The sequence below is a fragment of the Leptospira andrefontaineae genome (genome assembly GCF_004770105.1).
In the GTDB taxonomy this organism is placed as follows: Bacteria; Spirochaetota; Leptospiria; order Leptospirales; family Leptospiraceae; genus Leptospira_B; species Leptospira_B andrefontaineae.
Genome location: NZ_RQEY01000019.1, coordinates 230,686 through 288,356 on the forward strand (window position 1 = coordinate 230,686; position 57,671 = coordinate 288,356).

The window sequence follows — 57,671 nt, forward strand, 5'->3', positions numbered from 1 at the left end:
TTGGAAGAAACCGATAGACAAAGCATTCGGTAAACTTTCTAAAAATTCCGGAAATCCTCCCTTTCCTCTAGTTTATAAAATTGTAAAGGAGGCAAGTTTCAACGCATTTGCAATGGCAGGTGGACAATTCTGCATTCATTCAGGCGCATTGGATTCTCTCGATGATATTATCAAACAAAAAGAAGCGGATGCAGCGCAGAAACTGGACTTCCATCGAGAAAGATATATCGCAGGAGTATTATCCCACGAGTTAGCTCATTTTTATAACAGACATGTTTTCAATAGTGTGAAAAAGTTTTATGCATTGAAAGATGAGCCCTCCGGAAAAGCATTTTTAGAAAATAGTAAATTTTCACAAGAGCAAGAGCTGGATGCGGACCAAACAGGTTTATTCTTATTGGATAAGGCTGGTTACGGTGGTGACTTTATGCTTATCACCCTTCAAACTTTAAATGAAGTAGAACAATCTTATAAAGAAGCATTAGCTTCTTCTAAAGCTGATAAAACTAGACCTGAGCTGATAGGTTCTCATTATTTCTCCAGCCACCCTTCTCCGAATGAAAGATTGTCCAGACTCAATACGGATAAACAAGAACTATATAGCTTCTTGGCTAAGATGGAAAAAACTTTCGATGATATCCAGCTTGGAAGAAATTTAGATGGAGCAAGATCCAATCTAGAAGACGGACTTAAAAAGTTCCCGGAGAACACTTACTTAAGTAAAGCTCTCGCAGTTTGTATGCACAAGATCTGGATGGCAACCGCTTCTAATGAAGAATTAAAATTAAAACCCGTATTGGACATGCCTTCTTTTAGAGATACAATGGTGTTTCCCCCGGATAAAAGTAAACGTGCAGTTATGAGGATTGTTCCAGGGAATGAGGCGGCTTATAATCGTGCACTTAAAGCGTACAGAGAAGTGATCGTAAAAACGGATGATCCGTATTTTCTCTCTAACTACGCCGTATTACTTTCTTATTCTGCAGACGAAAAAGATCTAGATGTAGCGGTTAGCGTTGCCAACAAAGCTTTCCAAGCAGAAGGAACCGTTGCATTAGCAAATAATTTAGGAGTAGTTCTATTTTGGACGGACAAGAGAGAAGAAGCAAAAGAACTTTTCAATCGCCTCGCGCTTTCCATTGATCAAAAGATCAGAACTCTTGCAAATCAAAGTGGAAACAATCCTCAGATCGCTCAATATCTAAGGACTATCGGTCAGTCCACAGCTCAAAAACAACAGGTGGATCCGGATTATATTTATGAGAACTTCACACCGATCTTAAATATTGCATTGGTTGAATCTTATTCCGCTGTAGATCCAAAATCAAAAGGGCTCGCAAGCTATTATTTGACTAATTACGATTCTACTTCCGGTTGGGCAAAGGTATTAGCAAAGATCCATACAATTGAACTGACTGCCCCCACTCCTGCAAACGAAGTGAATGCTTTCAAAGTTGGTGGAGTTGGTCCCGGTGATAAGTTAGAGGATCTTCTGAAAAACTGGGGAAAACCTACACGTATCAAAACGGATAAAAAAAGCGGTTTGGAATATTTCGAATACGATAACAAAGAGACTGCGTTTATCTTAGATATGGGAACCGTAGTGCAAGTGAATGTAGTCGGAGATAATAGCCCGGGATTAGGACAAGGAATTACAGTTGGATCTTCTAAGCCAGCTGCAGAAAAACTTTTAGGCTCTAAATTCAGAAAACAAGGTGAATATCACGACTACTACGAAAAAGGAAAAGCTTTCGTGAAATATAATAAACACGGAAAGATAGATCTTTTAGTGGTTCAGTGAACTACCTTTATAGAAAAACCTTCTAATCAAAATACCGGTCCCGGAAACAAAAACAGCCGGGACCCAAACATACAAAAGTTCTGATTGGATCACAATCCAACCTCTTTCCGTAAAAAAATTCCTTGGACCTATAGGGGAAACTCGGATCGGTCTATATTCAAAAAAGATCCTTTCAGAACTCCAAGGAATAAAGAATCCAACTCCTAAACCGCCTGTAGTCATGGCATCCAATATTCCATGAGATATCGCAGACACGAAAAGGAATAAAAAGATAGTAAGCCAACCTGCCTTTAGTTTTGTCCTGAAGAATGCAACAATGCAGGACATTATCAAAGCAAACACAATGGAATGAGTAAATCCTCTGTGCCCCCAATCGCTTTCGTATGGAATCCCAAATTTAAAAGCGACAACATCAAAATCAGGAAGAATAGAGAAAAATATTCCAAAAACTGCAAGTAATACAGGAACTTTCTTTTTTCCAAAAAAGAAGAAGAGCGAGATTGGAACTGCTGGATGGGTGAATATTGTGGCCATGAATTAATCTTTCCTAAGTCCTGCAACGGACCAAACTTCCATCCTTGCGAAAGAAGATCTTCATCTCCATTCCCTTCTCCGGAGCTTGGGCATGATAATCCAATTTGCATTCGGATTCAGAGGGAGAAAATGGATTTCGAGGAAGTTTTTCCTTAGGGCACCAGAATCTTTCCTTTTCGGAGCTATATAATTTCCAGTCGAAAGGATAAAGAGGATGGATCCCGGCATCTAAGAATAGATTCCTGGAAAGTTCCTGAGGCTGGTAAGGACTTCCTCCTCCGTGGACTCCTACGAACATATCCACTCTATCATCTCGAATATAGAGAGGTGATCCAGTATCGTTTAGGCAGAAATACCCATCATGGTACTTTCCATTCTGCATTTTGATCTTCTTCTCTTTGATCTTGGAGATAAAAGCTAATGCACCGATTACCTTGGATTTATTGCAGGAAGAAATTCTGGCCCCGATCTTCTCGCATAGATCCTTGAAACTCACTGCCAAGGTGCGATATGGAAACACTTGGTAATTATACCCGGCACCCCAACCCCATTCCAGATCATAGAGCTCGTATTTTCCTTCTCCGGCGAAATGGTATTTCTTTCCATCCTTTGCGATTCCGGAACCTTCCCAACGTACTTGTTCTAGGAATGTAGCAGATGCTCTGCCGATTTCTTTTCCTGAAGGAGAAAATGCGGCCACTTCCGTTCCTGGAAATGCTTCTTCCAATGCTAAATGATAATACGTAGGATAATAAGCACCTAGATTCGTTGGTTGGAATTCCGACAAACGTTCCAGGTCTTCTTGGGAGAGAAATCTTTCTAAGGGCTTCGGAGAATGATCCAGAGACGTTTGCATGGGTCGAAACGTATGCTGGTATGCCAAAGGTTTTAAATTGGCTCTTGGGTAGATGCAGGACTCTTTAGAGCGACGTATCTTAGATGTTTCGGACTTATTGGATGGATCTTCTAAAATGACAGCTTCTCCGTGAAATACACGGATGCCATGTTCCTTTTCAGGAAATTTACATTCACAACCTTCCGCAGAGTTAATGCAGAGTACTTTTGCGTAAACTGGAGGAGAGTTTTGGCTGAATAAGGAGGTGGAGAAGAGTAGAAGGTAGAGTAATATCCCGCTCCCAAGAGGGAGCGGGACCAGTTTTCTCAGAAAAAAGAGCAATTAGATGTTGCTCTCTCCTTCGCTGGAACCGCCAGTTGGGAACAGGCTTGGTGCAGGCGTAGGTTCTGGGGTCGCAACTGGAGCAGCAGGACGAGGCGCCGGTTTCTTTGGAGCAGCTTTTTTCTTAACTACTTTCTTTTTAGGCGCAGACTTCTTCTTAACTGCTTTCTTCTTAGTGGCTTTAACGACCTTTTTTTTCGCTACTTTCTTCTTTGCCGCTTTCTTCTTAGGTGCGGCTTTTTTCTTTGCTTTCTTCTTAGCTACCATGGTATAGATACTCCTTGTATCTGGGGAATCTTTCCGTTATTCCTAGAGTAAATTTCCACTCGTAAGACTTAGAGCAAAAAGAGTAAAACCTTTTTTCATTTTCTTTCATGAAAGCAATGTAAAACATTTCATAATGTTTCATTTCTATCTTAAGTTGCGCTGAATGAGTATCCTTGATCGGTAAAACTCTCTTCAGGAGAACGTAGTCGATGGCTAATTAAGAAGGTTTTGACTAAACCTTTTCCTTTCACCTTGATCTCTCCTCTTTCTGTTAACGCAAAATCGGTTTTAATTAGTTCTGCAGTGGACTCTGTGACCTGAATTTCTCCCGGAACACCATGAGATTCCATACGACTAGCAAGATTTACTGCATCTCCCCAGATATCATAGATGAATTTTTTAGTTCCGATGACTCCTGCGACTACTGGACCAGTATTAATTCCTATCCTCATACGCAGTTTAGTACCCATTTTCTTGAGTTTGAATTTTGAAAGAAGTTCCTTCATGTCCCATGCCATATGAGCTACAAGCAAAGGATGCGCCTCATTCGGTAAAGGAAGGCCTCCCACCGCCATATAAGAGTCTCCAATGGTCTTGATCTTCTCCAAACCGTACTTTTCTGCCAGAATATCGAAATGGGAGAATACTTCGTTTAAGATGCGTACTACGGACTCAGGCTTCATCACCGCAGAAATTTTAGTGAAACCAACGATATCTGCAAAAAGAATAGAAACATTCGGATAACTATCTGCGATGAGCCCGGTGTTTGACTTCAATTCTTGAGCTATAGAGCCAGGCAGAATGTTCAGCAGTAATTTTTCCGCCTTATCCTGTTCGATCCTGACTTTTTCATAAGCATCCGCAATCTCTACTCTAGCTTTTTCATTGTCTGCAAGCGTAGAACGTACTGTTCCGAGAACCAAATTGTAACGCTCTGCGATCTGACCCACTTCAGTGAATGGTTCTACTGGAACATCTACAGCCAAGTCCCCGGTCTTTCTCTGGTAATCCATTGCTAAAAATAGATCGATCAGCTCCGTAGTTGCCTTATGTTCCGAGATATTCAGTCCCATTCTTTCTTCATCCCCATCCACCCTGAGAGGGAAAAACTTATTAATCAGATAGAAGATCAGTAATGAAAGTCCGAATGCAAATCCGCCCACAGAAAGGATTCCCAAGACCTGGGTAAGAAGAAGAGAAGATCTAGTAACATTATGACCGATCAAATTCAAATCGCCGAAAATTCCGACTGCAATTGTTCCCCAAATTCCTCCGATCAAGTGGACAGGAATCGCTCCAACCGCATCATCTATCTTCAATTTTTCTAAGAGTTTTTCCGCAGGAAGAACGAAGGAGCCCGCAATACTACCTATGATCGCCGATTGAACTGGAGTGAAACAATCCGCGCCTGCAGTGATAGCAACTAATCCGGCCAAGGATCCATTCAAAGGAGCAGTCGCTTCCGGAAATCCTTTGATCAACCAAGCTGCTAACATCGCAACCATCAGAGAGAATCCGGAAGAGATAATCGTGTTTAGTATAATACCTGGAACTTTTTCGTTAAAACCTAGAGTACTTCCCCCATTGAATCCCATCCATCCGAACCAAAGAAGAATTCCGCCTAACATCGCCATAGGCAAGTTACTTCCAGTTACTGTTTTAGGCGGTTCGTTTTCCGGAAATCTTCCTATCCTTGCTCCAACGATAAGAAGAAGTGAAAGTGATACCCAACCACCCACACTATGAACCAAAGTGGAACCGGCGAAGTCATGAAATCCTCTTGCTGCCAACCAACCGTGATTCTCATCAGTTAAACTTCCTCCCCAACACCAATGACCGGCGATTGGGTAGATCACTCCCGAGATAAGAGCGGTAGCGAATAAATAAGAATGGAATTTTAATCTTTCTGCAACTGCTCCGGAGACTATCGTTGCAGAAGTTCCACAGAAAACCAATTGGAATAGGAAGAAGGTCGGAGGCCAAGCCTTACCTTCCGGAAATACAGGAGCAAATAAAGAAGTTCCTATAAGACCATTCCAAGTAACCCCGAACATAAGTCCGAATCCGAATGTATAAAAAAGAAGAGTAGCAACTCCGAAATCCGCCACGTTCTTAATAGCAACGTTAATTGAGTTCTTGGCTCTAGTAAGCCCAGACTCTAATACAAGGAAACCGCCTTGCATGATTAGCACCAGTCCTGAACATACCAAGACCCAAAGTATATCTAATAAGCTCTTTTCTAAGATCATAGAAAAGGTTCCCCCGAATGATTCCTGACGTATTTTGTTTCGCTTATCACTGTAAATTATCGGAATGATTTTATTCGAATCTAACAAGACGCAAGCGGGAAACCTCATTATAATTTGATAAAGAAGGATGATAAATACCCCGAAAACCCTCCCTTACTTGAGTGAGTTCTAATCCCCGGAGAGACTATGGGCACTTCTTCAAATCGTAAAACTTCCTTGGATCTTAGAGAAAATTCGATTTTTTTGAAGAACAGTGTTTATTTCGAACGTAACGACCGTTCTACAAAGTCTGATAGATAACGGCTAAAGCAGGGGCTTCGAAGGAGAAAAAAGCCTTTCCCTCTAAAAAGCCTGTTTTAAACAAGGATTAACTCTACAAAAACCGAGATGTTGGTATAATTCCATGAGGGAAATCAAAACCGTAACCGTTCTTGGCGCAAATGGGACAATGGGCGCCGGATCCGCAGCTATCGTGGCAGCTTTTGGTAAAGCAAAGGTCCATATGTTAGCCCGTGATGTTAACAAAGCTAAAGAAGGGATCGAAAAAGCTATTTCTTCCATCAAAACGGACACTATCCGTCCTAGATTAATTCCTGGTTCTTATGACCAAGACCTGGAAAAAGCAGTCTCAGAATCCGATTGGGTTTTCGAGCTTGTTGCAGAAAGTTATGAAGTTAAAGAACCGATCAACAAAAGGATCGCGAAAGCTCGTAAACCGGGCACTATCGTATCCACTGTTTCTTCCGGTCTTTCTATCGCTCGTCTAGCAGATGCTTTCGACGAAGACGGTAAAAAACATTATTACGGAACTCACTTCTTCAACCCTCCGTATAAAATGATCCTTTGCGAATTGGTAACTCATGCAGGAAACGATAAGAAAGTTACTAAAAAACTAGGCGAGTATCTGGATAAAACTCTGGGACGCGCTGTAGTTTATACGAATGATACTCCAGCATTCGCAGGTAACAGGATCGGATTCCAGTTGATCAATGAAGCTGCTATCAAAGCGGAAGAATATTCCGACAAGGGTGGTATCGCACTTATCGACGCGATCATGAGCGGATACACTGGAAGAGCAATGGCTCCTCTAGACACTGCTGACTTCGTTGGTTTAGATGTTCACAAGGCAATCGTAGACAACCTCTATGAGATGACTAAAGATGCTGCACATTCTACATTCAAACTTCCTGGTTATTTCCAAAAGTTAATCGATCGCGGTGACTTAGGAAGAAAGTCCGGACAAGGTCTTTATAAAATGACCAAAACTCCTGACGGTAAAAAGGAAAAACTCTATTACGATATCAAAGGTGACCTGTTTGTTCCGGTACCTAAATTTGATATTCCTTTTATCAAGGAAGCAAACCGCAGGATCGGCGAAGCTGATTATATCGGTGCAATGAATATCGTAAAAGAAGCGAAAGGTCTGGAAGCAGATATCGCTCGTTACTTTATCGCTCGTTACGTAAGCTACTCTCTTTCCCTCGTAGGAGAAGTTGTAGATAGCAAAGAAATGACTGACCTTGCAATGGGAACCGGATTTAACTGGGCACCTGCTTCTGCATTCGTGGACTTCTTAGGCGGACCTAAGGAAACAATCAGTCTAATCACTAAAGCAAAACTTCCTGTTCCGGAAGTATTGGCAAAAGCGAAAGCGGGAAAACCTTTCTATCAATTGAAAGATATTTTAGACGCTCGTTCTCTTTTTAAAGGATAATAAGGGAGGAAAGATTACATGAAAGATGCAGTTTACGTACTCGGCGGAGAGCAAACAGACTTCCAACGTAACTGGACTAAAGAAGGAAAAACCTTCATGTCCTTGTTCAGGGAAGCCGTTCAAGACGGACTAGAAAAAGTTGGTCTTACTCCTGACGAAATCAAAAAGTTAAACAAACAAAATCGTATCGGTGTTTTCGTTGGAAACTTCGATGCAGAACAATATGCAGTCCAAGGACACTTGGGAGCTTTCTTAACTGAAGTTGATCCTTGTTTCTTCGGAGTTCCAGGCGCTCGTTATGAAGCTGCTTGTGCTTCCGGCTCTGTTGCTCTAGATGCTGCTCAAACCAAACTTCGCTCTAAAGATTATGATGTAGCGATCGTTGTTGGTATGGAAATTATGAAGACAGTTTCTTCTTCCGTAGGTGGAGACTTCTTAGGAACAGCAGCTTATTACGACAAAGAAGCTAAGGGAGTTCAATTCCCATTCCCTAAACTTTTCGGAAAACTCGCGGACGTTCTTTTAGAGCGTTACAAGTTGGATGAAAAACGTTATATGGGAGCTCTTGCGGAAATTTCTAGAATCAATTACGCAAACGCAAAACGTAACCCTAAAGCTCAAACTCGCTCTTGGTTCATGAATAATGAACATGCAAATTCAAGAGGCGGAGAGTTCAATATGGCAGTGGGTGGACGCCTTGCAATCACCGACTGTTCTCAAGTAACTGACGGCGCTGCGTTAGTAGTTCTTGCTAACAAGAATTACGCAGAAGAGTTCGCTAAGAAAAAAGGAACTAAACTTTCTGCTTATCCTAAGATCAAAGGATGGGGTCATAGAGTTGCTCCAATCACTTTCGAAGCAAAAGTTGCTGAATCTAAAGGTGACAAATGGGTTCTTCCTTGGACTCGCCAAACCGTTAAAGATGCATTCGACCGTTCCGGTTTGAACACTAAGGACATCGACGTATTCGAAACTCACGACTGTTTCACTTCTTCCGAGTATGCAGCGATCTCCGCTTTCGGGATCACTCAACCTGGTAAAGAACACGAAGCAATCGAAGACGGAGTGATCGACTTCCACGGTAAAAAACCGATCAACCCATCCGGTGGACTTATCGGAGCGGGACACCCTGTTGGAGCTTCCGGTGTGAGAATGATGTTAGACATCTATAAACAAGTTACCGGAACTGCAGGTGATTACCAAGTAGAAGGCGCTAAAAATGGACTGATGCTCAATATCGGAGGATCAGCAACCACCAATTACGTGTTCGTAGTCGGAAAATAAATTCTTTCTACAAAAAAGAATGGAAAAGCCCGGTATCCCCGGGCTTTTCGTTTATATGGGTTTACGCACGGCAAAAGATTGGAATCAATTTTTACTTAGGTTCTTCGTAGCTCTTGGAATTTGGGAAGTTGCCTCAGTTTCCCTTCGAACTTTATTATTCTCTACTTTCTATTTTGATCCAAACTTAAAAAACTTCTTCGTTCCTATGTCCCAAGTATTTTGGATCGGACCTATCGTTGCAGACATCTTAGAAGTATTCTTCATTGGAATATTAGCATCTCTTGTTAGACCTGCATTGCCTTATGGACTTTTAGGCGGACTGTTGACCGGGATTTGTTTTTCAATCGCTGCCTTTGTAGCTCCTGCTTTAGCGATCTCCCAATTCACCGGCGCCTTCCCAGTAAAATTGGTCTGGCTTTGGGTCTTCTACCAATCCGTTCTAAGCATATTAGCTTCTTTTGTTTTTACGTTCACAAGCGAAGAAGATTAACTGATCCCAAATCCGTTCTGAATTTCTAGAACTTCATTCCAAATCTAAAAACCCCGGGAGTAAATTTTCACTAACCTGGGTCCAATTTTCAAAAGAAAAAACCCTTTTGTTTTTTGTATGAAAAAGATCCTTTTGGTCCTAATCTCACTGGTTACTTTTGGAAATCTTTCCGCAAGTCCAAAAGATCAATACGAGATCCCAAACGTTCCCCTTTATTCCTTGGATCTAGAAAGAAAAACATTATACCAAGAACTTAACCAAATACCGGAAGAAGATCTGGTTATTCTAAATTTCACTAGCTCTGACTGCCCTCCTTGCAAAGAAGAAGTCCCAAATCTATTAGAATATTCTAAAAAATGGAACGGCTCTCATCCAAAAACGAAACTACATCTTTGGATCGTGTTTGTAGGAGATGATCCAAATTCCGTTTCTAAATTAGCCAATGAGTTAGGGATCAAAAAGCAAGCTTCCTTATATTTTGATAGCTTACAAACAAGTATGAGAATTTTAGAATTTCCAGGAACTCCTACAACCATAGTCGTTAACAAGAAAAAAGTCCTATTCAAAGAATATGGATACAACGAAGAAAACTGGTCCAAAATGATTTCCATTCTGGAAAATAGGAAATAATCTTTTGAAAGTTTTTTCTGTAAAGCCGCAGCCTCGGATTGTTGGAACTCCAACAAGGATCACCTTTTTAAAATTTAATTGTATTCTCTTATTATTCTTTCTTTCCAGCACGGGAATTCTCTCTAAAGAAAATTCAGTTCAGAAAATATATATCCATAAACTCAAATTAGAGAATGGGGTTCCCAAATACTTAGAAAACAGATTTAGGAACGGGATCATCAATTCTATATTAAGAAATTTTGAAGGAAAATTCAATATTGCCGACGACGATTCTTTGGCAGCGCTTCTAAAACAAGTAGAGTTAAATCAAAAGTTAAACTGTAGCGATGAGATCTGTATGAAACAAATCGCAGATGCAATCGACGCAGATGAACTGATCTCCGGCACAATTTTTCCTTCAAATAAAGGTTATAAGATCAATTTAAGATCCCAAAAAAGGGATTCGGTAGCCCTAACTTATACGATCAAAACTTCCTTTGATCTGGAATTTCCGGAATACCAAATCGATTATTATTCTTCCGAAGCGGGACGAAAACTAATCGATCCAAGGTACGCGATCAATTTTGCAGCAGCATTCCCTGGGGCAGTGGAGAAAGTAGAATTTCCCAGTTTTAAGGTCCAAGATGATAAAACCGGAGAGATCAACGTCCTAAATTTCAAAGTAGAAGACCAAGGCGCTAAAAGTTTTATAGAAACGATCCGGCCAAAACTTTCCAAAGCGGATGATCTAGTAAAAGAAAAACTCTATGAAAAATCCATTCCAGAATATGTAGATACATTAAACGCTTTAGAGCAGAGGCTTTCCGATAGGTCCAAAACAGAGATGTCGGATTATCTAAAAAATATTCGAGGCAAAATATCTAATTCTTATTTTCTAATATACAAAGATAAGTTTTCCGAAATGGACTTATCCGCTCAGAAAGGTGGAGAGATCTCCTCTTTGAAAAAATTAAATGAAGATTATAAGGATCTCAAAAAAGATTACACTTCTAAAACACCTTCTTCTTTCCGATTGCCTGAATTTGAAAAAGCATTGGATGATCGGATAGAAAAACTGAATTTTCTGATTTTCGGTCTCCAAGAGAAAGAAGGAGATAGACTTTATGCGGATTTTGATTTCACAGGTGCAATCTTAAATTATAGATCCGTTCGCAGCGAACTTATCAAATTAAGATCAGGACCGGAATCTTCCGCATTAAGATCAAGAGTAGAAAGAAAGATCCTTACTTCCGAAACTACTGGAAGATCTTATTTACAAAGTAAACTTTCAGGATCATATCAAAGTTTAGAAAAATCATTTTTGGCAGAAGCCTTAGAATCGGACCCGGATCGTAAGAAAAATTATATAGAGAAGATAGGAGAAGGTTTCAAACAGATTCTAGAAATTTTAGCAAGATCAGAATTCGTTTCGGAAGAACAGATAAAGTATTTCAATCATTTCCGTACCAAGGCCGCTCCTCAAGTCGGTAAAAATTTATTCGATCAGGAAAGAGCGGACCTTCTTCTTCATGAAGGAATAGATAAAAAATCCAGAACCCAAGTGGACACATGTATCAAGTTAGGAGCCAATCCAAATTCTATACATTCAGATTCGGGTAAAAACGCTGCACAAAGATTAGCTGAAAACGATACGATCCTGATCAGTCCCGACTCTTTAAAAATTTTGAGAAGTTCCATCAAAACCGATTCAAATTTGGATTCGGATTTTTTCGAATCCGTTCGCCAAAGGAAAATAGAAGATATCAATCGATTTGTGTTAAGAGGTTCGGATCCAAACACAAAAGATTATTTGGATAATACTCCTCTACATAAGTCGGCAGGTTTCGGATATTATGAAATATCTTCCTTTCTTTTACAAATAGGAGCTGAGCTGAATTCTAAAAACGGAGAAGGAGAAACTCCGCTTCATAGAGCTGTTCTTCATGGTTTCTATGAGTTATGCACTTTGTTTTTAAGATCTGGAGCTGATCCAAATGCTACTCGAAATGATGGAATGACTCCTTTACATTTATCTGTTCAATTTCCTGATATTACTCGATTACTTCTACAAAGAGGATCGGACTTGAATATGAAGAACGACGAGGGTTGGACGCCTGTTCATAAAGCTGCCGAAAGTGGAGATCCGGAATCCTTAAAACTATTGATCCAAGCCGGCGCGAGAGTTAACGAAAAAGATAATATTGGTTGGACTCCTATGGATTGGGCAGTCCAAAAGAATCGGTACGAGAACCCGAATATAGTAAAAATACTTAAAAAAGCAGGGGCGGAATGCCAGGTAAACTGTGTGGAGTGACCTGGCTTATCTTTTTCTAAATCATGTTCCTAATTTGGAAAATTCTTCCGAACTGCTTCTTTTGAAAGATTACCTTCCTTATCGGTTCTGATCAATAATGCATCTATGTAGAGCGCAGGCTTTCCTTTTGTATAAGCTACTATGATAAATCCATCCGAAACATTTACGATACGGTGAGCCAAATAAAGTCTTTTGGTTTGTTTTTTCTCCCAAATCTTTTTTCCTTCGACGGAAAATTTTACTAAACGTAAAGGACCTTCCCCATCCGCAGAAAGTGCCATAAAATCTTTTTCGGGAGTTTCTATAATATCGGTTAAGAATCCAAGTCCTTCTATTTTATGGACTGTTTCCCAGATTACATCTCCATTTTGATTCAACTTCATAAGCCAGGTCTGAGTGTTTCTTGGACTTGGAGTTACTGCCCCAGCTAGAAGCAGATTCCCGTCTGAAACAGGAATGATCCTAGAAGCCCATTCTTCTATTCCTGATTTACCGTACTGCTTTTTCCAAACAGGTTTCCCGTCTTCATCAATCTTATGAAGGATTACATCTTTCTGGGATTCCTTTCCCGAATGGATGCTTGTATTCTCCGCTAGGATTACCCCTCCATCAGAAAATCCTAAACTAGTTTCAGGGAAATTTTTGATATCCTTTAGTTGTTTTATAAACTTAAGATCTCCATCTTTAGAGAACCGAACGAATAGATATGCAGTCTCGATCGTACTAGAGACTCTAGTGATATTACCTTCGACAGTTTCTTTTTCGATCCTAGATTGAACAGAAACAATAGCGGTCCATTTTCCATTGGATAATTCATGTAGATGATAAACCGCTACGTCTGTTTCTCCACAGAATGAATCACAAAAATCTTTCGGTAGAATATATTTGTCCCAAACTAGTTTACCTTCAGAATCGTATTTCATAAACGCGAGCTGTTTTTTCTCAACGGAACCCATAGTTCCCATCGTAACGAATCCACCGTCTGATGTTTCGCGAGTGAGTTTAGATAACACACTTTCATGATTCAAAACGAATTGAGTATATCCGCCCAGGTCGATCGGTTTGCCAGTAAACAAGTATCTCCACCAGACAGGATTTCCGTTTCCGTCGATCTTTGTTGCCCAAGCATTAGAATATTTTCTTTTTTCTGCGAGCGAATTTGTATCGAGTCTGCTGCAATCATTTGCAGATCCAATAATAACAGAACTGCCGTCTTTCAATATCACGAAGTGACCCGGTAGATCTTCCGGACAATCTTTGGCGACCATACCGTTATATTGTTCTCCACCGATAATCGTCTGCCAAAGGTTTGCAGTCTGAGACCATGTAGGAAATGAGAGGAAGGATAATAAAATTGTTAAGAATAAGTATCGTTTCATGTGGAGTCCAAAAGGAAGCAAACGATGGAGAATTTTTAGATTTTGTAAAGAATTTATTGCTTCAATTGGAATTCCTATATATCCCCCAGGTTACAGATCTATTTAAGCTTCCGGAATACTTTTGGAATATTCTTCCGGACTTTTACCCACCATTCGTTTGAAATCTTTTATAAAATGTGCCTGATCAAAATATCCGAGTTCCAATGCTAATTCGACCCAGTCAGTATCTTTGGTAATCCGATCTAAAATCTCAAACATTCTGTAACGATTGATCACCCATTTAGGACCGACTCCCACATATTGATTGAAGATACGTTGTAAAGATCGTTTATTCATTCCGGAAAGTCGGACCATATCCTCTACTTTCAAGATAGATCTATCGTTAGAAACTTTTTCGGTTAGTTCATTGACCCAGCTGATTGTTTCATCTTCTTCAGGAAGTCTTTCGTATAAAAAATTTTCTGCAAATTGTACTAGATCGGATTCGGAATCTAATTCGAATACTTCTCGTTCCAATGGCTCGGTTGGAATTCCAAAAACTTGTTCTATTCGAATTGTTTTGTCTGTTATCTCTGATAATGATCTTTTGTAAAATGGGTAGAATGCGCCGGGTTTAAACTTGATCCCGAACACACGACCTTCTCCTTCTAACCTTTGTGAGAATCTGCCGCTAACCACTCCGAAAATTTTGGTATTCTCTTTTTCAAAAACCAAATGAACGGATGGGTGTGGAAGATTTTCTTGGACCATAGGTCCTGCTTCTCTCATGTCCCATCGAACAGACCAATAATGTTCCACGAAAAAACTTAAGTCCTGAGAAGGAGCACTTCTAGTTAAACTCCAATTCTCTCCCGTAATGGATTTGATGATCCCTCTAGGTTTGTTTAAGTCTGTTTTCAAGATCGGACCCTGGATTTATTTCTTTCAAATTCTCCCTATTTGTCGCGTTTTTACAATCTTTTTGTTTAGTGCTCTGTTATTCTTCTTCATACAAAAACGAAGAGAAGATCGATCGGATCGAACTCAGGAGACATTATGGAAATCAAATCTGAAATTTATATAGCAGCAAAACCTGAACTAGTTTGGAACATTTTAGTTTCTAAGGAAGAAAGTAGCAAAATTTTTCACGGGTGCGGGATCGAATCCGATTTCAAAACAGGAAGTAATTACGCTTATATAGGACCTGGCCCTTCAGGAGACAAAACAGTTCATGTAGAAGGAAAAATTCTGGAAATTATTCCGAATAAAATCCTATCAATGACTCTTTTGGTCGGCTCCGTATATGGAGAACATTACAAAAACTTTGAGTCCAGGACGGTCTATACTTTAGAACCTTATGGTAAGTTAACCAGGTTAAAATTAGTGAACGATCAAATTAAAGAAGGAGACCCATCTTATGAGCGTTCTGCAGATGGGGGATGGGCGAGAGTTTTATCATCTATTAAAAGTTTAGCGGAAACAGGAAAACCTTTAGAGCTTCCAATGGGAGAAGATTGATAATCTAAGTTTTGAGCAAGATGATAGAAATGGAGAATTCAATCTACTTTTTCAAAATTGGTTTTGAATATCTCCAAATCCTCTTCCAAAATTTTCCGGATCCAATCAGGGATCGGAATAGAGGATTTGTTTCTATGGTCGTAAGAAACTTGGACCGTTTTCGCCTTAGTAAAAATTTCTTTGGTCTCGCTATGGCGAATCAAAGAAGTAAAGTCCCAAGACTTATTTCCTATTTTAGAAACGCAGGTCCAAACTTCTATAGGATGAAAAAGTTCTACCGCTTTGAGCATATCAACTTCCATTCTTGCAAGTAAGAATGGAACATCATAGATATCTTTTGTATTAAACTTCTTGGAACAATAATCCACTCTTCCTATTTCAAAATAGGACATGTATCTTGCATTATTCACATGAGCGAAAGGATCCAAATCGTTCCATCTGGTTTGGATCGGAGTGATAATCATATTAGAATTGTTTTAAGAATCTTAGATTGCCTGAATGTAAATAACGGATATCGTGGATCCCGTATTTCATCATCACTAATCTATCAAGTCCGAGCCCGAATGCAAATCCGGTCCATTCTTTAGGATCCAAACCGTTCAATTTGAAAACGTTCGGGTGAACCAAACCACAAGGCATTAGTTCCAACCAGCCGGATTGTTTACAAACGGAACAGCCACTTCCTCCGCAAACCTGGCAATTGATATCTAACTCGAATGCGGGTTCTACGAATGGGAAAAATCCAGGTCTAAGCCTGGTTTTTACTTCTTTCTCGAAAACTTTGGAAAGTAGGACTTCCATCGTATAAAGCATATTACCTGCGGAGATATCTTTTCCGACTACCATACCTTCTATCTGATAGAAAGATGTTTCATGAGAAGCGTCCACTTCTTCATAACGGAAGACTCGGCCAGGCCCGATGATCTTAAAAGGAGGTTTCAATTTTCTTAATGCACGAACTTGGATCGCAGAAGTATGTGTGCGAAGAAGGTTTCCATTTTCCAAATAGAAAGTGTCCTGCATGTCTCTCGCAGGGTGATCATCAGTAAAATTTAAAGCGCCGAAATTATTAAAATCTGTTTCTACTTCCGGTCCATCCCAGATCTCGAAACCCATCGAGGTAAAAATGTCCTCGATCTCATATTGAATTTTTGTAATAGGATGTAATGAGCCCGGCTCAGTTTCTCCCAAAGGACGAAGTACATCGAACCATTCTTTTTCGGATTGTTCTTTAAAACCTTTGGTCTTGAGATTTTCTCTGGTTTTGGAAACGATCTCTTCTAAATTTTTAGATAAGTCGTTTGCCTTTTGGCCCACAGTTTTTTTTTCTTCGATAGATAAGGAAGCAAGGTTTTTTAGTACTGAGGTAAGTTTTCCTTTTTTACCCAGATACTCGTTCTTATTTTTGTCAAGATCCGCTTCGTCGACGGAAGATCCGATCAACCGATTTGCTTCTTCAAAAATTTTGTCTAATTCTTCCGATAGATTCATTTTCTAGATCCGACCAATTCCTTCAATGAAGGATAAATTCCGCCGAAAGCCCCATTGGACATCGCTAGGATCAGGATTTTATCCTTCTCGAATTGGGGAAGGATTTTCCGAACTTTCTGGACCAGATCCTTAGGGTCCTTGCAGTAAAATGGAAGGGTGCCAGAATGTTTTGGAAGTTTCAAGATCAGCTTTTTCACGTCCAGACGGCTATCCTTAGCAACCTTTTTCAGATTATAAATTTCAGTAATCATGGTCACTGCGGAACCCTTAAAGGCAAAAGAATATTCCTTTTGGAAAACGTTTCGGTGAGAAGTAGCACTTCTAGGCTCAAACAAGCTGATAATTTTAAAACCTGGAAATCTTTGCTTAACAGAGCGGATCGTTTCTTCAACTGCCACAGGATGGTGTGCAAAATCCTCGATCAGAATACTTCTGGCGGAATCGAATAAGATCTCTTGTCTACGTTTTACACCAGGGAAGGATTCCAACGCATCTAATAACTTTTCTTTTGCCTTAGGAATATTTTCTTTTTTTAATATCTCTTCGCAAACCCTTAGGGCAACTTCTGCGTTTCTATAATTATGATTTCCGAAAAATCCAGGGCGAAGAAGTCTTTGGCCTGAGTATAATTCTCCCTTCTTCCGAGTGAGAATTGAATCCTTTTTATTAAATTCAAACGCTTCTGATTTAATGAATTTGGAAGCTTCTCCACAAATCCTTTTTAGATTAGCAGCACCTGCCCAATAATAAACTTTTCCGTTACCAGGCACAAGTCTCAATAATCGAGAGAACATTGTTTCGATTTCGCCTATATCTTTGAAAATATCTGCATGATCAAAATCTAATGCGTTCAATACTGCATAAGTAGGTCTATAATGTAAAAACTTAGATGCCTTATCGAAGAATGCAGTATCATACTCATCACCTTCGATTACGAAATAATTTCCGTCAGTAAATTCGAAACCCGGAAATCCATCCTTACGAATTCCACCTACGAATAACCCCGGATTCAATCCTGTCTCTTTCAGTAAGTGGTGGATCAAAAATGTAGTCGTGGTCTTGCCGTGAGTTCCTGCAACGACTACGACTTTTTTTCCGGCAAGAATATATCTCTCTAAAGCAGCGGACATGGAAACATATTCCAATCCCGAATTAAGGACTTCTTCTACTTCCGGATTTCCTCTTGAGGTTGCGTTCCCTACTACGATCAGATCCTTGTTTTTAACCCTCTCTGCATCAAAACCTTCCGAGTAAGGAATTCCCCACTCTTTCAATTTGTCAGACATGGGAGGGTACACTCCAGCATCGGAGCCGGAAACTTCATGACCTAGACTTCTTAACATAGAAGCAAGGTTCCCCATTGCTATTCCGCCTATCCCTATCAGATGGATTTTCAATTTAATAAGGTCCTAATGATATTATAAATGAATACAAAGAATAAAGAAATACTCAAAAGATAAGCACTTCCAAAAAGAAAGAATATTAGAATTTCCTTAGAGTCTACTCCGCTTACTCTTTTCATTCCAATATAGGAAAGATAAACAGAATACAAAAATGAAATTCCTATCAGTCCCAAATTGATCGGACTTGGAAGGATCCAAAACACGGAAGAAGCAGAGAAGGCCAAAAATGCGAGAGTCAAAACATCCGCTGCCGGATAATTCTCCCCTTTTGTACGATCCACTTTTCTATAAAATACCCGTACCACATCATACTGAGAAACTACAAAAAGTAAAACAGGATAGATGATAAGAGATGTTATGACTCCAGAGAACGGATTAAAATCTACCTCATCTCCGAAAACCAAATCTAAAATTATTTTAATCAGATTACCTGCAATTTTGGAGATTGGGGCAAGCACCCAAAGTGCATAATGTAATCTTAATAATTCTTTTCTACCTATGGAAGCATTTCTAAGATACAGATCAAAAGCTTCCGTAGGAGCTCTGAAAATTTTCTCTAAGAGTGAAAGTTTGGACTTTTCTACTTCCGTGAGTTCCGAGTTCGGTGTGATCAAAAACATTATTTTTTCCGAGAAGTATTTCCAGGTTTAGACTTATCAGGTTTTACAATTGCTTTTGCATCCTTGATCGCCTTGGCAGCCGTTTGGATTTGAGTAAACGCATTTGCCACTACATATACCGGAGGTTCTTTAAAATTAGAATTTATAATTCGGATGATCGGAGTCAGCTTTTTATCTCCGATGGTTGTCTCTTTATGGAAACGATATACGATCTCGTTCCCATCGGAAATCAAAACTTTTACACTCGCTAAGGAAAATTCGGACTTGTCCGCGTTAGGAGCCAAAATATTGCCTATACCGAATCCTGCTCCGTTCTCATCATCCGGAAAAGTTTCCACCTTCAAACCAGTCATGTATCTATATAGATCCTCTCCAAGCTTCGGTTCCAGTAAGATAATCTCTCCGGAAAGTCTACGCCAAAAATTCTTTTTAATACTATTGGATTCGAATGGGGTATTATCGATACGAATAGAAGTCCCGTTCTCATCTATATAAGAAATTTCTTTTACATATTCCTTATTCAAGGTCAGAATACTTTTTTGACGGAAATCTTGGGGACCTTTTTGGAATCTATCAAATAGATAGGAAGAAGAAGTTAAAATATTACGGACCGGTCCCTCATGTAAAATTACTCGAGTAGAACCCAAAGAATGTTTTTTTCCAATCCTCAAAGTTTTGGAAACATTCCCTGAATAGAAAACCAATTTAGGAGAATCTTCTCCGAGCTGCAAAGAATCTTTGATTTGGATCCCTTCTAAGATCTCTTCTGTTCCTTTTACTCTATAGGTCCCAAAATCTCTAACGGTATTGTCAGAATTATAACCGCCTTCGTATTCTATATCGGCGCCGGTCTCAGCATCTTTGTTTAATACTGTGAAAAATTTTTCTCCCTTCTTGATCCCTCCTTTCACAGAGATCGTAAAAGGTTTAGAATAAAATTTATCTCCGGTTCTTTCTACCCATTGTTCACTAGGAGGATAATATTCGATACGATCTAAAGATAGTTTCCAATATTCAATCTCTGTCGCATCTTCCTTAGTTTTTTCCAAAAGGAAGAAGGCCAGAAAAAGTAAAACGACTACTAAGCCGAGTAGATAAAGTTTATTACGCATTCTTCTGTCCGGCCTTTTTTCGTTTGATCACATAGATGGAGCCAAGACCTGCAATAAGCCCAGGGAATAAGAACATTCCTAAAATCCACACAGCTCTTTTCTGTCCGTCTGTTAAAGAAACAGTTTCAATCTCTTCTTTTTTAGGAGCGATCGCAGGAAGACTAACGTCTTGGTACATCCAAGTCACAGAAGCGCCGGCAAGTTCGTAGTTCGCCTCATAAGGAATATATTGATTTGTGATCCAAGAAGTTCCGGAATAGATCACGATCCTTCCTTCATCTTCTGATTTTGTTTCAGGTAAAGTAATAGGTGGTGTATTCGGATCTGCAGGAGGAACGACAGGAGTAGCAGATTTGGTTTTTAATACCAAAGCGATCGGAAGATTTTTTTTCTCTTCTTCCTTCTCTTGTTTTCCATTCCCATTCTTATCTAAGTAAACATCTCCACCGGTTTCTAAAAGTATTGAAGCATCTAACTTTATTTCGGAGGCATCTTTCGGAGGTTTCTGTTCGAAATATCCTCCGTAAGGAAAAACAATCCCTGTATCTTTTTTAGAAAGAGATTCTTCGATCGCATGATCTCTAAAAGCTTTCGTAAGGATCAAACCGGGTGCCCTACTCGGGCTTTGGGAAAGATTTCCTTTGGAAAAAGTATATCCAGCAGCTTCTAAAAGCCAATCGAAACTTTCCGCACCCCTTTGTTCTATAGTGATGAAAAGTTTTCCCTTCTTCTTAAAAACAAAATCCAAGATAGAAGCTCTTGCTTCGGGAGAGAACGGAACTGTAGGCCCAGCGATAACCAAAAATTCCGCATCATCCGGAATCTTAGAAGGCCAATTGTTCTGAAATCCAATTCCTGTGGATTTAAAATTCAAAAAGGATAATGCATCTGCAAAACGAACCAACTTTTCATTCGGAAGATTTTGGAAAGTTTGAGAATATCTTTCTCCATTTGCTTCCGTAAAATAAACTTTTCGTTCCTTAGTGGTAACGTTCATAAAAGCCTGAACCAATCTTCTTTCTAGATCTTCCAGCTCGGACTTATCTTTAACTCCGACCTTTTGTTCAGGATAAGGCCCTGCTGTTGCACCGGCTTTACGATAACGTATCAAAATATTGCCGTTTGAGACCTGCCCGAATTCGGCGATCTCGTCCAACTCAACATCTGCGTTGATAAACTTTACTTTGAATCCGGGATGAATAGAAACCATCTGGCTAAGTAAAATTTCAAGATCTGGGCGAATTCTTTTTAGAGCTAAAGAAGAACTTCCATCCGCATTTCTTGCGGTGCTGTCCAATGGGCGAGGATAAAAAGCAATTACGTCTACTTCTGCCCCTTCCGGAATTTCTTTTAGGATCTTCTTAGCTTCAATGGAGAAGGAATGAACTCCCTTGGAACTTAGATCGAAATTATGATTTCTCATTACGGAAATATAATTTGCTAATATTAAAATAAGAAGAAGTATCCCTGTTCCGAGGAAGAAATCCCGAACAAGGCTTTGTTTTCTTCCTTTCAGACTGGATTGGTTTTCAAAAGAACTTCTTTCCCATTCTCTTAATATTCCTAGGAATACACTTCCTAATACAAAGAGGACCAAGAAGACTAAAAGGAATTCCCTTAAGTTTGTGATCCAAACAGGAGCAGTTCCACCTTTTTGCAAAGAAAGATCTTCTAAATATACTCTCAGGAAATAAATCCCTAAAGATATAATGCCAAGTCCGGAAGAGATGAGTAAGTTGATTTCCTTATCTTCTTTTTTAGAACCTATATATGATAAAAATCCGGATCCGACAATTACAGATAGAACGATAATTGAAATTGCCCATCGGACTCCCGTGTTTGAAAAAGATTCGTAAACCGGGAAGAAGAGTAATAAAAATACGATGGCTGCCCAGGAAAGAACTCTGGAAATTAGATTTGATTTCATCCTCTCCATCTCCTAGATTCCAAAACTTTTACGGTCAGATACAAAAAGAAGATCGTTCCGCTGATAAAGAAAACGGTACTGCTCAAAGGGAGCACTCCTTTCGAAAAACTGATAAAGTGTGTGAATATATGCAAGTGGAACAAAACACTTCTTGTTGCAGCATCGAATAAATGAGAAAAGTATCCGATCACCCACAGAGTTAACAAGATCGCGATTGAGATCAAAAGAGAGATCATTTGGTTTTTTCCCAAACTGGATCCGAACAAACCTACTGCAAAAGTAAATAATCCGAGTAAGAACACTCCGATCGTCCCGGAAGCAACTATGTATAATGGAGCTTTCCAAAAGAAATATAAGAAGAGAGGAAATAGTCCATCTACTGCGATAGAGATGATCGCGCATACAAATGTTCCGAATAAAAACTTACCTACTACGATCTCCATATCCGAAATCGGAGCGGTAAATAATAACTCCAACGTCCCTCTGTTCTTTTCTTCAGTGATAGAGCCCATTGCAACGATCAACATCGCGATCAGCATCGTGCTCATGAAGGAGATAAAAGTAATGATCGTGGTCTCGGTGTAATTTGTTCCCGAGTTAAAATTCAGGATCAATACGAATAACGAATTTAAGAACGCAGTACCACCTAAAACCAAAGGGGCCAAGTAGGTACCGAAAAATACCCTGACTTCTTTCCAGAAGATCCATTTAATATTTCGAAACATGAATTAAACCTTGTTCATAAAGATTTGTTCTAAGGTCACATCCTGCTTACGAATAAATTCAGGCAGGATACCGGAAGAAGAAATTCCGGAATATAATTCTTCTTTAAACTTCCTTTCAGAAGAAGTGTTGATCAGAAAAGTAGAGCCAACTGAATCTTCTCCAACAAATTTGAATGTCGCACCCGACTTGTTTGCGATCCCATTCAGATAGATTTCAGTTTCCGATCTGGATTTTCCGGATAAGGTTACTTCTAGGCCGGAAAGATTTTCCATCTCTCTTTCTAATTCCTGGCGATCACATTGATATACCAATCTTCCCTTATGCAAGAAAAGAAATCGATTACATGTTTTGTAAACTTCAGGAAGGATATGACTCGAAAGAAGAATTGTATGTTTTTCTTTCAAACCGTGAATTAGATTACGAATTTCTACTATTTGTTTCGGATCCAAGCCGGAAATAGGTTCGTCCATGATGATAATTTCAGGATTTCCTAAAATAGCTTGAGCGATCCCTACTCTTTTTCTGAATCCTAGAGAAAGAGTTTCGATCACCTTCTCTCGTACTTGAGTAAGATCAGTAAGACCTAAAACTCGATTCAGTTCGGAAGAAATATCTTCTTCAGAGATCTGTTTGATCCTAGCTGCGAAAGTTAAATATTCAGCAACGGTTAATTCCGGATAAAGAGGAGGAGTCTCCGGAAGATAACCTATCTTCTTCTTCACATCAATAGGATGTTCGAATGTGTTAAGTCCGTTAAACTCACATAATCCATCGGTTGCCATTAGGTAACCAGTGAGTATCCGGATCGTGGTTGTTTTTCCTGCACCATTAAGGCCGAGTAAGCCTACAATTTCTCCCTCTTTGAGTTCGAAATTCAGACGATCAATGGCCAATTTCTCTCCGTAAAATTTGGAAAGGTTCCTTACTTTTATCATATTGTTTTCTGTCCGGTCCTACCGGAGATTAGAAGATATTTCTAATTAGAAGGGTTTTGGAAAGAATAACCTCATGCGGTCCCGACTAGGTCAATCATTTTCCCGGAGAATGACCGAACCATAAGGTTTTGAGAGATTTAAAGGAAATAAACGACTGTTTAATGGAACGGTCGTTCTTTACGAACGCTATTTAGGACGAAAAAGCTCTTTAAAAAAGAATTGCGAACCCAAGGCTGAACAGAAAAGCATCTTCTAACGACTTATAACAAGGCATTGTATGGCAGTAGCAAACTTTTTGAACGAAGCAAAAGCTCAAGGCAATAAACTATTTTTGCAATTCGGAGGCCAGGGTTCTCCTTGGTTGAAGGAACTTTCTAAACTTTACGAAACAGATCCTTCTTTAAAAGAATTATTTGATACTGCTTTCAAAGCTTTAGCGGAAGAAGTTCCTACCCTAAGAAAAGATATCATCTCTCAAGGATATGATTTCGAATCCTGGATCAAAAACCCAGAATCTGCTCCAGACGAAAATTACCTCTGCAGCGCTACAGTTTCTATCGTAGGTATCTTCCTCACTCAAACAGCAAATTACGTCTCCTTAGTTAATAAAGGTTTCACCACTTCTGAACTTATCGCAAATGCTTCCGGAGCAACCGGCCATAGCCAAGGGATCATTCCTGCAGTATTAGTTGCTTTAGGAAAAGAAGGCGCTGACTTCTACAAAGAATACACTAAATTTTTGAAATTCGTTCTATATCTTGGATACAGAGCTCAGGAACTTTACGGAATTTTCAATCCTTCTGAAGAAGTTCTAAAAGGTAATGAAGAGATCGGAGACAAACAACCTGCTCCAATGGTTGCAGTCATCGGTTACAGCGCTGCTGAACTTTCTGAAAGAGTTCAGAAAACAAATGCAGAACTTGGACTCAGCGGAACTAAAGCAATTTATGTTTCTCTATTCAATACTCCTGACTCAAATATCGTTTCAGGAAATCCGGAAGCTCTTCTTGCTTTCCGTAAAAAGTTCAAAGCAGAGATGGATGAGAAAAAAGTAAAATTCGTCTACTTAAGAACTACTGCACCATTCCATTGTCCAATTATGGACGAGTCTGAAAAGACTGTTCCAAAAGATATGGAAAGAATCGGATTCAGCTACAAAGGTTCTGATCTAAAGATCCCTGTTTACTCTATCTTTGATGGAAGAAACTACCAAAACGAAGCGGATATCAGCTTACCTTTATTCAGAGAAGTTCTGATCAAAGCTCTTTACTGGGACAAAGCGATCACCACTTTCGTTAAAACTCCTAAGTTAGTCGGTATCGATTTTGGGCCGAGCGTTGTTTCTCAAAAACTAACTCAAGCAAACTTGGGAACTTCCGAGAACAAAATTTACAGTGCATCCAGCCCGAAAGATATTAAGGTACTTTTGGCTTAAACTTTCCGATCTAGGGAATTCTCCCTTCGGATAAGAAAAGACTCCGCCATGGATTCGGTTCCTAAATTACTAAGAACCTCGATTCGGCGGTTGTCTTTTCTCTTTCCGGAAACGCTCAGACGAAAACTTCTATTCGATGTTCTTGCTCCCTACAGAGAAAAAGAACTTCCTCTTTTAGGAAGATCTGCTTTTCAAACAGGTCAGTACTGCGAATTACAATTTTGGAAATTTCTAAAAGAACCACATCCTGAATTTGATATTTCCAATCAGTTCATTTCTCCCAAACAGAAATCCTTACTCAAAGATATCGCAGGTAATCTTTTCCCGGATGTAAAACATGCAGGATACAAGGATTCTAAAACCAGATCTTATCTAGATTCAAAACAACCTGTCAGAGGCGCCTGTGTTAGAACAAAATTTTTCGACACTAGAGCGGACTTTCTCATTCCACAGGAAGAAGGTTGGCAGGTAATTATCATCAAGGCTTCTTCTTCCGCTAAAAGAACTCATATCTCGGAACTTTCATTTATAAGAATGGTTTTGGAAGAGGCGGGATATAAGGTAAGTTCTACACAAGTATGGACAGTAAGTTCTGAATATACTTATAATGGAACGGAAATAGATCCGAATCGACTATTTCACAAAAAGGATTGTAGCAAGGAAACTTTGGCAAACCTGGAAGACACCAAAGAAAAAGCATATAATCTACTGGAAGTATTAGAAAAAGATAAAATTCCTTCCATTACATTCTCTAAACATTGCGATCATCCCAGAAATTGTATCCATCCGGAATCATGCTATTCTGACTCTCCTCCTGGAGATCTTTTCACATTAAGAGAAGGAAAAGAATTAACCCTTACTCTTTGGAATCAAGGGATCCGAAACCTATCCGAAGTAGAGCCTGATTCCGAATTTACTCATCGCCAAAAAATACAAGTTGAAGCCATAAAAACAGGAAAAGAGTATTTAGATAAAGAGTCACTTCTGTCATATCTAAATCAGTTAAAGTTTCCTTTATATTGTTTGGATTTCGAAACGATCAATCCGCCTGTTCCTGTTTATAAGGATACACATCCGTTCCAGCATGTCCCTTTTTTATATTCTTTGCATGTGATCCGAAAAGATCTAAAAGAAAAGCCGGAAGAATATACTTATATAGATGATCACGATAAGGATCCAAGACTTGGTATATTGGAATCTCTTTCTTCTCAAATCAAACCCGGAGGGACCATTCTTGCATTCAATGATAGTTTCGAAAAACGTTGTTTAAAAGAATCCGTCCAAGCTTATCCAAAATATAAAGAATGGTTCCAATCCATAGAACCCGATTTTTCGGATCTAGCAAAACCATTTTGGGATTACGATTATTATCATCCTGCCCAAGAAGGAACCACTTCTTTAAAGGTTGTTCTTCCTGTTCTTACCGGAGCAAATTACAAAGAACTTACAATCAATGCGGGTCATATAGCTAACTCCGAATTTTTAAGGATCAAAACCGAGAACGTTTCGGACCAGGAAAGAAAAAGAGTAGAGGCTGATCTGATCGCTTATTGCAAGATGGATACCTATGCTTTAATCCTGATCCTTAGGGCTTTAGCCGAGAAGTTAAACTGGCCCGGAAATTTATAATAAATCCTTCCGGATCGATTCTACTGTAGGAATTCCAACCAAAATCGGACTTGTCGGGAGGGGTCCAGCGATTTCCCTATCCTTAGAATGGCGGCTCAAAAGAACATAAAGAAAATCGTATTAGCATATTCCGGCGGATTGGACACATCCGTAATTCTTACCTGGCTTAAGGAAACCTACGGTTGTGAAGTGGTAGCATTTACCGCTGATGTGGGTCAAAAAGAAGAGCTCACTGGCTTGGAAGAAAAAGGGATCAAGACCGGGGCCTCCAAAGTTTATATAGAAGATCTTCGTTTAGAATTCGCAAGGGACTTTATCTATCCTGCAATCCAAGGAAACGCGATCTACGAGATGAGATACTTGCTCGGAACTTCCTTAGCAAGACCATTGATCGCAAAAGCAATGGCAGAAGTTGGCAAAAAAGAAGGAGCTGATGCATTCGCTCACGGCGCGACTGGAAAAGGAAACGACCAAGTTCGTTTCGAGTTAGCTTTCAAATCATTAGCCCCAGAAAAAGAAATTATAGCTCCTTGGAGGACTTGGTCCTTCGGAGGAAGAGCCGACTTGATAGAATACGCAAAATCTAAAGGTATCCCAGTACCTGTGACAGCTTCCAAACCATACTCTATGGACAGGAACCTAATGCATATTTCATACGAAGGCGGAATATTAGAAGATCCTTATAGAGAGCCGAACGAGGATATGTTCCTTCTTACTGTTTCTCCGGAGAAGGCACCGGATTCTCCAGAATACGTAGAACTTGACTTTGTTGAAGGGAATTGCGTAGCAGTGAACGGTAAAAAAATGGATCCTTACGAAGTAGTGGACACACTAAATACAATTGGTGGAAAACACGGTATTGGAAGAGTGGACATCGTAGAGAACAGACTTGTTGGAATTAAATCTAGAGGAGTTTATGAAACTCCAGGCGGAACAATTCTATTCCATGCACATAGAGACCTAGAATCCATCACGATCGATAGAGATACGCAACATCACAAAGATAAATTGTCCGCAGAATTTGCAGAGTTGATCTATAATGGGCATTGGTTCTCTTCTCGAATGGCTGCAGTTAGAGCATTCATCACTGAAACCCAGAGATTCGTAACCGGAACAGTAAAGGTCAAACTATATAAAGGAAACTGCATAATCGTAGGAAGAAAATCCTCCGTTTCACTTTATAATCCTGAAATGGCAACTTTCGAAAAAGAAGAATTGTATAATCAAAAAGATGCCGAAGGTTTTATCAACCTATACGGATTACCTGCTAAAGAAGCTGCAAGGCTGAGAAAAAAATGACAAGAATTGCTGTTTATCCTGGCTCTTTCGATCCTTTAACTAGAGGACATTTGGACATTCTCCATAGGTCAGTAGGTCTATTCGATAAGGTGATCATAGGTGTCGCGGTAAACTCCAATAAAAGTTTTCTTTTTTCTATCGAAGAAAGGATCGAATTCATCAGAGAAGCAACCAAGGGTTGGGAGAATCTTGAAATCGACACTTTCGAAGGGCTGACGGTTGACTATTGCAAAAAGAGAGGAGCTAAAAGTATCATCAGAGGACTAAGAGCAGTCACTGACTTTGATTACGAATATGCGATTTCTTTAATGAATAGGAAACTTGCTCCGGAAGTAGAGACAATCTTCTTAATGTCCTCTAATGACTACTCTTTCGTATCTTCCACAATTGTAAAAGAAGTGGCAAGACATGGAAGAGATGTATCCGCTCAAGTTCCGGATCACGTTAGCAAAGCATTACTTAAAAAATTATACAACAAGTAACTAAGGAATAAAAATGGCTAGAACATTTATCATGATCAAACCCGACGGAGTGAAAAACAAACATGTCGGCGATATCCTACAAAGAATCGAAAAAGAAGGATTCAAAATTTTAGGACTTAAATATCTTAAACTTTCTCTAGAAGATGCAAAACAATTCTATAAAGTGCATTCCGCTCGTCCTTTCTATAATGATCTTTGCAGCTATATGTCTTCTGGACCGATCGTTGCAGCTGCTTTAGAAAGAGATAATGCAGTTCTACATTGGAGAGACGTGATCGGAGCTACAGATCCTAAAGAAGCTGCTGCAGGCACCATCAGAGCACTATTTGCAGAAAGTAAAGAAGCAAATGCAGTGCATGGTTCCGACTCGGACGATAATGCAGCATTAGAGATCAGCTTCTTCTTCAAAGGAAACGAACTGTTCTAATAGAACCGATCTTTACTTTTATAGACCCAGTGTCCCTAAACAGGCCACTGGGTTTTTTATTATTATCTTCTAATATAGAACAACCTAACATTCGTTCTATATAAAGGGCCTTAATGACCGACGTTCTTGTCGGAGAAAAAAATCCGGATTATAACGAATTTTTCTTGTACTTTTTGGAAATATCTTTCTCTATTTTTCCTACGTAGGCGAAATAAAACCACCGTTTCGACCGAAGCTAATAATATGAACGCAGTGACCAAAGAGCAGATCATTAAGCATAGCCGTATCATAGAAAAATACAGAGCAAAGGATACTTTGTTCGACGGCTCCCCGGATTGGATGGACGATGTTTTGGAAGTGATCTACTCCCAAGACGATTTTATAACGGAAAAACCCGATATAGATTTGGATATAGAGTAATCTAATCTTTCTTCTATTTTTTCAAAGTTATTATAGTCCGCCCACGCAAGACTTCCCGAGTCCAGACCTTTGGGACGGCTCTTAAACCGGGGCAACTGCCCCGGACTCTCTTAAAATTTTCATAATCTCAGGTTTACAGCTTCCACAACCCGTTCCGGCTCCTGTCTTTTCAGAAATTGTTTTGAGATCACAAACTCCATTTCGTATCTCTTCTTCAATATTACCTTTTCCTACTCCATTACAAGAACAGACCAATGCACCTATTGGAGGTTTCAAGGGAGAAGATCCTGTCAAAAGTCTATCTCTCTTATCTCCCAGCTCAATACCGGAAGAGATCATCGCCTTAAATTCAGAAAACTCAGACTTGTCTCCAACTAAGATCGCTCCTACTAAACGATCTCCTTTGATAATACATTTTTTATAACGTCCCTTTCTCTTATCAAAGAATACAATCTCTTCGTATTCAGGACCTGCCTCATCCATTGGAACATCAGGTAACCTCAAAGATACCAATTCCAAACCTGGTATCTTAAGAAGATTTGAATGCATAGAACCTGAGTAAGAACCGATCTTATATCCATAAATATGCCAAGCTGCAAACTCAGCCTGCTCTTCCGTTGCCGCAACTGTACCATACATCCCAGTAGAATGTTCAGCGACTTCTCCTATCGCGTAAATATCCGGATCACTGGATTGTAAGAAGTCGTTCACTAAAATTCCGGACTTACACCCAATCCCTGCGTCTTTAGCCAATTCTAAATTCGGAACAGTTCCAACTGCGAATACAATCCCATCCGGACGAATGCTGGAACCATCTCTGAACTTAACACTTTCTAATCTTTCCGATCCATACACCTTCGAGATTTCGGTATCGAATAAGATCTGGATCCCTCTTGCTTCTACTTCTTTTCTTAAAATTTCTGCAGAGATCTCATCTAATTGTTTGGACATCAATCGATCAGTTCTTACAAGAACGGTTACGTTTACATGCAAGGTTCTTAATGCAGCGGCGAGTTCTAGACCGAGTAACCCTCCTCCTACAATCAAGGCATGAGTATTCGGAACAAAAAAACCTTTGATCCGATCCGCATCGTTTTTGGAACGAAGACTAAAAATTCCCAACATCTTCTCCGGAATATATTTTGGGATAGAAGGTCTGCTTCCTGTAGCAATGATCAGTTTATTATAAGAATATAAATTACCTTGGGAATCTCTAACCTTCTTCCCTTCCGGAAGTATTTCCGAAACTGAGATAGACGGTTTTACTTCTATATTCCATGATCCTATCTCGTCTTCGCTGACTGCAGATAATTGGGAAAATTGTTTTTCTCCGCTGATCAGATCAGGTAATAGAATTCTGTTATAGAATGGATATTCTTCCTTGCATAATACTGTGATCTCATCCTCAGGAGAAATGGCTCTGAATTTCCTAAGAAAAGCAAGAGTTCCATTTCCTCCACCTATGATCAGGATTTTTTCCTTAGGTTTTTTATAAGGAATAACTTCTACTGCTGAAATTTTAAAACCGGGTTGTTTGGAGAATGGATCAAACTTTGAGCTAGTTAGATTATTTGCTCTTGCTTCATCGTTTCCGTTCTTTCTTCCCCAATGCATAGGTAAAAATACGGTACCCTGTCGGATACTTTCCGTTATCGTAGCTCTAACTCTTACACTTCCTCTTTCGTTTTTGACTTCTACGATTTGAGATTCTATAATCTCCCTTTCTTTCGCATCAATCGGATGGATCTCTAGATAAGGTTCTCTTTTATGTTCTTTGAGTTTTCTTACCTTTCCGGTGCGGGTCATTGTATGCCATTGGTCTCTGATCCTGCCTGTGGTAAGAATTAAAGGAAAGTCCTCGTTTGTTTTTTCAGAGGTATCTTCCGGTTCAACTGAATGTATTTTTGCTTTTCCACCAGGACGATAAAACTTTCCGTCGGAAAATAATCTTGGAGTTCCCTCATGATCCTTAGATGGGAAGGGCCATTGCACTGATCTTCTTTCTTGTAAGATAGAATAGTCCAAACCGCCAATATCAAGATTTGTACCTTTAGTAAGAAGACAATGTTCTAGAAAAACTTCTTCTTCACTTTTATAATTGAAAGAAGGACCAAATCCCATCTTCTCCGCAAACTCTGTTAGTATCCAAGTATCCGCCTTTGCATCTCCGGGAGGATTAAAAATTTTAGGTAGATACGTTATTCTCCTATCTGAGTTGGTCATGGTACCTTGCTTTTCTGTCCAGCCCGCGGCAGGAAGAACGTAATGAGCAAATGGAATGGACTCATGACGATTTGAAATATCTTGGACAACTACTAGTTCCGCGTTTCGAAGTCCCGCTTCAACAGTTCTTGCGTCAGGAAGACTTACTGTTGGATTTGTACAAACGATCCAGATTGCTTTCATCTTTCCGTTTTTGAGATTTTCAAACATCTCCGTTGCGGAATAACCTGGCTTGTCCCGAATGGACTCCACTCCCCAAAAATCCGCCACTTCCTTTCTATGATTTTCATCCGCAAGATTTCTATGTGCAGGAAGAAGATTACATAGTCCTCCTACTTCTCTTCCTCCCATTGCATTCGGTTGTCCTGTTAAGGAGAATGGACCAGATCCGGGTTTACCGATCTTGCCTGTGATCAGATTCAAATTAATTAATGCTAAATTTTTATTAACTCCAACCACACTTTGATTCAGGCCCATTGCCCAAAGAGTTAAAAACCCTTTCGAATTCGCGATCAGACTCGCCGCCTCTCGGATCGCTTCTTCTGAAACTCCACAAGAGTCCGCATATTCTTCCATACTGATCGAAAAGACCTTTTCCTTTAGCTCTTCGAAACCTTCTGTATGAGATTTAATAAAATTTGGATCTAAGGAATTAGTCTCTATCAGACTTCTTGCAATTGCATTGAATAATAATATATCAGTTCCGGGTATGATCTGAAGATGTAAGTCTGCATTTTCACAACTTTCTGTTTTTCTAGGATCAACCACGATGATCTTAACGTTTGGATCCGAACTTTTTCTGTCTTCTATCCTTCTAAAGAGGATCGGATGACACCAAGCCGGATTGGCACCGGCGATCAAAAAACAATCTGCAATTTCAATATCATCGTAAGAGATAGGAACACTATCCTCACCCAATGACATTTTATAACCCACAACTGCAGAGCTCATACATAGTCTGGAATTGGTATCTATATTATTTGTATTTAGAAATCCTTTGGTGAGTTTGTTCACCACATAATATTCTTCCGTCAATAATTGTCCGGAAACATAGAATCCTACCGAATCAGGTCCGTACTCTTTGATCAAATTTTTAAAACGAGAAGCAATCTCCCCCAGCGCAGAATCCCAGTCTGTCTTTTGCAATTCTCCCGTTTTAGGATTTCTTGCCATTGGATATAAAAGTCTGTCACTCTTATCCAAAACGGTGTGATGCAAATTCATCCCTTTAGAGCAGAGCATTCCTTTATTTGCAGGATGATCCGGATCGCCTTGAACCGTAAAACTGGTCTCGCTCTCTTTTTGGATCAAAACGCCGCATCCGACTCCACAATAGGAACAAGTACTTTGAATTCCATTTTCTGTATTCACAGCTCATTTATAGCAATTTTCATGCCAATTAATAAATTTTATATTCAATTCATCTAACCTTATAGTATTTCGGAATAGAATACAAGCAATTTCAAATAATGCGTATTTTAATTAAGCATCGTGCATAATATATGCGTAAATTCTAGCAATTTTGTTCTCTCTTCTCAAACTTGCTAACGTTAGATTTTTAGGATATGTTCGAAAAAGAAGGGCGTAATTTAAATTTTTATATGAATCTATCTTAATATAATATTTTTCAAAAACTCTTCTTAAAACTTGGCACGACTTTTGCTATAAGCTGTATGTGAGCGTTTCTGCTCGTTAACGGAGAGCTTTAAATGAAAAAATTTCGTGAATTTCTGGCTATAGGTCACTTTCCATCGCTCGTGAGCTCCTTTCTATACTTTGACTTCAGCTTCATGGTATGGATGCTGCTTGCCGCTTTAGGCGTCTTTATTTCGGAAGAATTCAAATTAGGCCCTGCCCAAAAGGGTATGTTGGTTTCTGTTCCTTTATTAGGAGGAACCTTATTAAGAATTCCTCTAGGTTTACTATCTGATCGTTACGGATCTAAGATTGTTGGTCTTTGCGGAATGGGCGTCACAATGCTCACACTGCTATTAGGCTGGAAATTCGCTCACACTCTTCCTGAAGTAATTCTTGTAGGATTATTATTAGGAACTGCAGGAGCAAGCTTTGCAGTAGCTCTTCCTTTAGCTAGTAGATGGTATCCTAAAGAATACCAAGGTTTAGTAATGGGTATCGCAGGCGCTGGGAATAGCGGATCAGTGATTGCTACATTCTTCGCTCCTGACCTTGCAAGAAACTTCGGATGGCATGCTGTTTTCGGTCTTGCACTTATCCCTTTAGCTTTTGCTTTCCTATTCTTCTTATTCTTTGCGAAAGATTGTCCGGGTACAATTTCTAAAAAACCTTTAAAACAATATTTGGTACCGATCAAATCCAGAGATGCTTTATTCTTCTGTTTGCTGTATAGCGTAACGTTCGGTGGATTTGTAGGTCTGGCAAGTTTCCTTCCCATCTTCTTTCACGACCAATACGGTGTAGATAAAGTCACTACAGGTTTTTATACATCTTATTGTATCTTAGGTGCAAGTTTGGTTCGCCCTATCGGTGGATATCTTTCCGACAAATTCGGCGGAGTATCGGTTTTACTTGTAGTGTTCGCAGGAGTTGCATCTTGTCTGATCGCAGTCTCTTGGTTGCCTTCCGTAAGTATCATTCTTCCTACCTTCATTACTTTAATGATCTTTTTAGGTTTAGGAAACGGTTCCGTATTCCAACTCGTTCCTCTTAGATTCAGTAAAGAGATCGGGATCATTACTGGGTTTATCGGAGCATTCGGAGGTCTGGGAGGATTTTTCGTTCCAAACCTATTAGGAAGTTTGAAAGCGATTTCTGGAACCTTCTCCGTTGGATTCGTAGTGTTATCCGTGATAGTCGGGTTATCTGCCTTCCTTTTATTCATGATGAACACGTTTGTTTGGGAAAGAAATAGAAAAAACGAATCCTTAGAATTGGAGTCGGCTTAAGCCGGCTCCTTAAAAGGGAAAGGAGATAGATAAAAATGAAACGGAAGTTAGTTATTCTTGGAAATGGGATGGTGGGTCATAGATTCGCCGAAAAGATCGCTGAATACGGTGGAACAGAAAAATTTGAAGTAACTATTTTAGGTGAAGAACCTAGAAGAGCTTACGATCGTGTCCATCTTTCAGAATATTTCACAAACAGATCCGCAGATTCTCTTTATCTTTCTCCTTCCGATTGGTATAGAACCAATGGGATCCGCTTATTACTTTCTGAACCTGCAATTTCAGTTGATACCGTTTCTAGAAAGGTAACAACTTCTGCCGGAACTGAATTACCTTTTGATGAATTGGTGATTGCTACCGGTTCTTCCGCTTTTGTCCCGAATTTCGAAGGCGTAGATAAACAAGGAGTCTTCGTTTATCGCACAATTGAAGATCTAGAAAAGATCATGTCTTATGCAAAACAAGTTTCTAAAGTAGCAGTACTCGGTGGCGGTCTATTAGGTTTAGAGGCAGCCAAAGCAGTCTTAGACATGGGGAAAGAAAGCCATGTGGTGGAGTTCGCATCACGTTTGATGCCTAGACAATTGGATGAGGCCGCTTCTTCCGTTCTAAAATCCAAGATTGAATCCTTAGGCGTTCGTATTCATTTAAATAAGGAAACCAAACAAGCATTAGGTGATTCAAGTTTCCAAGGACTGGAATTTGTAGATGGTTCCGTTTTAGATGTGGAGATGTTGATTGTATCCGCAGGCATCCGGCCCAGAGATGAACTGGCAAAAAATTCTGGAATAGAGGTCGGGCAAAGAGGCGGGATCATCGTAGATGACGAGTTAAGAACAAATGTCTATGGAGTTTACGCAATTGGAGAAGTTGCACTTCATAAGGGTATGATCTATGGACTTGTGGCTCCAGGTTATGAAATGGCAGAGATATTAGCTTATAATCTTTGCAGCCCTGGTCAAAAAACGAAATCTTATGCAGGTTCCGATCTTTCTACAAAACTAAAACTGATCGGAGTAGATGTTGCTTCTTTTGGAGATGCTTTAGGTCAAACGGAACATCTTCCTATCGCGTATACAAATCCTCGCACAGGTGTGTATAAAAAATTAGTTCTTTCTCAAGATGGTAAAAAACTGAAAGGGGGGATACTTGTTGGAGATGCAGATGCATATTCCAACCTTCTTACTCTTTACTTAAATAACGTGGAACTTCCTGCAGAGCCTGAATCCTTAATTGTAGGAACTCCATCGGAAGAAGGTTCTGCGTTCGGTTCTCTTCCTGATGATGCGAAGATCTGTTCTTGTAATAACGTTTCTAAAGGTGATCTTTTAGGCGCGATCCGTTCAGGTTCTTGTTCAGATCTAAAAGGTTTAAAAGAATGCACCAAGTCTGGAACCGGTTGTGGCGGTTGTATTCCTCAAATGAATTCGATTTTGAAGGAAGAACTTCGTGCTCAAGGTAAAGTGGTTACTGAACATGTATGCGAACATTTTAAATATTCCAGACAAGAGTTATTCCAGATCGCTAAGGTAAAAGGGATACGAACTTTCGAAGAAATGATCCGTACTCACGGAATGGGGAACGGTTGCGAGGTTTGTAAACCTGCTGTGGCTTCTATCATCGCGAGTATTTACAACGAACCGATCCAGAAGCATAGAGAGATCCAAGATACAAACGATAAGTATCTTGCAAACATCCAAAGAGGTGGAACTTACTCTGTTGTTCCTCGTATTCCTGGTGGAGAGATCACTCCGGATAAATTGATCGTGATCGGTCAGATTGCCAAAAAGTACGATCTGTATTGTAAGATCACCGGTGGTCAGAGGATAGATCTACTCGGTGCAAGAATGGAACAACTTCCTGACATCTGGAAAGATCTAGTGGAAGAAGGTTTCGAAAGCGGACATGCATACGGTAAAGCAATGCGAACCGTTAAAAGTTGTGTGGGTTCTACTTGGTGTAGATATGGAGTGCAAGATAGTACTGCATTTGCAATTCGTATCGAAGAAAGATACAGAGGTATCAGAGCTCCTCATAAATTAAAATCCGCAGTCTCAGGTTGTATCAGAGAATGTGCTGAAGCGAGAGGTAAAGACTTCGGTATCATCGCAACGGAAAAAGGTTGGAACCTTTATGTTGGCGGAAACGGAGGAGTGAATCCTAAACACGCAATCCTTCTCGCCGCTGATCTGGACGAAGAGACCTGCGTTAAGTACATAGACAGATTCATGATGTTCTATATTAGAACTGCTGATAAACTTGTTAGAACTTCCGCATGGTTAGAACAATTAGAAGGTGGCATAGAATATCTGAAAGATGTGATCATCAATGACAGACTTGGTATCAACAAAGCATTAGAAGAAGAAATGGACAATCTTGTTGGGACTTATGTTTGCGAATGGAAAGACGTAGTAGATGATCCTGAAAAACAAAAGAAATATAAACATTTCATAAACAGCGAAGATTCCGATCCTACAGTTCGTTTCATCGAAGAAAGAGGACAAAAACGTCCGGTAGATTGGCCTAAAAAAGAATTGGTTTCGAACTAGGAGATAAAAATGAATACAACCGCAAAAGAACCTGTTTGGATACCCGTTAGTACAGTTAGTGAATTTCCGGATGATGGTGGAGTCTGCGCCAAAGTTTACGGAGAACAAATCGCGATTTTTCATTTCAGTTCCAGAAACGAATGGTTTGCGTGTGAGAACAAATGCCCTCATACTGGAGACATGGTTTTAGCAAGAGGAATGATCGGTGATTCTCAGGGAGAACCTAAGGTCGCTTGTCCTATGCATAAAAAATCTTTCTCTCTCAGGACCGGTGCTTGTATTAGCGGAGATGAATATTCCATAAAAACATATCCGGTTCATATCGAGGACGGAACCGTTTATATCGGGATGGAAAGCCCGGGAACTCAGGGTTAATACCATGAATTCTGCCGCAGGAAAAGTATATCTAGTAGGTGCAGGTCCGGGAAATCCGGACCTTCTCACAGTTCGTGCTGTAAAACTTTTAAGAAAAGCAGATGTAGTTTTATACGATGATCTAGTTTCCGCGGGAGTTTTAAAATATTGTAAAAAGTCTGCAGTCCTAGAATACGTAGGAAAAAGGATCGGGCAACATAGCTGCTTGCAAACCGAGATCAATCATAAATTAGCGGAATATGCTAAACAATACTCTAATATAGTTCGTTTGAAAGGAGGTGATCCTTCTATTTACGGAAGAGCCGGAGAAGAAATAGAACATCTTGCTTCCTTAGGAATTGAATGTGAAATTTTAGCGGGAGTTACAACTGCTTCCGGAGCCGCTTCTAGTTTGGGAATTCCACTCACACATAGAGAATATGCTAGAGAGATCTTATTCTTATCCGGCCATAAGAAGACAGGTAAAAATCCGGAAAGTTTCGAAGATCTGAACTTAGAAGGTAAAACGGTTTTAGTTTATATGGGACTAAACAGTTTGGAAAGTATCCGAGATAATTTGTTAGAATCCGGAAACGCAGGCTCCACTCCTATGGCCTTCATAGAAAACGCAACTCTTCCCAACCAAAGATTGGTTTTAGCAAATCTGGATACTTGTTTGGATAAGGCAGAAGAATTCCAAATCAAAACACCTGCGTTGTTGATCTTCGGGGAAATCGTAAATTTCTACACCGAGCTACAAAGGTTAAAAGAAGAAGGTAAGATCTCCTACTGTTAGGAAAACTACTCGCAGTTTTCCTAAGCAGAATTATATTGATTCCTGCGGATTCCCGCTAAGAGGAAGCATGAACGATATTACCGGAAAGAAAACAACTCTTAGAACTGCCCAAGCAGAAGGTTTTGTATTCTGCAAACCGGAAACCATTATTAGGATCAAAGAAAACACTCTTCCCAAGGGAGATCTCTTCGGAGTGGCAAAGGCTGCTGCTCTTTTAGGCTCTAAAAAAACTTCGGAACTAATCCCTCATTGTCATCCTGTTTCCATCGATTCATTTCAAATAGAATTCGAAGTTCTTTCCGATAAAAATGCTGTCAGAATATTAACCACTGCAAAATCCATTGGAAAAACCGGAATAGAGATGGAAGCTCTCACTGGTGTAAGTGTAGCTTCATTAGTGATTTATGATCTATTAAAACCTATAGATAAAGAATTAGAAATTTCCTCAATTCGCCTTTTGGAGAAGAAGGGTGGAAAAACCGATTCTCAGATCACAAAATTTGCAGCAGGTTCAAAAGCAGGAATCCTGGTTTGTTCCGATTCTACTTTCCAGGGGAAAAGAGAAGATGGTTCCGGAAAAGCTATCTTAAATTTACTAAAAGAACACGATGTAGAAACTGTTAAATCAGAAATCCTTCCTGACGAGCCTGAGCAGATCAGAAATACAATATTAGAATGGTCTAAACTAGGATTGGATCTAATCGTTACCACTGGAGGAACAGGACTCGGGCCAAGGGATAATACTCCGGAAGCGATTAAAGAAATTTTAGAACAAGAAATCCCGGGCATCGCAGAAGCAATGAGATCTTTCGGCCAAGACAGAACTCCTTTTGCAATGTTATCCAGATCCATTGCTGGTAGAATTGGCAAAACATTAATAGTTTCCGTTCCAGGAAGTACGAATGGTGCTACTGAAAGTTTACAGGCAATTCTCCCTGCGGTATTTCATGCTAAAAAAATGATGAGAGGAGAAGGACATTGATCTCCGTCCAAGAGGCACTCGAATTCGTAAAATCTTCCGCGAGTGTATCTTCTTCTGAAAATACAAACCTAGAAAATTCTCTTGGCAAAGTGCTGAGAGAAAAGATCTATGCGGATCGAGATTATCCTCCTTTTCATAGAGCAACCATGGATGGATTTGCTCTTAAGTCAGAAGGTTTTTCAGAAGATCGAATTTATTCTTATACAAGAGAATTACATGCAGGAGAATCTTTCCAATTAGAAAGCGGAGAAGAAGCCATCCGCATAATGACAGGCGCACCTGTCCCAGAAGGTTTCGATCTAGTCATAAAGATAGAAGATTCCGAAGATTTAGGAATTTCTAATGGAAAGAAACAAGTTCGCTTTCGCACAGAAAAATCCAGTTCCTTCTCCAATATAGCGATCCAAGGAGAAGATCTAAAACAAAATCAAGAAATCCTAAATGAAGGAACTTTAATCGGTGCATCTGTTCTTTCTTTGCTTTCTTCCTTGGGAAAATATTCAGTTCAGACTTCTAAACTTCCGAGAGTTAGAGTAATCTCGACCGGAAATGAGATCGTGGGCCCTGGCGAAGCCCCAAAACCTTGGCAAATCAGAGATTCTAATTCTTATTCTATTAGATCTTTATTACAAAAATTTGGTATAGTTCCTTTATCAGTTACCAGAGCCGGAGACGATCCTATTCTTTTAGAAAAAGCAGTGAGGGAAGGTTTGGATTCGGATATTCTCATCCTCTCCGGTGGAGTCTCAATGGGAAATCTAGACTTGGTTCCTAAAATTCTGGAAACCTCTGGAGTGAATGAAATCTTTCACAAAGTAAAGATCAAACCGGGAAAACCGATTTGGTTTGGTAAGAAGAATGAGCAGGCAGTCTTTGGTCTACCGGGGAATCCGTTTAGTGTCCAAGTTTGTTTTCGAATTTTTGTAGAAGCCTATATACGAAAATTTTTAGGACTTTCTTCAGAGAAACCTATCCTTCTGCCGTTTGCAGAAGAAAGAAAAAAGAAAAATAAACTGACCGAGTTCTTCCCGGTTTCTTATGAGACCAAAGTCCAAACCTTTTTATCGGAAAAGAAGTTTAACGGAAGCGGAGATATTCGTGCAGGAATTTTTTCGGACGGACTCGGAGTCCAATTTTCGGAAACGGAAAATCTGAAAGAAGGAGATTTGTTGGAATTCTATCCCTGGACCTAATCCAGATTGACTTAGGGCAGCTCATCGATTGAAATAAACCTAATAAACAATCGATTGTAGGCGGTCTGTATGAGCTCGAAGAAAAAAATCGCTGTAGCTAAGGGAGATGGGATCGGTCCGGAAATCATGGACGCCACTCTTAGGATCTTAGAAGCGGCAGGTGCGAGCATTGAACCGATCTTTATAGATATCGGAGAACAGGTCTACAAAAAAGGTCATAGCGCAGGGATAGAACCTGGAGCTTGGGACATTCTACGAGATACAAAAGTATTTTTTAAAGCTCCGATCACTACTCCTCAAGGAGGCGGTTACAAAAGTTTGAACGTAACCGTTAGGACCACCTTAGGATTATTCGCAAACGTTAGACCTTGTATATCACTTTATCCTTATGTAGATACTAAACATCCAAAGTTAGACGTTGTTATCGTAAGAGAGAATGAAGAAGATCTTTATACCGGGATAGAACACAAACAGACTTCTGACACCGTTCAATGTTTAAAATTAATTTCAAGACCAGGTTCTGAAAAGATTATCCGTTATGCATTCGAATACGCAAAAGCTTATGGCAGAAAAAAAGTAACTGCAATGGTAAAAGACAATATCATGAAACAGTCAGACGGATTGTTCCATGATGTTTTCAAAGAAATTGCGAAAGAATATCCCGATCTAGAAGCAGCAAGTGAGATCATCGATATAGGTGCAGCCCACTTGGCGGAAAGACCTCAAGCTTACGATGTGGTTGTCACCCTAAACTTATACGGAGATATTATTTCGGATATAGTCGCTCAAGTTGCGGGCTCGGTCGGTATGGCAGGATCCGCAAACATCGGAGAAGTTGTCTCCATGTTTGAAGCGATCCACGGTTCTGCTCCGGATATCGCAGGAAAGAATATCGCCAATCCAAGTGGACTGATCAACGCAGCTGTCATGATGCTTGTCCACTTAGGACAACCTGATATCGCGGCAAAGATCCAAAACGCTTGGCTGCTTACTATCGAAGAAGGAATTCATACCGGAGATATTTACAAAGCAGGCGTAAGTCGTATCAAAGTTGGTACGAAAGAATTCGGAGAAGCAGTCATTGGGAACCTTGGCCATCTTCCCGAAAAATTCAAACCTATCTCTTTCGGAAAAGCAAAAGCAATCCATATCCCTGAATACAAAAGAAAAGTTCTACAAAAAGAACTAGTAGGTGTGGATGTGTTCTTAGATTGGGCTCCTGGTACTTCCGAAGAACTTGCAAAAAAATTAAGTGCGGTCTCTGGAGATTTAAAGCTTAGAATGATCACCAATAGAGGAGTAAAAGTTTATCCGAATGGTGCTCCTGAAACCTTTTTAACGGATCATTGGAGATGTAGATTCGTAAATCCGGAAACTCCTGATACTGAATCTGGGGATGGTTTTATAAAGATCCAATCCGAACAGATCGCAAAATTATTACTTAGAATTTCAGAAGCAGGGTTAGACAGTATCCAAACGGATAATCTGTATAAGTTCGAAGGGAAAAGAGCCTTCTCCTTGGGTGGTGGAGAATAATTAAAGTTGGTTTGTAAGGATTTTTTTAAACGAATCCAAAGACACAGGTTTGATTATATAATCTTTTACTAATGGAATTTCTTTAGCTCTTCTTAGATCCGAATCGTCTACGGAAGAGCTTACCATATAAATTTCAGGTTTTTTGCTGAGAGCATTTACAAAGTTTGCATACTCGTCTAAAAACTGCCAGCCATCCATAAAAGGCATATTAATATCTAAAAATATAAAGTCAGGGATGATATCCGGTTCGCTTTGGTGCTCTTTTAAAAAGCTGATCGCACCTTCTCCATCCGGGAACACTTTTAAACTTTCAACCGCTCCGGTCTTCTCGATGGTTCTTTTAGCGATCTCGACAAAGATCGCGTCGTCATCTACGAGTAAAAGTTTCTGTTTTTTAGATAGCGAATTCATTTGCCTTTGAAAGATGAATTATAAACTTCGTGCCCTGTCCGGGAGTACTTTCCACATGGATTTCTCCACCCAAGGATTCGATTTGGTTTTTGGTCATAAACAGACCCAAACCTCTTCCGTCAGTGTTTCGGTGAAATCTTTTGTGTAATTTAAAAATCTGATCCCCATGTTTATTTAAGTCAATTCCTAAACCGTTATCCTGCACTTCCAAAACATGATTTCCGTGAGACCAATATGTCTTAAATCGGATCACTGGATGAGGGGATTCACATCTATATTTCAAAGAATTCGAAAGTAGATTTAAGAATATACTCTCCAGATAAACAGGAGGGTAAACTATAGAAGGAGATTCCGAAAAATCTGCAATGATTTCGGCCTCATATTCCAATATTTGGCCCAAAAACATGGCCTTTACTCTGGAAAACACTGATTCGAATAAGATTTCTTCTGAAACAACCTTTGGACTTTGTCTTATTTTGATCACTTCTACGATTTCGTTTAATGTAGCAAGTAATTGGTCAGAGGTGGTCTTGAGATAGTCCATATACTCGACCCTCTCTTCTTCCGTTTCTGCCTCTTCTAAAAATTTTACGAGTGTGGAGATGTTACCGATCGGAGATCTCATATTATGGGATACAATCTGGTTGAATTCTTCTAGTTGAGAGATCCTTTCTTTTAAATGAGTTCCTACTGACCTAAGCCTTGCATTTTTCTCTCTGAGGATATTTTCTAAGATCCGTTTGCGAGAGATATCTTGGATCTGAGCAACGATGAACATTAGTTCTCCTGAATCCTTTCTAACAGCGACTCCAGTGATAAACACCCAGACTATATGTCCTTTTTTATGGAGGTATCTTTTTGCAAATTGAGCCCCATTTCTTTCTCCCTTGATAATTTTACGAAATGCTTCCGCACCTATAGTAAGATCCTCGGGATGAGTAATATCTTGGAATGATTTGAAAAGAAGTTCGTCAGGTTCGTATCCTATCATTTTAGCAAAGGATTGATTGAGTTCTAAAAAGTGTCCGTTCTTATCCAGTAGAATGATCCCATTTCCGGAACTATGAAATGCTTCCGAGAATTTTTTCTCGCTTAGGCGGATTTCTTCTTCTACCAATTTAGAAAGAGTGATATCTTGCATTGCACCGTATACTCCAACGATCCGTCCGTCCGAATACGCAGGTTTACCTTGTGTGCGGACCCATATCACTCTTCCGGTCTCAGTGACCATTCTATGTTCTACAGAGTAAGTCTCGCCTTTTTGATAGACTCTTAAGTTATTCTCCCTTAACTTTTCCATATCTTCGGAATAAGAATATTTTTGATAAACGATATCTCTATCTATACCTAGAGACGGATCTCTTTCCAGTATTCTATAAATTTCGGAAGACCAATACAAACTTCCTGTTTCAATATTGGATTCCCAGGCTCCCACCTTTGCGAGCTCCGACATGATAGAAGAGAATTTTTTTTCCTGCTGTAAACTCTCCGTTAGTTGCACTTGGTCTGTAACGTCTCTGGAACTAGTATTTAAGTGAGTGACCTTGCCCTCTTTATTTTTAATAGGCTGGGTCAAGGTTTCGAACCAAACATAACCCCCATCCTTTTTCAAAAAACGGTATTGGGTGGCAACTGTAGGCCTTCCTTCTTTTGCAGGATTATGGGAATCCTTTCGAATACGTTCGCTGTCATCAGGATGGATAAAATCGTACGGATTACGGCCTAATAATTCCTCCGGTTTAAAACCGGTAAGAGTTTCAATAATAGGATTTATATAAAGATAGATCCCTTCAGGGTCGTGTAAGCAGATCAGTTCTCGACTGGTTTCTATTAAGATCTGGTACAAATCTTGGTCTTGATCCAATTTGATTTTTTCCTGACCCGATCTTTCTTCCATAAACTGCAAGAACTTGCTCTAATAATTAATACATATAAAGACGACTTAGACGAGTACATTGCGAATAAAAAAGGCCCAAAAATCTTAAAATCTAAGGGATTTATTTCTGCAAAGTAAAGGAAGCTAAGATTTTAAATTTCGCTCGGAACCAATCTTTTATTTTAGAATGAACGATCTGATTTTAGGGATTTGGTTCTGAAGAAGGAACCTTTTTTTCGCGTGGGTTTTATCTCTCTTATAAGAATTGAAAAGAGGAAAAGTGATTTAGAAAAACGTAATTCAATTTTTGAAAGAAGTTTTTCGATCCGAATAAGACCGAAAAACTTCAGGCTTGATTATTCTCCGTCGTCTCCGATAGCTTCGACTGGACAGATCTCCATAGCTTTACGGGCAGCAATCGCTTCTTCCGGACTGGCAGGTTGTTTATGGAAATATACTTTAGACTCGTCGTCGGTATATTTCAAAAGTTGAGGAGCCTCTTCCAAGCAATCATTACAAGGCACACAGCTATTATCAATATAGAACTTTCCCGGAACGTTTTCCGGAACTTTGTCATTCTTATCTGCCATGATTACTAAGGATTATCGAACGTTTGGAACGTCAAGTTGGTTTTCTATATAGAAACGGGTAGGATAGGATTGACAAGTCCAAGAATCAAAGGAAAACACTGCAATGGCAAATTCAGCCCCGCGTTTTTCTCGCAAAACATTCTTGAGACTGGGACTCGCCGGTTCGGGAGCTCTAGTACTTGGGGGATCCATTTGTATCTTAAATAGATCTTCCAGACAACTACCTAAGGCACTGTTCTTTTCTGAATCAGAATTAGAAATCTTAGCTACATTATCGGAAACTATCCTACCTGAAGCTGTAGGAGCTCCAACATATAAAGAAGCAAGAGTATTAGAAAGATTAGATGAAGAATTTTATTTCGTAGATCCATTCTTATCCGACGACTTTAAAACTTTAATAATGGTTTTAGAATATCTGCCATTCTTCTATTGGAAGTTCTCTAGATTCTCCAAATTATCTCTGGAATCCAGAAGAAAGTTCTTATCTGAATTAAATCATTCAGACTCAGATACTGTCCGAGCAGTTTGGGCAAATCTAAGAATGCCTATTTTTCTAATGTACTACGGACATGAGTCCACTTTCAAAACGATTTCGTATGACGGGCCTTTTTTAAATCCTCCGGAAAAGTTAAGCGAGTCCAGGATCTATTATCGCAAATTAGCAGGAGGTTCCGATGTCGGGTAAAATTTACGAATGGAAGAATTTAGGCGAATCCAAAGAGATCCGTACTGAAGTTTTAGTGATCGGAACAGGTTGTGGTGGCGCAACTGTAGCTTACGAACTAGCTAAGGCTGGGAAGAAGGTAACCTTGATCGAAGAAGGAGGTTACTATCACACAGGTTCTTTCGATAATCATGAATTGAATATGGCCGGCAAAGTATCTGCAGAAAGGAATATGGCCACCACCGCGGATGGAACAGTAAACATAGTTTATGGAAAGAATGTGGGCGGCGCCTCCGTTCATTATTGGGCTGATAGTTATAGAACTCCTAAAGACAGATTAGAACTCTGGAAGGAAAAATTCGGAGTGTTAGGTCACGGCCCGGAAGATCTAGAACCTTTTTGGAAAGAGTTAGACGACACACTAAACGTTCATCCTGCCAAAGAAGAAAATTATAATAGAATGAACCAATTGGTTCGAAAGGCTTCCAAAGAATTAGGTTGGGAAGGAAATCCAGTCCCGCAAGCGCGCAAGAACTGTCAAAAGTCCGGACATTGTATGCAAGGTTGTATGTTCGGAGCGAAACAAAGCCAACTAATCACTCATATCCCAATGGCAATGGCTTTAGGCACAGATCTTTACGCGGATACTAAAGCGCTAGAATTGGAACTTGAAGGGGATAAAGTAGTCGGATTAGAAGCTGTTGTAATCGACAGACCTTCTCAAAAAGAATCCGACGTGAAATTACGTTTTAAAGCGGACACCATCGTGGTAGCTGCAGGTGGATTCGGGAGTTCTACCTTTCTTCTTAAAAACGGGCTTAAGAAAAAGTTGCCTGCATTAGGAGAATTTTTAGCTATCAATCCTTCTCCATTTGTTCATGCGCTTTATAAAGAATCAATTATTCAATGGAGAAACATCCCTTCTGCTTACGGAGTAGAAGAGTTTAGACTAGCACGTTATGCGGGAGGCATCTACAGAGAAGGTGGCTATCTGATCATGGCGAACCAATTGCAACCAGGAGCGATTGGTGCCTTAGTTCCAGGATTCGGAGAAGAACATTTCGAGATCATGAAAGAACTTCCTAGACTCGGAGGGACAATAGGTTGGATCGATGATCCAGATTCTGAATTAGGAAGAATAGAAATCAAATCCGGTGGAAAAAGAGAAGTTCAATACAGTTTCGGACCACTTACTAAAGAGATACTCAAAGATTGTATTCGTAAACAAGTCATCCTGAACTTTAAAGCAGGCGCATACAAAGTTGTCCTTCCAGATCTAAAAAGAACCGTATTAACTAAACCGGAAGATATCGCTGTTGTGGATTCTCTTCCATTAACTCCTGCTTCTATGGCAATGGCCGCTCCTCATCCAGCAGGAGGATGTAGAATGGGATTGGACCCTAAAACTTCAGTCGTGGATTGGAAACATAAGGTGCATGGAATTTCGAATTTATATGTGAGCGATTCCAGCGTCTTCCCTACTGCGGTTTCTGTGGATCCAAGCTATACGATCATGGCATTCTCTAAAAGAGCCGCACAATTTATTTCAGAGAAGAAGTCCTAATCTTATGCTCGGAACTTTTGGGTCGAATCTCCTTGACCGGACCGCTCCTTGGAAAAACATCGTAATCGCAACCAAGAACCGGAGAGGTGTCCGAGCGGTTTATGGTACTTGCTTGGAAAGCAAGCGTAGGGTAACACCTACCGGGGGTTCGAATCCCCCCCTCTCCGCCAGTTCTTATTTCCAGTGGATCTAATATGGAACCGCTAGGTAAAACATTTCTTTGGATCGGGGCATTCTTCCTGATTATTGGGGCCATCATTGTTTTCGGTTCCAAACTCCCATTTATCTCTTCTCTAGGAAATTTACCCGGAGACTTCAAGATCGAAAGAGAAAATTTCAGATTCTATTTCCCTTTCGTGACTTCCATTCTGATTAGCATCGGACTTTCCCTTCTTCTGTATCTTTGGAACAGATTTATACATTAAGAAAGTGTATGGATTCGGAAAACACTCCTCGCTTTAGCGATAGATTCGAGTTCGTTCCAGGAGAGAATGATCTATATTCTCTTTTGGAATCTTTTAAAAAATCAGGGCAAGACTGGATCGACCTAACTATTTCTAATCCTACAAAAGTAGGGCTTGTTTATCCGAGAGAAGCGATTTTACATTCTTTCCAAAATCCGCAGAGTATGGAATATGATCCGGATCCTAAAGGAACTCTGATCGCCAGAAAGTCCGTTACAAATTATTATAAAGAAAGAGGGAATACAATCTCGGAAGAAGATCTATTTTTAACTTCTTCTTCCTCCGAGGCATATTCTTATTTAATAAAGTTATTATGTAATCCAGGGGAAGAAGTTCTCATACCTTCTCCAGGATATCCACTCTTCGAATTTTTATCCCTGCTAGATGGAGTCGAATTTAATTCTTATAAATTAAACCAGGACTCATATTGGAAAATTGATTTCGAGGACTTACATTCTAAGATCACGAACAAAACTAAAATCCTGTTCTTAGTCTCTCCGAATAATCCAACCGGGAGTCTTCTTACTTCTGAAGAATTCGAAAAACTGAAAGTCATTTCTAAGAACAAAAAGATAGCTTTGGTTTTAGATGAGGTATTCTCGGATTATCTACATGAAGAAAATCCAGACAAAATCGATTTCTTTCATACTGATATTCCTGTGTTTGTAGTGAATGGGATTTCCAAGATACTTGCGCTTCCCCAGATGAAACTTTCCTGGATCCATGTTGGAGGTACTACTAATTGGAAAAAAGAATGTAAGGAGAGACTAGAGATAATTGCAGATACTTACCTATCTGTAGGAGCTCCAATCCAACTAGCTCTTCCTGAATTATTCCAATGGAGAAATATGATCCAAGGCCAGATACTCAGAAGAATAAGCAGAAATCTTCAGGTTCTCGAAAGTTTTCATTCTTCTCATCCAGGTATCCATTACACTTCTCCTAAAGGAGGATGGTATGCGGTATTGCAGTCTCCATCCTGGTTAAACGATGAAGAATTCTCTTTTAAATTATTAGAAAAAGAAAAAGTACTAGTTCATCCGGGTTCTATGTTCGGGTTCGAAGAAAATTCAGGAAGTATAGTGATTAGTCTGATCTCTGAAACAGAATTATTTCAGTCGGGACTCGAAAGAATTGTAGCTCATTTATAGAATAGCTTTCTGCACAAAACTTTTGTATTGTTTCGGTGTTAGGCCTGTCGCCTTTTTAAACTCCACATTAAAAGAAGTTTTAGAACCGAAACCCACTGCAAATGCAATATTTAGAATATTATCCTCGGTATCGTTCTTTAGAAGAAGTTTCGCTTCTTCAATCCTTTTAGAATTTAAATATGCGGCAAATCCCATCCCAAGCCTAGAATTCAGAAGTTCGGATAATTGGTGAGTGCTCAATCCGATCTTAGAAGCAAGCATCTGGATAGTAACTTCTTCCTCTGCGAATAATTTCTCTGTACTCATCAAATATTCCAATGCATTCAGAGATTCATCCACATCTAAGCCTGAAATCTTAGAACGAGCATATCTGGGCTTATTTATAAAACCGCTTAAAGTTTCAACTAGGCTATTTTTCTCTTCCAGATTCTGAGAATATTTTTGGATAATATTATAAAGAAGGACGAGAAGGTCCGCAGGAAAGAATAGAGGCACAGAATACACAGTAAAAAACCCGTATTCCAGAAATCCCATATAGTAAAAAATACTAATATATCCTAAAGTAAGATACATTCCCCAAGAGACTAAAAATAGGTTTAATTTCCGATTTCCCCTTCCCCTCAAATAGATCCCAGAATTCAATATCAAAGGAATAGAAATAGAATATATGATCTCATTGATCGTGGTCAGATACACGATCTTATCCATAGTAAAAATAAGTGGAAGTGTAAGCCCCAGAACGACGGCAAAGAAGAATAAGATCCGATCCACCCAGGGGAGAAACGTTTCGGTTTCCAAAAACTTTCGAATAAATTGAAATCCGAAAATGCCTCCCAAATTAAAGAAAAAGTAATTCACCTTTTCAGCCCAAAGAGGGGAATCTTCCCAAAAAAGCTCTATCGCATTTCCGTAATTTACGTCGTACGAGGCTCCCATACAAAAAGCATAGCATGTATATAGTAGAAATTCTTTATATTCCGTTGCCCTATAATAGAATAAAGCAACTAGGATTAGCATCCCGTATAAGCAAGCAGAAAGAGAAAATACTCCTGTTTCAAATGCGAGATTGGCTCTGACTCCAGCCTCATCCATGATATCAATTGGAAATGACATAATGGATTCCGATTTGATCCGAACTATAAATTCTTTTTCTTCTCCCGGCTCTCCTTGTAAGAGTAAGGTTGGATAAAGAACATTCTTCACAGGCCAATTACTTTTTGATAATGTATCCCCTACTCTTTGTATGGGAGTTACCCCATTTGGGGTATATAATTCTGCTAGATCATGAGCCTTCCATCTAATTACGAAGTAAAGATTTTCACGAATTTCTTCGCGAAATCGAATTCTGAATTTTAACCAATACGATCTTTTAGAAAAATTGAAATTTAGAGCGTTTGATCTAGTTTTTTTCCAACCATCGTTATGATTCGATGGAGGAGGAATATTTTCGGTATCTGTTTTTTCCCAAAGATAAAGTTCGGGCGTAATGTTTTTATTATGTTCGTTTGTTTTTAGAGTGAACGGAAGTTCTTTAGCGAAGATGGATCCGAAACTCGAAATTAGAACGAGAAGAAAAAACGAAATTCGGATCATGTGTTAAAAAACATTTTTTGTAATTCATTACGGTGCAAACAAAAAACGTTCATGTATATAATTCCGAACGATTTTCGATTCTATTTAGTATATTATCGAATTGTTACTCTCCAGAATGAGTTATTACTTAACTCATAAACGTTAACTGGAGTTTACCACCAACGCCAATATGGCGTTTTCTATTCGCCTTGCCTCGGACGAGTTTAATCCGCTTGTCCGAATAATTTTCGGGCCCGCTTTTGCGGGCCTTTTTTTATCTATTTCTAAAAATTCTTCCGAAATCCAGTCACACTGAATCTACAAATTCGATCCTATTATGCGAAATCAAAAAAGGATACCTATATGCATCCAAACGAAACAAAAATCAGAGACTTTTATAAAAGTTTTCATTCTAGAGACTCAGCAAGTATTGCAGACTTCTATTCACAAGAAGTTGAATTTTCAGATCCAGTATTTCCTAAATTAAAAGGTGGAGCAGTTCCTGGAATGTGGTCCATGCTCTTAGAAAGAATGGATCCGAATGCAACAATAGAATTGGTAGAAGCAAACGCTAGCGCCGAAACCGGAACTGCATACTGGGTGGCAACTTATCTGTTTTCAAAAACAGGAAGAAAGGTCCAGAACCATATCAGATCCGAATTCCAATTTAAAAACGGAAAAGTGGTTAAACAAAAGGATAGATTTCCTCTCTGGAAATGGACCAGAATGGCTTTAGGCGCTCCTGGAGTTCTTTTGGGATGGTCACCTTTAGTCCAAGGAAAGGTAAGATCGGAAGCCGCCAGAAATTTGGAACATTATCTTAGGAAAAAAGGGATCAAAGCATAGAATGGAAAAATCCGTAACCATACAAGACGAGTTTACGGATACGATCCGAATCGCCCTAGAAGGAAGACCTAGGGCGATGGAAGACCTTTTGGAAAAGATACAAGACTATATCTTTAATCTTTCCTTAAGGATGTTATGGGATCCCCAAGAAGCAGAAGATGCAACCCAAGAGATCTTATTCAAAATTTCTAATAAACTTTCAGGATTTAGGTTCGAGAGCAAGTTTACTACTTGGGTATATTCTATTGCAAGCAACCATCTTCTAACTATCAAAAGACCAAAGAATATAGTATATTTGAGTAGAATACGCCAAGAATATTTATCTAAGGCGAACTCGATCTCTCTGGAAGATCAGATAGAAGATAAAATTTTAGAAGAAGAGATCAGATTCGGTTGTGTACATGCGGTTTTATTAAAATTAAACTCGGCAGATAGGATAGTATTCGTTCTATCTTCAGTTTATGGTATGAGTAGCGAAGAAGGAGCCGAAATTTTGAGTATCAGTTCCGAAAACTTCCGCCAAAAACTTTCTAGATCCAAAAAGAAACTGTCCGAGTTTTTATCCAAAGAATGCGGAATGTGGATCGATAATAATAAAGCTTGCCCTTGTATAGGATTGTCAGGACATCTTTTAAATCGGAACAGGGATAATGTTTCCTTTTTTACGGAACTAAAAAAGTTAAAAAGAAAAAACCCTAATTTAGAAGATTCTAAAGTATTAGAACATTTAAAAGAGCTGGATCGACTTGCTTGGATCTATAAAAGCCAAGGGATTTACGAAACTCCCAAGGAGATTTTAGAAAAGCTGGGACCTTCTTCTTAACATTTTTAAATTGCTAAAAAGATTATTGAGTTTCAGTCCAATCCTTCGGTTTTGTTAAGCCTAATCGTACAAAGTCTCTTAAAAAACCTCTGTATCTAGTCAAAACTTCGCTCTTATTATGCTCGGCCGGCCTAAATATCCCTTTTTTAGAAAATAGTTTCATAGGTTCTTCTTTAATATCCGACCAAGTTCCCACTTCTAATGTTAAAGGAAGAAATTTGGAACTCCAACTCCCTTGTTCTGAATACAAATCTTGGTAATGATCATAAAACTTATCCCAAAGATCTCCATGAGTTGTGTAACTTGCACTTTGAGGACCATAAGCAAAATTGATATGTCCGCAATGATCTTTGAAATGAGAAGCAATCTTTTCGTATAAAGCAGTATCAGTACAAGGCCTATGAGTATAAGCATAAGGCCACCAAACATTGTCCACTGTTCCGAAACCCGAATGTAGATCTAAAACAGGCAGGATAGAATCCTGAACATGAAAGAATTTTTCGAAAACAGTTCTGGAAAGAGTTCTGGATTCAGGTTCTAATCCATGTCCTCTAAAATATGGAAGTTTATTAGAGAACTTTTGGCCCCCAAAAAACGGAAGAGGTTTCTCCGCATCTATTCCGGAGTTTCTCATTAGATCCACTCCACCTGGATTCGATCTTGTCTTTGCAGCTACTCCACCAGGATTTACGATAGGAATAACAACTAATCCTAATTTACCTTTTTTTAATTCAGGAAGAAAGCCTGTGGATTTGGGACTAATAATATATTCCAAAAAATCGATTAGGATCTGGATACCTATGGTTTCCAATCCATGGACACCTGCTGTGATCCCAACAGGATGTTTTTCCAAACCTTCTTTGGTCCCTATCTCCAAACTATAGATAGGAAAACGAAAACCTTCGTCGGTCCTTCTGGAAAAACCTGCTTGGTTGATTTTTACGAGTTTGCCACCCAGTTTTGCGATCCTGAGCAATCTTTTCTCGTATCGATTCAGTCTTTTGATACCTCTGAGCAAGGTTTGCCTCCGAAATTTCAGATCGTATCTTTAGTCCACGGATGGGTTTATAACCCGGGTCTTTTATAGACCTTTATATTTTTTAATCTTTAGAGTTTTGCAGAGTTTGTAACCATTTACAATCTTCGGAAAGTTCAGAAACTCCTTTTTTGATCAACGAGCAATCTGCTTCTGTTGCTGCTTTCAGACAGGAAATAGTCCTATTAATAACTAATTTAGGTTCTTGTGCAGCCAATATATATACTTTGGATTCTTTAAATTTTTCTAAACAAAAATCCTTTCTTAACCTTTTTTCCAGAATTGCTTCGGAGTCGGGATTTAAGGTCTTCATGTCACCATCTGCACATTGTCTGACCTTCTCACAATACTTGGAAACCCATGCAAATCCGTTGGAATTTTCCACTCCATTCTGATCCGTTTTCCATACAATTTCCAAAGCGGCTGGAGGTTTTTTCTTCTTGGAACAACCGAACGAAAAGACTGCTCCCAATAATACAAGGACCAATCCTAAAGGAATTACAGTTTTATTTATTTTATAGATCATTCCTTATTCTTCCTTACCTCGTTTACGAATGATGATTTCTATTCTTTCTTGGGAGGCTTTCACTTCAGGGCTGGGACCTTCTTCCGGTCCTAATTTTCTAAATCCGTGATATGCTTGGACTGAAAGTCTTTCTCTAGAGATCCCGTATTTTTCCGCTAATGTTTCCGCGATCAAACCTGCACGATGTGCATTATACTCCCAGATATTTCTGAAACCCTGACCTGCTTGTTCTGCATAAGGGACTTGGACTCTCAAAGTGATGTCCACATCCATACCTTGTGCGACCTCTGCTACTTTTTTGAAAGTGAAGTCGGTGTCCTCATCAGGATGAAAGTCGCCTTCGCCTAAGGATGGTGCGAATACTTGGATCCGGATCTCTTCCGTTTCGTTAATGCCAATAAATAATTTCGTTTTCTCTTTCAGCTTTTTTAATGCATAGGAGATCCTTTCCCAGAAGCGAAACATTTGGGTTCTTGGTTGTAATAAAGGATCCTCTTCTAATGTGATATTGGATCCTTCAAAAAAAGATTCTCCTAAACCGAATCCGCCTCTGACCAAGTCAGCAACTTGTTTTAATTTGTTTTGGTCTACTTGGGAAATAGAATATAAAATAATAAAAAGTCCAAGAAGAAGTGTGATCATATCCGCATACGTCAAAAGCCACCTGTCCCGGTTCTCATCTCCGGCCTCGACAGGCTTTCTGTATCTGGAAAAACGTGATCTTCCGTTCAAGTGGACGGCTCCTTGGGTTGCTTTCCATTTAAGAAGGCAGACTCTAGATATTCCGACTCTCTTCTCTCTACTTGCTCAATAAAAGAAACAAAAATTTCAGGAGACACAGGTAAAACTGCGTTATATGCTTTCTCCACTGAATCGAATAGGAGAGAAACTCCTAAGAGACCTGCCATAAATCTAGCGGGCCTTATCAGATAGGCTGAGATAGGTTTATGAGCTAATTCATAGAAAGTTCTAAGATTATGAAGAACGATCTCTAACTGTTTCTCTCTTTCTTCTTTATGGCCGTACGCTTTATATAGATCGTCGTACTCTTCTCTAGAAAGTTTTTTGCCGTCCCAATCTCTTTGGATAAGCAACTGAGCCATTTCAGAATCTAAATGATCTGTTAGATTGTTTAACTCGATCAGAGTTTCTAGATTTGCCCTGGTGGTCTCTTTCATCATACCTTTTACTTTTTGATATGTATCTAAGGCAAGATGCATCCATGCTTCTTTGCCATCCAGGTTATAGATAGTTTCGAAAAAATACTCCACCATAGAGATTGTTTCTTCTAAATGAAAATAATCCGAATAAAATTTACGGAATCTTTCCACCTGAGCTCGAACGACCTCTACCTTGGCATGTTTAAGTTTATGTTCTTCGAAACTACTCACAATATTATCCGGTTATTATTTGGACTTTCCCCTAGATACCAAAGGTAGAGGATAACTTTTGAATCCTTGCTGGTCTATCTCCGTTTTCACCGAGCTATAATCAGTCGGAAGATTGATTGTGTCTCTATAAGACTTTGAACTAGAGCGAATCAGTAGATTCGGAACACCATTTTCTGCCGGAGTGTATTTGAAACGAACTCCGTACTTATGATTTCTTGCCCAACCTTCTTTCGTAATTTCTAATAAAGGTAATTTGGAATTGATATATTTTTTCTCAAACGAATATACAGAAGATCCAGGAGAATAATATCTTAATCCTTCCTTACCTGAATCTATTTCCACTTTTCCACCTTGAGGAAACGAAATAGAGATATAAGTAGTTCCCGAATAAGATCCTCTATTCTTAAACCAGATCACCACTTCAGATGTTACATCCTTTTTCCAGTCGGCAGGAGCTTCTATACTTAATAATCCTGGAGCAGCTACACTTGGAACATCCGGAACCAATTCCCATCCATTAAAGTTAAAATTCTGAGCGTAAGTACGATTATTCGGAAAAATAGTAAGATTCTTTTCTTCTTTATTATAAGAGAAATCGATACGTTTTGATTTTGCTAAAAACTGATGGTCTTTTAAAGAAGCAAGCCCGTCTAAAATTTTTTCTCCCTTACGGATCACATACGGAACAGAAAAAAGACCTAAAGGAGGTTCTTCACTTAAAACTTCTAAAAAGAGAGAATTAAAAGAATCTCCCGGCAGTTCTTCCATTAAAATTCTCTTAACTACATAGCCGGATTCTTTTGCATTCTCATCTTCTCCCGCCTTCCATGCGGAAGCTTTAGGATCGTGAACGAAAGGACCGATGTTTAGGAGATTAAAACCAATCTTGGATTTGAGAGCCCATTCTCCGTTTTCTTTTTTGAAAACCGCAAGGATCTCTTCGGTTCCGTTACGGACCAAAGAAAAAACTTCTAGATCAGGATCCTCGTCCAGGTTGCCCAATTTTTTGAGGACCACATCAGGGCTTTTTTCCTCGGACTCCGGAATGGTTAAGGAAATGATCTTGGAATCGGACGGCGTTTTTGAATTACAAGCGATGAGAAGAATGAATACTGAAAAAAGGATCAGCACTCGGAAAAAAGAAACAAAACGAAACATATTCTGAACTACAGCTTCTTTCCAAGAAAAGCATATGTCTATCGATTTCCTAGGCCCTAACTAGCTTCCATACCGAACACATTTTTTACGATCCTAGCATTTGTAGTACCATCGTATTCGTCCGAATAAGCTCCTAAGGCCTCTGCAAACTCAGTTGATAATCCCGCCTTGGTCCTAAGCTCAGGAAAATACAAAAACCCCTTTGCTCTTCTAGGAGTGAATGGATGAGTCAGATATTCCAGATACTTCTCCCATTGTTGTTCTTGTGAAACCCCGTCTGAGAATACTACCTTGACTCCCCTTTTAACATGTCTGATCTCATCATCATGAACGATCTGCATGATATCGGCTCGTTTTTGGTCCCCGAATTTTTCGAATGCCTTTTGATAGATCATAGAAAAATCCAAATTGGCTCCTTCAAAAGTTAAGGCCATGACTGCAAAAAACTTTTGCAACGTTTGCATGTTAGGTGTTTGTTTCCAGAAAATATAATTGAGAGGGCGATCTCCCAGATCCATTCCCCATTCTCGGATCGAATTCAAATAAAGTTTGAGATGTTTTTGTTCTTCCAAAATTGTCTTGTATAGACTTTTGCGAACGGAAGAAGGAGCATTCTGAAATTTTAATATGGCCCAGGCAAATATCTCAACGGCCATGAGTTCATGATTTGCAAAATGATGAAGAGAAAGTATTCTATTCTCCTCGGAATTCAAATGTTCAACCCGAGGCATTTTTGATTTTTTATCTGAGAAAATTATTTTAGAAGATCTTTCTGGTCTGTCCTTAGGAACAAATTCAGGCCAAATAATATCTTCCGGCATTTTTTCCGGAGAATATAATTTATCTTCTAAATTGGGAGAACTTAAAAGAAATTGAGCGTATTCGTTTAAAGTCAAGGTCAGTGTTTTTTAGAATCGAATGCTAATTCGATAATGGACCCGCGGATACTGGAATCAGTAGGGTCTGAGGAAATTCTTCCTTCTTTACAATGATACATGATCTTCACTGAGTCCATTAAGGATTGCATAATGAGCAAACCTTTACCTAAGTTCCTATGTTGGGTAAGCTTTCCTCTATTAGGAAGCACCTCACATTTTCCTTCTTGGTAGGTTTTTACTTTTTTTAAGAACTCTTGGAGAGAAGAAGGTTTAGCTTCCGTTACTTGCTCTTCTATCTTTTCTTTTTTGAGACCGGAACCGTAGTCCACAATCCATAAAGTAAATTTAGAATTATCCACGATCCATCTGCAGATGATCGTTTCTTCGGAACTAGAATTATAATTTGCGGAGATTGAATTTGTGAGAGCCTCGTCTGCGGCGAGTTCAATCTGCTGAATGTCTTTGGAGATAAAAGTATTCTCTTCTAAGGATTGACGAAGTGCTCTTCTGAACTCCCGAATGCTAGCTAAGTCAGGAGGCAGGAACATAACGTACGAACCCGAATGATGCCTAACCAAAAGTGAATCGGCCGTATCCCTCATTTCTTGTCTGAGAAGTCCTCTTGTATATTAATACAGACCGAAAGGGGGGTTTTGCAACAAAAATCCCCCGAAAAAATCCTAAGGTAAAGAAATTCCTACTTGTACCGAGATTTTCTCTATTCGTTTGAGTAGCTTTTCCTTCCCTAAGAGGGGAAATAGGATAGGTAACTCCAGTCCGTGAGCTTTTCCTGTAGCGGAGACTCGGATCGGCATAAATAGGGTCTTTCCCTTCTGGCCGGTCTGCTCTCCCGCTTGGGTCATTAAAGCCTTATAATCCTCATCGGTTTTAGGATCCGACTTTTTTAGTAATTCGTAAAATGTAGTGACCACTTTGGGAGAAA

Annotated in this window: 53 protein-coding genes and 1 tRNA gene (2 of these 54 only partly in view); 27 read left to right on the forward strand and 27 right to left on the reverse strand. The window is 39.5% G+C overall.

Features of this window, described 5'->3' with window-relative positions:
• Positions 1-1,801 carry the 3' portion of a M48 family metallopeptidase gene (locus tag EHO65_RS15190; RefSeq protein ID WP_135775414.1) on the forward strand. It extends 206 nt beyond the left edge of the window, so only the last 1,801 of its 2,007 coding nucleotides appear in the window; its start codon lies off the left edge, out of view; the stop codon is at positions 1,799-1,801.
• On the opposite strand, the gene EHO65_RS15195 is transcribed toward EHO65_RS15190, so the two are convergent.
• The 4 genes from EHO65_RS15195 to amt form a co-directional block, all read right to left on the reverse strand.
• A complete protein-coding gene (locus tag EHO65_RS15195) occupies positions 1,787-2,335 on the reverse strand; it encodes a metal-dependent hydrolase (protein ID WP_135775415.1) in 549 nt (182 codons plus the stop codon). The two genes, EHO65_RS15190 and EHO65_RS15195, sit on opposite strands and share 15 nt — an antisense overlap.
• A 13-nt stretch (positions 2,336-2,348) precedes the next feature.
• Positions 2,349-3,512 (reverse strand): RlpA-like double-psi beta-barrel domain-containing protein, encoded by a 1,164-nt coding sequence (locus EHO65_RS15200; protein ID WP_135775416.1) that lies wholly within the window; start codon positions 3,510-3,512, stop codon positions 2,349-2,351.
• Entirely contained in the window at positions 3,513-3,779 is a 267-nt protein-coding gene (locus EHO65_RS19995) for a hypothetical protein (RefSeq protein ID WP_010513955.1), read from the reverse strand.
• A 149-nt stretch (positions 3,780-3,928) separates the two neighbouring features.
• The gene (amt, locus tag EHO65_RS15210) at positions 3,929-6,028 is read right to left on the reverse strand and encodes an ammonium transporter (RefSeq protein ID WP_135775417.1); all 2,100 of its coding nucleotides are present in this window, start codon (positions 6,026-6,028) and stop codon (positions 3,929-3,931) included.
• Between the two features lie 403 nt (positions 6,029-6,431).
• Here amt and EHO65_RS15215 point away from each other — a divergent pair, with 403 nt between their 5' ends.
• The 5 genes from EHO65_RS15215 to EHO65_RS15235 all read left to right on the forward strand — a co-directional run bounded on the left by EHO65_RS15215 (position 6,432) and on the right by EHO65_RS15235 (position 12,439).
• A complete protein-coding gene (locus EHO65_RS15215; RefSeq protein ID WP_135775418.1) occupies positions 6,432-7,742 on the forward strand; it encodes a 3-hydroxyacyl-CoA dehydrogenase family protein in 1,311 nt (436 codons plus the stop codon).
• A gap of 18 nt (positions 7,743-7,760) precedes the next feature.
• Positions 7,761-9,026: an acetyl-CoA acetyltransferase gene (locus EHO65_RS15220; protein ID WP_100722186.1), complete on the forward strand. Its 1,266-nt coding sequence runs from the start codon at positions 7,761-7,763 to the stop codon at positions 9,024-9,026.
• A 55-nt stretch (positions 9,027-9,081) separates the two neighbouring features.
• Positions 9,082-9,516 carry a hypothetical protein gene (locus EHO65_RS15225; RefSeq protein ID WP_208744110.1) on the forward strand — a complete coding sequence of 145 codons (435 nt, stop codon included), beginning with the start codon at positions 9,082-9,084 and terminating at the stop codon, positions 9,514-9,516.
• Positions 9,517-9,633: 117 nt separating this feature from the next.
• Positions 9,634-10,146, forward strand: coding sequence for a TlpA family protein disulfide reductase (locus EHO65_RS15230; protein WP_135775420.1), 513 nt, complete (start codon positions 9,634-9,636; stop codon positions 10,144-10,146).
• Between the two features lie 4 nt (positions 10,147-10,150).
• On the forward strand, positions 10,151-12,439 hold the full coding sequence (locus EHO65_RS15235; RefSeq protein WP_135775421.1) for an ankyrin repeat domain-containing protein: 2,289 nt from the start codon (positions 10,151-10,153) through the stop codon (positions 12,437-12,439).
• A 29-nt stretch (positions 12,440-12,468) separates the two neighbouring features.
• Here the strand turns inward: EHO65_RS15235 and EHO65_RS15240 are convergent, their stop codons facing one another.
• Complete coding sequence (locus EHO65_RS15240; RefSeq protein WP_135775422.1) at positions 12,469-13,818, reverse strand: hypothetical protein; 1,350 nt, start codon at positions 13,816-13,818, stop codon at positions 12,469-12,471.
• Positions 13,819-13,920: 102 nt separating this feature from the next.
• Positions 13,921-14,718 carry a helix-turn-helix domain-containing protein gene (locus EHO65_RS15245; protein WP_135775423.1) on the reverse strand — a complete coding sequence of 266 codons (798 nt, stop codon included), beginning with the start codon at positions 14,716-14,718 and terminating at the stop codon, positions 13,921-13,923.
• 135 nt (positions 14,719-14,853) lie between these two features.
• On the opposite strand from EHO65_RS15245, the gene EHO65_RS15250 reads away from it, so the two are divergent.
• A complete protein-coding gene (locus EHO65_RS15250; protein ID WP_244243546.1) occupies positions 14,854-15,315 on the forward strand; it encodes an SRPBCC domain-containing protein in 462 nt (153 codons plus the stop codon).
• A 38-nt stretch (positions 15,316-15,353) separates the two neighbouring features.
• Here EHO65_RS15250 and EHO65_RS15255 read toward each other — a convergent pair whose 3' ends face one another.
• The 8 genes from EHO65_RS15255 to EHO65_RS15290 are packed head-to-tail and all read right to left on the reverse strand — an operon-like array spanning position 15,354 to position 23,529.
• Positions 15,354-15,779: an acyl-CoA thioesterase gene (locus EHO65_RS15255; protein ID WP_135775424.1), complete on the reverse strand. Its 426-nt coding sequence runs from the start codon at positions 15,777-15,779 to the stop codon at positions 15,354-15,356.
• 1 nt (position 15,780) lies between these two features.
• Complete coding sequence (gene pheS, locus EHO65_RS15260; RefSeq protein ID WP_135775425.1) at positions 15,781-16,806, reverse strand: phenylalanine--tRNA ligase subunit alpha; 1,026 nt, start codon at positions 16,804-16,806, stop codon at positions 15,781-15,783.
• Complete coding sequence (locus EHO65_RS15265) at positions 16,803-18,203, reverse strand: UDP-N-acetylmuramate--L-alanine ligase (RefSeq protein ID WP_135775426.1); 1,401 nt, start codon at positions 18,201-18,203, stop codon at positions 16,803-16,805. Before EHO65_RS15265 ends, pheS begins: the two co-directional genes overlap by 4 nt.
• Complete coding sequence (locus EHO65_RS15270) at positions 18,200-18,829, reverse strand: hypothetical protein (RefSeq protein ID WP_135775427.1); 630 nt, start codon at positions 18,827-18,829, stop codon at positions 18,200-18,202. Before EHO65_RS15270 ends, EHO65_RS15265 begins: the two co-directional genes overlap by 4 nt.
• Entirely contained in the window at positions 18,829-19,941 is a 1,113-nt protein-coding gene (locus EHO65_RS15275) for a DUF4340 domain-containing protein (protein WP_135775428.1), read from the reverse strand. Before EHO65_RS15275 ends, EHO65_RS15270 begins: the two co-directional genes overlap by 1 nt.
• Positions 19,934-21,868 (reverse strand): motility-associated ABC transporter substrate-binding family protein, encoded by a 1,935-nt coding sequence (locus EHO65_RS15280; protein ID WP_135775429.1) that lies wholly within the window; start codon positions 21,866-21,868, stop codon positions 19,934-19,936. Before EHO65_RS15280 ends, EHO65_RS15275 begins: the two co-directional genes overlap by 8 nt.
• On the reverse strand, positions 21,865-22,593 hold the full coding sequence (locus EHO65_RS15285; RefSeq protein WP_135775430.1) for an ABC transporter permease: 729 nt from the start codon (positions 22,591-22,593) through the stop codon (positions 21,865-21,867). The genes EHO65_RS15280 and EHO65_RS15285 overlap by 4 nt, the downstream gene beginning before the upstream one ends.
• A gap of 3 nt (positions 22,594-22,596) precedes the next feature.
• The gene (locus EHO65_RS15290) at positions 22,597-23,529 is read right to left on the reverse strand and encodes an ABC transporter ATP-binding protein (RefSeq protein ID WP_135775431.1); all 933 of its coding nucleotides are present in this window, start codon (positions 23,527-23,529) and stop codon (positions 22,597-22,599) included.
• Positions 23,530-23,806: 277 nt separating this feature from the next.
• Between EHO65_RS15290 and EHO65_RS15295 the strand changes: the two genes are divergently transcribed.
• From EHO65_RS15295 to EHO65_RS19950, 6 genes are all read left to right on the forward strand, one after another.
• Positions 23,807-24,964: an ACP S-malonyltransferase gene (locus EHO65_RS15295; protein ID WP_135775432.1), complete on the forward strand. Its 1,158-nt coding sequence runs from the start codon at positions 23,807-23,809 to the stop codon at positions 24,962-24,964.
• 48 nt (positions 24,965-25,012) lie between these two features.
• Positions 25,013-26,593: a DUF2779 domain-containing protein gene (locus tag EHO65_RS15300; RefSeq protein WP_135775433.1), complete on the forward strand. Its 1,581-nt coding sequence runs from the start codon at positions 25,013-25,015 to the stop codon at positions 26,591-26,593.
• Positions 26,594-26,680: 87 nt separating this feature from the next.
• On the forward strand, positions 26,681-27,892 hold the full coding sequence (locus EHO65_RS15305; RefSeq protein ID WP_135775434.1) for an argininosuccinate synthase: 1,212 nt from the start codon (positions 26,681-26,683) through the stop codon (positions 27,890-27,892).
• A complete protein-coding gene (gene coaD, locus EHO65_RS15310; protein ID WP_135775435.1) occupies positions 27,889-28,374 on the forward strand; it encodes a pantetheine-phosphate adenylyltransferase in 486 nt (161 codons plus the stop codon). The genes EHO65_RS15305 and coaD overlap by 4 nt, the downstream gene beginning before the upstream one ends.
• Positions 28,375-28,387: 13 nt before the next feature.
• The gene (locus EHO65_RS15315; RefSeq protein ID WP_135775436.1) at positions 28,388-28,801 is read left to right on the forward strand and encodes a nucleoside-diphosphate kinase; all 414 of its coding nucleotides are present in this window, start codon (positions 28,388-28,390) and stop codon (positions 28,799-28,801) included.
• A gap of 243 nt (positions 28,802-29,044) precedes the next feature.
• A complete protein-coding gene (locus EHO65_RS19950) occupies positions 29,045-29,221 on the forward strand; it encodes a hypothetical protein (protein ID WP_167482043.1) in 177 nt (58 codons plus the stop codon).
• An 81-nt stretch (positions 29,222-29,302) separates the two neighbouring features.
• On the opposite strand, the gene EHO65_RS15320 is transcribed toward EHO65_RS19950, so the two are convergent.
• Complete coding sequence (locus EHO65_RS15320) at positions 29,303-32,755, reverse strand: nitrate reductase (protein ID WP_244243547.1); 3,453 nt, start codon at positions 32,753-32,755, stop codon at positions 29,303-29,305.
• Between the two features lie 398 nt (positions 32,756-33,153).
• Between EHO65_RS15320 and EHO65_RS15325 the strand changes: the two genes are divergently transcribed.
• From EHO65_RS15325 to EHO65_RS15355, 7 genes are all read left to right on the forward strand, one after another.
• The gene (locus tag EHO65_RS15325) at positions 33,154-34,368 is read left to right on the forward strand and encodes an MFS transporter (protein WP_135775437.1); all 1,215 of its coding nucleotides are present in this window, start codon (positions 33,154-33,156) and stop codon (positions 34,366-34,368) included.
• 35 nt (positions 34,369-34,403) lie between these two features.
• Complete coding sequence (gene nirB / locus EHO65_RS15330) at positions 34,404-36,917, forward strand: nitrite reductase large subunit NirB (protein ID WP_135775438.1); 2,514 nt, start codon at positions 34,404-34,406, stop codon at positions 36,915-36,917.
• A gap of 9 nt (positions 36,918-36,926) precedes the next feature.
• On the forward strand, positions 36,927-37,292 hold the full coding sequence (gene nirD, locus EHO65_RS15335) for a nitrite reductase small subunit NirD (RefSeq protein WP_135775439.1): 366 nt from the start codon (positions 36,927-36,929) through the stop codon (positions 37,290-37,292).
• A 4-nt stretch (positions 37,293-37,296) separates the two neighbouring features.
• Entirely contained in the window at positions 37,297-38,067 is a 771-nt protein-coding gene (gene cobA, locus EHO65_RS15340) for a uroporphyrinogen-III C-methyltransferase (RefSeq protein ID WP_135775440.1), read from the forward strand.
• A gap of 67 nt (positions 38,068-38,134) precedes the next feature.
• The gene (gene moaCB / locus EHO65_RS15345; protein WP_135758049.1) at positions 38,135-39,049 is read left to right on the forward strand and encodes a bifunctional molybdenum cofactor biosynthesis protein MoaC/MoaB; all 915 of its coding nucleotides are present in this window, start codon (positions 38,135-38,137) and stop codon (positions 39,047-39,049) included.
• Positions 39,046-40,242 (forward strand): molybdopterin molybdotransferase MoeA, encoded by a 1,197-nt coding sequence (locus EHO65_RS15350; RefSeq protein ID WP_135775441.1) that lies wholly within the window; start codon positions 39,046-39,048, stop codon positions 40,240-40,242. The genes moaCB and EHO65_RS15350 overlap by 4 nt, the downstream gene beginning before the upstream one ends.
• A gap of 69 nt (positions 40,243-40,311) precedes the next feature.
• Positions 40,312-41,778: an NADP-dependent isocitrate dehydrogenase gene (locus EHO65_RS15355; RefSeq protein WP_135775442.1), complete on the forward strand. Its 1,467-nt coding sequence runs from the start codon at positions 40,312-40,314 to the stop codon at positions 41,776-41,778.
• Here the strand turns inward: EHO65_RS15355 and EHO65_RS15360 are convergent, their stop codons facing one another.
• The 3 genes from EHO65_RS15360 to EHO65_RS15370 form a co-directional block, all read right to left on the reverse strand.
• Complete coding sequence (locus EHO65_RS15360; RefSeq protein WP_135775443.1) at positions 41,779-42,189, reverse strand: response regulator; 411 nt, start codon at positions 42,187-42,189, stop codon at positions 41,779-41,781.
• Complete coding sequence (locus tag EHO65_RS15365) at positions 42,173-44,086, reverse strand: PAS domain S-box protein (RefSeq protein ID WP_135775444.1); 1,914 nt, start codon at positions 44,084-44,086, stop codon at positions 42,173-42,175. Before EHO65_RS15365 ends, EHO65_RS15360 begins: the two co-directional genes overlap by 17 nt.
• A gap of 335 nt (positions 44,087-44,421) precedes the next feature.
• Positions 44,422-44,655, reverse strand: a complete 234-nt coding sequence (locus EHO65_RS15370) for a ferredoxin (RefSeq protein WP_100722215.1) — start codon at positions 44,653-44,655, stop codon at positions 44,422-44,424.
• Positions 44,656-44,758: 103 nt separating this feature from the next.
• On the opposite strand from EHO65_RS15370, the gene EHO65_RS15375 reads away from it, so the two are divergent.
• The 5 genes from EHO65_RS15375 (at position 44,759) to EHO65_RS15395 (ending at position 48,498) form a co-directional block, all read left to right on the forward strand.
• The gene (locus tag EHO65_RS15375) at positions 44,759-45,340 is read left to right on the forward strand and encodes a hypothetical protein (protein ID WP_135775445.1); all 582 of its coding nucleotides are present in this window, start codon (positions 44,759-44,761) and stop codon (positions 45,338-45,340) included.
• The gene (locus EHO65_RS15380; RefSeq protein WP_135775446.1) at positions 45,330-46,883 is read left to right on the forward strand and encodes an FAD-dependent oxidoreductase; all 1,554 of its coding nucleotides are present in this window, start codon (positions 45,330-45,332) and stop codon (positions 46,881-46,883) included. Before EHO65_RS15375 ends, EHO65_RS15380 begins: the two co-directional genes overlap by 11 nt.
• 80 nt (positions 46,884-46,963) lie before the next feature.
• Positions 46,964-47,053 (forward strand) — tRNA-Ser (locus EHO65_RS15385).
• 24 nt (positions 47,054-47,077) lie between these two features.
• The gene (locus EHO65_RS15390; RefSeq protein WP_135775447.1) at positions 47,078-47,308 is read left to right on the forward strand and encodes a DUF2905 domain-containing protein; all 231 of its coding nucleotides are present in this window, start codon (positions 47,078-47,080) and stop codon (positions 47,306-47,308) included.
• An 8-nt stretch (positions 47,309-47,316) separates the two neighbouring features.
• On the forward strand, positions 47,317-48,498 hold the full coding sequence (locus EHO65_RS15395) for a pyridoxal phosphate-dependent aminotransferase (RefSeq protein WP_135775448.1): 1,182 nt from the start codon (positions 47,317-47,319) through the stop codon (positions 48,496-48,498).
• Here EHO65_RS15395 and EHO65_RS15400 read toward each other — a convergent pair.
• A complete protein-coding gene (locus EHO65_RS15400; protein ID WP_135775449.1) occupies positions 48,493-50,091 on the reverse strand; it encodes a 7TM diverse intracellular signaling domain-containing protein in 1,599 nt (532 codons plus the stop codon). The genes EHO65_RS15395 and EHO65_RS15400 overlap by 6 nt on opposite strands.
• 342 nt (positions 50,092-50,433) lie before the next feature.
• Here EHO65_RS15400 and EHO65_RS15405 point away from each other — a divergent pair, with 342 nt between their 5' ends.
• Together EHO65_RS15405 and EHO65_RS15410 are read left to right on the forward strand one after the other, a co-directional pair.
• On the forward strand, positions 50,434-50,916 hold the full coding sequence (locus EHO65_RS15405) for a nuclear transport factor 2 family protein (RefSeq protein ID WP_135775450.1): 483 nt from the start codon (positions 50,434-50,436) through the stop codon (positions 50,914-50,916).
• A 1-nt stretch (position 50,917) separates the two neighbouring features.
• The gene (locus EHO65_RS15410) at positions 50,918-51,739 is read left to right on the forward strand and encodes an RNA polymerase sigma factor (protein ID WP_135775451.1); all 822 of its coding nucleotides are present in this window, start codon (positions 50,918-50,920) and stop codon (positions 51,737-51,739) included.
• A 22-nt stretch (positions 51,740-51,761) separates the two neighbouring features.
• On the opposite strand, the gene EHO65_RS15415 is transcribed toward EHO65_RS15410, so the two are convergent.
• The 8 genes from EHO65_RS15415 to gltX form a co-directional block, all read right to left on the reverse strand.
• The gene (locus tag EHO65_RS15415) at positions 51,762-52,757 is read right to left on the reverse strand and encodes a M14 family zinc carboxypeptidase (RefSeq protein WP_135775452.1); all 996 of its coding nucleotides are present in this window, start codon (positions 52,755-52,757) and stop codon (positions 51,762-51,764) included.
• A gap of 82 nt (positions 52,758-52,839) precedes the next feature.
• On the reverse strand, positions 52,840-53,301 hold the full coding sequence (locus EHO65_RS15420; protein WP_135775453.1) for an LA_2478/LA_2722/LA_4182 family protein: 462 nt from the start codon (positions 53,299-53,301) through the stop codon (positions 52,840-52,842).
• Between the two features lie 3 nt (positions 53,302-53,304).
• On the reverse strand, positions 53,305-54,033 hold the full coding sequence (locus tag EHO65_RS15425; protein ID WP_135775454.1) for a flagellar motor protein MotB: 729 nt from the start codon (positions 54,031-54,033) through the stop codon (positions 53,305-53,307).
• Positions 54,030-54,692, reverse strand: coding sequence for an FFLEELY motif protein (locus EHO65_RS15430; RefSeq protein WP_135775455.1), 663 nt, complete (start codon positions 54,690-54,692; stop codon positions 54,030-54,032). Before EHO65_RS15430 ends, EHO65_RS15425 begins: the two co-directional genes overlap by 4 nt.
• A gap of 15 nt (positions 54,693-54,707) precedes the next feature.
• Complete coding sequence (locus EHO65_RS15435; protein ID WP_135775456.1) at positions 54,708-55,850, reverse strand: LIC13341 family surface-exposed protein; 1,143 nt, start codon at positions 55,848-55,850, stop codon at positions 54,708-54,710.
• Between the two features lie 56 nt (positions 55,851-55,906).
• Entirely contained in the window at positions 55,907-56,746 is an 840-nt protein-coding gene (locus EHO65_RS15440; RefSeq protein ID WP_135775457.1) for a DUF455 family protein, read from the reverse strand.
• Between the two features lie 2 nt (positions 56,747-56,748).
• Positions 56,749-57,330: an ATP-binding protein gene (locus EHO65_RS15445; protein ID WP_208744114.1), complete on the reverse strand. Its 582-nt coding sequence runs from the start codon at positions 57,328-57,330 to the stop codon at positions 56,749-56,751.
• A gap of 78 nt (positions 57,331-57,408) precedes the next feature.
• A protein-coding gene (gene gltX / locus EHO65_RS15450; protein WP_135775458.1) for a glutamate--tRNA ligase crosses the window boundary here: on the reverse strand, positions 57,409-57,671 show its 3' end. The gene runs 1,300 nt beyond the window's last position; the window shows 263 of its 1,563 coding nt (coding positions 1,301-1,563); its start codon lies off the right edge, out of view — the gene reads right to left on this strand; its stop codon occupies positions 57,409-57,411.

Excerpts from the sequence above, each read along its gene's own strand:
- EHO65_RS15315 (WP_135775436.1), top strand. The coding sequence starts at position 28,388 with ATGGCTAGAACATTTATCATGATCAAACCCGACGGAGTGAAAAACAAA.
- EHO65_RS15395 (WP_135775448.1), top strand. The coding sequence starts at position 47,317 with ATGGATTCGGAAAACACTCCTCGCTTTAGCGATAGATTCGAGTTCGTT.
- pheS (WP_135775425.1), bottom strand. The coding sequence starts at position 16,806 with ATGAATCTATCGGAAGAATTAGACAAAATTTTTGAAGAAGCAAATCGG.
- EHO65_RS15230 (WP_135775420.1), top strand. The coding sequence starts at position 9,634 with ATGAAAAAGATCCTTTTGGTCCTAATCTCACTGGTTACTTTTGGAAAT.
- EHO65_RS15300 (WP_135775433.1), top strand. The coding sequence starts at position 25,013 with ATGGATTCGGTTCCTAAATTACTAAGAACCTCGATTCGGCGGTTGTCT.
- EHO65_RS15365 (WP_135775444.1), bottom strand. The coding sequence starts at position 44,086 with ATGGAAGAAAGATCGGGTCAGGAAAAAATCAAATTGGATCAAGACCAA.
- EHO65_RS15435 (WP_135775456.1), bottom strand. The coding sequence starts at position 55,850 with ATGTTTCGTTTTGTTTCTTTTTTCCGAGTGCTGATCCTTTTTTCAGTA.
- EHO65_RS15405 (WP_135775450.1), top strand. The coding sequence starts at position 50,434 with ATGCATCCAAACGAAACAAAAATCAGAGACTTTTATAAAAGTTTTCAT.
- EHO65_RS15390 (WP_135775447.1), top strand. The coding sequence starts at position 47,078 with ATGGAACCGCTAGGTAAAACATTTCTTTGGATCGGGGCATTCTTCCTG.
- EHO65_RS15295 (WP_135775432.1), top strand. The coding sequence starts at position 23,807 with ATGGCAGTAGCAAACTTTTTGAACGAAGCAAAAGCTCAAGGCAATAAA.
- EHO65_RS15195 (WP_135775415.1), bottom strand. The coding sequence starts at position 2,335 with ATGGCCACAATATTCACCCATCCAGCAGTTCCAATCTCGCTCTTCTTC.
- EHO65_RS15255 (WP_135775424.1), bottom strand. The coding sequence starts at position 15,779 with ATGATTATCACTCCGATCCAAACCAGATGGAACGATTTGGATCCTTTC.
- EHO65_RS15305 (WP_135775434.1), top strand. The coding sequence starts at position 26,681 with ATGGCGGCTCAAAAGAACATAAAGAAAATCGTATTAGCATATTCCGGC.
- EHO65_RS15215 (WP_135775418.1), top strand. The coding sequence starts at position 6,432 with ATGAGGGAAATCAAAACCGTAACCGTTCTTGGCGCAAATGGGACAATG.
- EHO65_RS15325 (WP_135775437.1), top strand. The coding sequence starts at position 33,154 with ATGAAAAAATTTCGTGAATTTCTGGCTATAGGTCACTTTCCATCGCTC.
- EHO65_RS15400 (WP_135775449.1), bottom strand. The coding sequence starts at position 50,091 with ATGATCCGAATTTCGTTTTTTCTTCTCGTTCTAATTTCGAGTTTCGGA.
- EHO65_RS15220 (WP_100722186.1), top strand. The coding sequence starts at position 7,761 with ATGAAAGATGCAGTTTACGTACTCGGCGGAGAGCAAACAGACTTCCAA.
- EHO65_RS15445 (WP_208744114.1), bottom strand. The coding sequence starts at position 57,330 with ATGAGGGATACGGCCGATTCACTTTTGGTTAGGCATCATTCGGGTTCG.
- EHO65_RS15285 (WP_135775430.1), bottom strand. The coding sequence starts at position 22,593 with ATGTTTCGAAATATTAAATGGATCTTCTGGAAAGAAGTCAGGGTATTT.
- EHO65_RS15370 (WP_100722215.1), bottom strand. The coding sequence starts at position 44,655 with ATGGCAGATAAGAATGACAAAGTTCCGGAAAACGTTCCGGGAAAGTTC.
- EHO65_RS15240 (WP_135775422.1), bottom strand. The coding sequence starts at position 13,818 with ATGAAACGATACTTATTCTTAACAATTTTATTATCCTTCCTCTCATTT.
- EHO65_RS19995 (WP_010513955.1), bottom strand. The coding sequence starts at position 3,779 with ATGGTAGCTAAGAAGAAAGCAAAGAAAAAAGCCGCACCTAAGAAGAAA.
- EHO65_RS15225 (WP_208744110.1), top strand. The coding sequence starts at position 9,082 with ATGGGTTTACGCACGGCAAAAGATTGGAATCAATTTTTACTTAGGTTC.
- coaD (WP_135775435.1), top strand. The coding sequence starts at position 27,889 with ATGACAAGAATTGCTGTTTATCCTGGCTCTTTCGATCCTTTAACTAGA.
- EHO65_RS15280 (WP_135775429.1), bottom strand. The coding sequence starts at position 21,868 with ATGAAATCAAATCTAATTTCCAGAGTTCTTTCCTGGGCAGCCATCGTA.
- cobA (WP_135775440.1), top strand. The coding sequence starts at position 37,297 with ATGAATTCTGCCGCAGGAAAAGTATATCTAGTAGGTGCAGGTCCGGGA.
- EHO65_RS15290 (WP_135775431.1), bottom strand. The coding sequence starts at position 23,529 with ATGATAAAAGTAAGGAACCTTTCCAAATTTTACGGAGAGAAATTGGCC.
- amt (WP_135775417.1), bottom strand. The coding sequence starts at position 6,028 with ATGATCTTAGAAAAGAGCTTATTAGATATACTTTGGGTCTTGGTATGT.
- EHO65_RS15250 (WP_244243546.1), top strand. The coding sequence starts at position 14,854 with ATGGAAATCAAATCTGAAATTTATATAGCAGCAAAACCTGAACTAGTT.
- EHO65_RS15410 (WP_135775451.1), top strand. The coding sequence starts at position 50,918 with ATGGAAAAATCCGTAACCATACAAGACGAGTTTACGGATACGATCCGA.
- EHO65_RS15355 (WP_135775442.1), top strand. The coding sequence starts at position 40,312 with ATGAGCTCGAAGAAAAAAATCGCTGTAGCTAAGGGAGATGGGATCGGT.
- EHO65_RS15420 (WP_135775453.1), bottom strand. The coding sequence starts at position 53,301 with ATGATCTATAAAATAAATAAAACTGTAATTCCTTTAGGATTGGTCCTT.
- EHO65_RS19950 (WP_167482043.1), top strand. The coding sequence starts at position 29,045 with ATGAACGCAGTGACCAAAGAGCAGATCATTAAGCATAGCCGTATCATA.
- nirB (WP_135775438.1), top strand. The coding sequence starts at position 34,404 with ATGAAACGGAAGTTAGTTATTCTTGGAAATGGGATGGTGGGTCATAGA.
- nirD (WP_135775439.1), top strand. The coding sequence starts at position 36,927 with ATGAATACAACCGCAAAAGAACCTGTTTGGATACCCGTTAGTACAGTT.
- EHO65_RS15375 (WP_135775445.1), top strand. The coding sequence starts at position 44,759 with ATGGCAAATTCAGCCCCGCGTTTTTCTCGCAAAACATTCTTGAGACTG.
- EHO65_RS15380 (WP_135775446.1), top strand. The coding sequence starts at position 45,330 with ATGTCGGGTAAAATTTACGAATGGAAGAATTTAGGCGAATCCAAAGAG.
- moaCB (WP_135758049.1), top strand. The coding sequence starts at position 38,135 with ATGAACGATATTACCGGAAAGAAAACAACTCTTAGAACTGCCCAAGCA.
- EHO65_RS15275 (WP_135775428.1), bottom strand. The coding sequence starts at position 19,941 with ATGCGTAATAAACTTTATCTACTCGGCTTAGTAGTCGTTTTACTTTTT.
- EHO65_RS15270 (WP_135775427.1), bottom strand. The coding sequence starts at position 18,829 with ATGTTTTTGATCACACCGAACTCGGAACTCACGGAAGTAGAAAAGTCC.
- EHO65_RS15360 (WP_135775443.1), bottom strand. The coding sequence starts at position 42,189 with ATGAATTCGCTATCTAAAAAACAGAAACTTTTACTCGTAGATGACGAC.